The following is a 56,551-nucleotide window of genomic DNA, read 5'->3' as shown; positions in this document are numbered from 1 at the left end:
CGGGATGGTGTCAGAGCCGTTGAAGTCCATGCATCACCGCTTCGAGAAGGGAACGGTCCGGGAGCGCCTTGCGCACGATGGGGGAGCGCGCCTGGACCAGTTCCGCCGTCAGCAGTTCGGTGATCAGCACGGTCACCACGCTGAACGGCAGACTGAGATAGGCCGACACCTCGGCCACGGACAGGGGGGCGACGCAGAGCCGGAGCAGCGCCGCCTGCTCGGGGGTGGCGGAGGGCGGAGGGTCGGGGGAACGCGCCACGATCAGCGTGACCAGGTCGATGTCGGCGCGCTCGCCGTCCGGCCCCGCGACGACGTACAGCCGTTCCGGGTTGCCGCCCTCGCCCTCCTTCCGGGCCGGGGCGGCCGGCTGTGCGGGGGTGCCCTGCGCGGGAGTGCGCCTCTGGCGTTGGGGAGGAGTCATACGGTCTGCCCGTTCCGTCGGGGCGGACTGGTCAGATGGGCGCCGATGCGGACGACGAGGTCGCGCATCATCCCGCCCATGCGGCCGGGTTCGCAGGTCATGTCGGAGAGCACCGCGAGGTAGGCGTTGGCGCCGGCCGCCATCAGGTAGAAGTAGCCCTCGTCGATCTCGATGAGCACCATCTTCATCTCGCCGTCGCCGTGCGGGAGTTCCTGCGCGACGGCGGCGGCGAGGCTCTGCACGCCGGCGCAGGCGGCGGCGACCCGGTCGGCGGCGTCCGGCTCGCCGCCGTAGCGGGCGATGCGCAGACCGTCGGCGGAGAGCACCACGATCATCTCGACGCCGGGTACGCCGTCGGCGAGCTCCTTGAGCATCCAGTCGAAGTTGGCTCGCTGCTGGATCACTTGAGGTCCCCCTCGTCCTCGGCCTCGGTGCGGGCCGGTTCGTTGATGAGATGCAGGTAGGCGGTCGGGTTCCGGGTGAAGTCGGTGGGGTGGACGTCCGGGTCGAGGTCCTTCTTCAGGCCCTCCCAGAAGGCGTCGACCCACAGCCCGGGTTCGCGGTCGTTCTGCTTCTTCTTCCGGGGCTCGGCCGCTGCCCAGATGTCGTGGTACTCCTCGCCGCGCTCCTTGGCCTCGCGCTCGGCGCGCTCGGCGGCGGCCTGCTCGGCGTAGCGCTGGGTGAGCGGGGTCTTGACGCGGCTGCGGCGCTGCGGGAGGCCGCCGGCGGTCCATTCGGTCACCTCGGGGACGTCGTCCTCCACGGCGGCCGTCTCGGGGATGCGGGGGCTGGTGGGGCGGCGCTTCTTGGGGGCGCGCTGGGGACCGGGGAGGGCGTCGACGGGGCGGGGCACGGCGGTGGCGCCGATGCCGTGGGCGAGGCCGACGCCGGGCTGGTCGGTGATCATCTCGCTCGGGACGACCAGGACGGCGCGGACGCCGCCGTAGGCGGAGGCGCGCAGCGACACCTGCATGTTGAACTGGGTGCACAGGCGGCCGACGACGGCGAGGCCGAGGCGCGGGTTGCCGCCGATCTCCTGGAGGTCGACGCCGCGCTGGGCGCGGTCGAGGATGCCCTCGATACGGGCGCGGGCCTGCTCGTCGAGGCTGACGCCGGCGTCCTCGATCTCGATGGCGACGCCGGTCTGCACCTCGGTCGCGGTGACGCTGACCTTGCTGGTGGGCGGCGAGTAGCGGGTGGCGTTGTCGAGGAGTTCGGCGGCGGCGTGGATGACCGGCTCGACGTAGATGCCCTTGATGTTGATCTTGGCGATCGACTTCAGGTCGATGCGGCGGTACTCGAGGATGCGGGACATGGCGCCGCGCAGCACGCTGTAGAGCGCGACCGGCTTGGGCCACTGGCGTCCGGGGCGGCCGCCGCCGAGGACGGAGATGGAGTCGGCGAGGCGGCCGATCAGCGCGGTGCCGTGGTCGATGCGCAGGAGGTCGTCGAAGACCTCGGGGTTGCGGCCGTGGTCCTCCTCCATCTCCCGCAGTTCCTTGGCCTGCTGGTGGACGATCGCCTGGACGCGGCGGGCGATGGAGACGAAGGAGCGCTGCGAGGAGTCACGCAGGTTCTCCTCGTCGTCGATGATCTTGAGGACCTTGCGCAGCAGTACGTGCTGGTACGTGGGCAGGTCGCGCCAGGAGGGGTTGAGCCTGGGCAGGTCGCGCATCACCTCGTCCGGCTCGTTGCCGGCGTGCAGGTGGTCCAGGCAGGCGGGGAAGACCTTCTGGATGAAGTACTCGGTCTCCGTGTCGTGGGCGGCGATCCGCGCCTCCAGATACGCACGGTGACGCTCGTGCTCGGCGCGCGCCTCCCGCAGGACACGGCCGCGGCGCACCGCCTCGGTCGCGGCGACGGCCACCAGCAGGGTCGCCACGGCGCCGCACACGCCGACGGCGATCCGGGCGGGCTCCGTCACCAGGGCGACGGCGGCTCCGGTCGCCGCGGCCATCACTATGGACGGCAGCAACAGCACGCGTGCGTAAGGAAGTTGGACACTCGCCATGTGAGCCCTCTGAAGCGTGTCGACTGACGGTCGGGAACGTGCACATAAGGGAACAGGCGCACGAATTCATCTCAACTCGGTGCGCTGCGGGCGAGCTTAGTCCGACGGGATCATCGCCATGTCATATTCAGCAAGTGCCGGAAAGGGCCCCTGGGGCAGGAGTACGCTCGGGGCCATTTGTACGATCCGGAATAATTCGAACACGGCGCGTCACAGCGCACGGATGTACGACGGCCACTCACCGTCACGGGTGAACCGGGCCCTCGGAGGGCGGTCCACAGCCTCGCGGAGGCCTCCTCATCCCTTCCCGCGCACGCGGCCGGTGATGCCGCCGCACGAGGGCGCGCACAGTGCAGAAGCCCGGCGCGCGGAGGGCGCACCGGGCTTCCGGAGTCGAGGTCGAGCGGGGTCAGCCCACGGAGGAGTAGGCCACCACCCCGCGCAGCAGATCCTCCACGGCCCTGCGGGCGTTCTTCGCGACCGTCGAGCCCTCGGCGACCGGGGCCGCCGCGGCGATCTGCCCCAGCACGTCGATGACCTGCTTGCACCAGCGCACGAAGTCGCCGGCCGGCATCTCCGCCTCGCGCAGCACCTCGTCGAGGCCCTTGCCGGACGCCCACATGTAGGCGGCCCAGGCGAAGCCGAGGTCGGGCTCGCGCTGGCCCACGCCCTCGGTCTGGCTGATCCGGAAGTCCTCCTCCAGCGCGTCCAGCCGGCCCCAGATGCGGACCATCTCGCCGAGCGCCGCCTTCGCCTTGCCCGAGGGCAGCTTGGGCGCCGTCGCGTCGTCGGCGACCCGCGACTCGTACACCAGCGCAGAGACGCACGCGGCGAGTTCGGCGGGGCCGAGGCCCTCCCAGACCCGCTCGCGCAGACATTCGCTGGCCAGCAGGTCGAGTTCGCCGTACAGCCGGGCCAGCCGCCTGCCGTGCTCGGTGACCTCGTCGCCGCGCAGGTAGTCCATCTCCGTCAGCAGCGCGACGATCCGGTCGAAGGTGCGGGCGATGGTGTTCGTCCGGCCCTCGATGCGCCGCTCCAGCTGCGAGGTGTCCCGCAGCAGCCGGTGGTAGCGCTCCGCCCAGCGGGCGTGGTCCTCGCGGTCCTGGCAGCCGTGGCACGGGTGCGCCCGCAGCGCCTTGCGCAGCCGCGCGATCTCCCGGTCGTCGGCGGCCGGGGCGCGGTTCTTGCGGTGCCGGTCCGGCACGATGTGGCCGGCCTTGGTGCGCAGCGCGGAGGCGAGGTCCCGGCGGGACTGCGGGGAGCGCGGGTTGAAGGACTTCGGGATCCGCATACGCTCCAGCGCCTCCACGGGCACCGGGAAGTCGACCGACGCCAGCCGCTTCACCTGCCGCTCGGCGGTCAGCACCAGCGGGCGCGGACCGTCGTGGTACTCCACGCCCCGGTGGCCGTTGGTGCGGCCCGCGGGCAGCCCCGGGTCGAGCACCAGCGCCAGCCCGGCGTACTTGCCGGTGGGCACGTGGATCACGTCGCCCGGCTTGAGCTTCTCCAGCGCGACGGCGGCCTCGGCGCGCCGCTGCGCCTGGCCCTGGCGGGCCAGCTCGTTCTCCCGGTCCTTCAGCTCCCGGCGCAGCCGCGCGTACTCCTCGAAGTCGCCGAGGTGGCAGGTCATGGAGGCCTTGTAGCCCTCCAGGCCCTCCTCGTTGCGCTGCACCTGACGCGAGATGCCGACGACCGACTTGTCCGCCTGGAACTGCGCGAACGACGTCTCCAGCAGCTCCCGCGAGCGGTGCCGCCCGAACTGCTCGACCAGGTTGACCGCCATGTTGTACGAGGGCTTGAAGCTGGAGCGCAGCGGATACGTGCGCGTGCCGGCCAGGCCCGCGAGGTGGTCGGGGTTCATCCCGCGCTGCCACAGCACCACGGCGTGGCCCTCGACGTCGATGCCGCGGCGGCCCGCACGGCCGGTCAGCTGGGTGTACTCGCCGGGGGTGATGTCGGCGTGCTGCTCGCCGTTCCACTTGACGAGCTTCTCCAGCACCACCGAACGCGCCGGCATGTTGATGCCGAGCGCCAGGGTCTCGGTCGCGAACACGGCCTTCACCAGACCGCGCACGAACAGCTCCTCGACGACCTCCTTGAAGGTCGGCAGCATGCCCGCGTGGTGCGCGGCTATGCCCCGTTCGAGGCCCTCCAGCCACTCGTAGTAGCCGAGGACGTGCAGGTCCTCCGGCGGGATGGAGGCGGTGCGCTCCTCGACCAGGTCGCGGACCTGGGCCCGCGCCTCCTCGTCGTTGAGCCGCAGGCCCGCGTACAGGCACTGCTGCACCGCGGCCTCGCAGGCGGCCCGGCTGAAGATGAACGTGATGGCGGGGAGCAGGCCCTCGGCGTCGAGCCGCTCGATGACCTCCGGGCGGCTCGGCGTCCACACCCGCGAGCGCTGTCTGCGCTCCCGCTCGCGGTCCGCCTCCCGCATGCCGTTGCGACCCCGGCGGCGGTCGCCCCAGGACGGGCGGCTCGCCTCGAGCCGGGCCATGCGCGTCAGGTCGGGGTTGACGGCCCGCTTGTGGCCCTCCCCCTCCTCGAACAGGTCGTACATCCGGCGGCCCGCCAGCACGTGCTGGAACAGCGGCACCGGACGGTGCTCGGAGACGATCACCTCGGTGTCGCCGCGGACGGTGTCCAGCCAGTCGCCGAACTCCTCGGCGTTGGACACGGTCGCCGACAGGGAGACCAGCGTCACCGACTCGGGGAGGTGGATGATCACCTCCTCCCAGACGGCGCCCCGGAAGCGGTCGGAGAGGTAGTGCACCTCGTCCATCACCACGTAGCCGAGGCCGAGGAGGGTCTGCGACCCGGCGTACAGCATGTTCCGCAGGACCTCGGTGGTCATCACGACCACGGGCGCGTCGGAGTTGACGCTGTTGTCACCGGTGAGCAGGCCCACCTTGTCGGTGCCGTAGCGGCGGCACAGGTCGGCGTACTTCTGGTTCGACAGCGCCTTGATGGGGGTCGTGTAGAAGCACTTCTTGCCCTCCTGGAGGGCGAGGTGGACGGCGAACTCGCCGACGATCGTCTTGCCGGATCCGGTGGGGGCGGCGACCAGCACGCCCTTCCCGGCCTCCAGTGCCCGGCAGGCCTCCACCTGGAAGGGGTCGAGGCCGAAGTCGTACATCTCGCGGAAGGAGGCGAGCGAGGTGGCCTGCTCGGCAGCGCGCCTGCGTGCTGCCGCGTACCGCTCGGCCGGTGAGAGGTCCTCTGTCATCGTGCTTTCGAGCGTACCGGGCCGCACCGACAACGTGACGATCATTATCCGCATCGGCCACGTGAGGGGGTGGAACGCCTGCTCAGGGGCCGACGACCCGGACCGCCCCCGGCACGCAGTGCGCGGTCAGCGGCAGCGGCCCGACGTACTCGCCGTCCGCATAGCCGGTGACGTCCTCGGCGACCAGTTCCACGCTCGCCGCGCGCAGCACGGTCACCACGGGGTGGTCGACGTGCGTTCCCTTGTAGACCCGCGGGAAGACCCGCAGCAGCGTGGCGCGGCTGCACTGGCCGACGACGGTGATGTCGAACAGTCCGTCGGTGAGGTCGGCGCCCGGGCATATCCGCATGCCCCCGCCGTACGACGGCCCGTTCCCCACGGCCACGAGCGTCGCCTCGACCTCGCGGACCTCCCCGCCGTCCAGGGTGATCCGGTACGGCAGCGGCCGGAAGGCGGCCAGCTCGGCGATCATCGCCACGTCGTACTTGAAGCGGCCGAGGGGGGCGCGCATCCGGTTGCCCCGGTCGTTGACGCGGGAGTCGAAGCCGGAGGCGAGCACGGCGCCGAACCAGCGGTCGCCGATCCGGCCGAGGTCCACGTCACGGGAGCGCCCGCTCTTGAGGGCGTCGGCGATCATCCGGCCCGACGTGGCGGGTTCGCCGAGCGGCATGCCGAGCGCGCGGGCGAAGTCGTTGCCGGTGCCCGCGGCCACCAGGCCGAAGGGGGTGCCGGTGCCGACGACGGCCTGCAGGGCGAGGTGGGCCATGCCGTCGCCGCCGACGGCGACCAGGGCCCCGGTGCCCTCCTCGACGGCGGTACGCGCCCGGGACAGCGCGTCCTCGGGGCCGTCGCCCGTCACGGTGCCGACGTGGAAGCCGGCGTCGCGCAGCGCGGCGGCGGCCGTCCGCGCCGCGCGGGCGCCCCGGCCGCCGCCCGCGGTGGGGTTCACGAAGAGGGTGATCTCGCTGGTCACGGGGATGACCCTACGAGGTGCCGGCCCGTCCTCAGGTCACGTCGTCATAACCGTTGACGCGGTCCCGGGAGCTCTGTTCGGGCAGCGCGGTGACCGGTTCGGCCGGTTCGACGGCTTCCGGCGTGTGGTCGAGCTCGGAGGCCTCGTCGTCGGAGGGGCCCTCGGCCTCCTTGCGGGCGCGCCGCTTGTCGTTCAGCAGCGAGAAGCCCACGGCGAAGAAGTACAGGACCACGATCGGACCGGACAGCGCCAGCATGCCCACCGGGTCGGTGGTGGGCGTGGCGACCGCGCCGAAGACGAAGACGCCCATGACGACACCGCGCCACCAGCCCGCCATCCGGCGGCCGGACACGATGCCCACCATGTTCAGCATGATCAGCAGCAGCGGCAGCTCGAAGGCCAGGCCGAAGACGAGCACCATGCGGATGGTGAAGTCGAGGACCTCGTCGAGCGACAGGATGTTCGCCGATCCCCCGGGCGTGAGGCTGAGCAGCACCTTGATGCTGACCGGGAGGATGACGTACGAGAGGAGGGCGCCGCCGGCGAACAGCGGGACCGCGGCCGCCGTGAAGACGTAGGTGTACTTCTTCTCGTGCCGGTGCAGACCGGGGGCGACGAAGGCCCACAGCTGGTAGAGCCAGACCGGGCTGGAGACGACCAGGCCCGCCATGAGGCTCACCTTGATCGTCGTGGTGAACGGCGACGTCAGTGTGTTGAACGACACGATGGCGCAGTTGCCGCCGTCGCTGTTCGTCAGGTCGTCGCACTTGGGCACCGGCTCGGCCAGGAACTGCATGAGCTGTTCGCTGTAGAACGCGGCGACGACCGACACCACGACGATCGCGAGCACGGCCTTGGCCAGGCGGTTCCGCAGCTCACGCAGGTGTTCCACGAGAGGCATGCGCCCCTCGGGATCTCTCTGCTGTTTGCGGGCAGACTTGAGCAACCCACGTTCCCATCTCGTGCGGCGGGCCGGAGGTCACCGGCCCTGCGTCAGCGCTTGGTCGTGTCCGTCGGCTCGGTGACCGGGCGGGAGCTGGTCACGTCGCCGGGGGCCGCCTGGATGGTGCGCTGCGCCGGGGGCTGCTCGCCGGTCGCCGGCGGGTCGGCCGGAGCGGAGGACTTGTTGTCCTCCTTCATCGCCTTCGCCTCGCTCTTCAGGATGCGGGCGGACTTGCCGAGCGACCGCGCCATGTCGGGAAGCTTCTTCGCACCGAACAGCAGGATGATGACGACGAGGATCAGAATGATCTCGGTAGGTCCGAGCCGTCCCATAAGTCTTTACCTTCTCACCGAGGCGGGTGGGTGGGTGGCTGTCCGACCGGTCGGACATGCGTCCGAAGGACGGTGCAGACAGCGATCGTAACGCCCAGAGGTAAACGTCCGGCAATCCCTGTGCGTACTCCCGTCCGCGGCCCGTGCCTCGTCTCCGGGCCGCGATCAGCAGCGTACCTGTCGTGCCCCGGCCCGTGACAGGGCGGCGACGACGGCCCGTCCGGACGGCCGGAACGCGCCGCGGGACTACAGGGCTTCGGCCGAGCGTGCCGTGCTGGTGGCCGCGCGCTCCAGGTCCTCGGCGGCGCGGCCGATACGGCGGGCCGAGTCGGCGACCTGCCTGCCGAGGCGCTCCGCCTCGACGAACACCCGGACGGCGAGCACTGCGAGCACCAGCAGCCCCAGGAATCCCAGGGCCACGGCGAACATCGGCCAGAACATGGGTCGAGCCTAGACGGTCGAGTGCAGCCGGAGCGTACGCACCCCGCCGCCGGTGAGCAGCTCGACGATCCGCTCCCCCGCGGGCTTGCGGACGGCGGCGCCGCACTCGGGGCAGGTGAAGGAGTAGAACGTGGTGCGGCTGCTGGCGCCGATGGCCAGCCGCAGCGCGCTCGCGGAGAGTTCGAAGCGCCCCCGGCAGTCCGGGCAGCCCGCCCGGAACATCACCGGGGCCACGTTCCTCATCCCGGCGAACGCGGACGCCGCCGTCATGCCCCGTGCCCCTGTGGTCGCCGACTCGCTCAAAGCCCTCGCTCCTGACTGTCGTCCTGCACGCTCATCCCGCCGCCCCGGCCCCGTCGTACGCCTCCAGCGCCTCACGCGCCGCCCGGCGGGCGCTCTCGGCCAGCTCCTGCGGCTCCACGATGCGCCCGTCCCGGCCGAGCCGCAGCGCCAGCCGCTTCAGCGACGCGGGGTCGGGGGTGCGCAGGGTGATACGGAGTCCGCCGTCGGGGAGCTCATCGGCGCTGTCGTGCGGGTAGTACTCGGCGACCCAGCGCCCGCCGGGGCCGACCTCGACGACCACCTCGGGGTCCTCGGCGGAGGGCTGCACCAGCCCCTCCGACAGGTCGCGCAGCTCCACCTCGGGCGGCGCGGACGGCTCGTCGAGGATCCTGATCTCGGCGACCCGGTCCAGCCGGAAGGTGCGGCGCGCCTCGGAGCGGCGGCACCACGCCTCGACGTAGGTGTGCCCGACGCTCACCAGGCGGATGGGGTCGATCTCCCGCTCGGTGACCTCGTCACGGGCGGGCGAGTAGTAGCGGATCCACAGCCGGCGGCGCTCGGCGATGGCCCGGTCGACGTCCGCGAAGACGCCGCCCTCGGACTCGAAGGTCACCGAGAGCCGGGAGCTGGCGCCGGCCGCCTCGCCGGCCGCGGTCTCCACCTTGGCGGTGGCCCGCAGCAGCGCCTGACGGTCGCTCTCGCGCAGCCCCGGCAGCGTGGCCACGGCGCGGGCGGCGACGAGCAGCGCGGTCGCCTCGTCGGCGGCCAGGCGCAGCGGCTCGGCCGCGTCGGCGCCCAGGGCGGCCGGGTTGTGCCACCAGATGCGCTCACCGTCGGTGTCGATGTCCAGCAGGTCGCCGCCGCGGAAGCTGGTGCCGCACATGGGCAGCACGTCGAGGTCGGAGACCAGCTCGTCCTCGGTGACGCCGAAGGCGCGCGCGACGTCCTCGATGCGTGCTCCGGGGCGCTCGCGCAGATATGTCACCAGGGACAGCATCCGCCGGGTCTGGTCGATGGCGTTCACGGGCCTGACCGGTTTGCCTGCCACGTTGTCGTCCGCTCCCCCTCAGCCCTTGGCCACGGCACGCAGCCGGTCCACCACGTCGGCCCGCAGTTCCTCGGGCTCCAGCACCACCACGTCCGGTCCGAACTCCACCAGCCAGGCGTCCAGTCCGTGCCCGTACGGGATCTCCAACTCGTCCCAGCCGTTCCCGAGTTCCCGGACCGAGGTGGCCTTGGCCCGCAGCGGGAAACCGGCGTCGGAGCGCAGCCGGATGCGCGCCGAGCGGTCGGCGGTCTCCCCGGCCCAGCTCGCCACGGTCTCCCGCACGGTGACGACGTCCGGCACCGGCACGGTGAACCGGCCGGCGCGCGAGCGCACCTTGCCGGTGATCCGGGAGAGCCGGAAGACCCGCTCGGCGCCGCGGTCGCGGTCCCAGCCGGCCAGGTACCAGTGGCCGCGCCAGCACTCGAGCGCCCACGGCTCGACGTGCCGCTGCTCGGGCTGGGCGGCGTTGGCCTTGCGGTAGTCGAAGACGACCGGGCGGCGGTCGCGGCAGGCGAGCATCAGCGGCTCGAACGCGGCCTCGTGCACCGGGATGCGCGGTTCCAGCGCGCTGTGCGCGCCGTACGGGTCGACGTCCTCGGGTAGTCCGGCGGCGCGCAGCTTCTGGAGGGCGCCGGAGGCCGCGCCGGCCAGCCGGGCCTGCTGCCACACCTTCGCGGCGAGACCGAGGGCGGCGGCCTCCTCGGCGTCCAGGGTGATGGCGGGCAGCCGGTTGCTGTCGCGGCGGGCGAGGTAGCCCGTCTCGCCCTCGAGGTTCTCGACGGTCTCGATGACCAGTCCGAGTTCGCGCAGATCGTCCTTGTCGCGCTCGAACATGCGGTTGAAGGAGTCGTCAGAGCCCGCCTCGAGGTACGCCTCGATGGACTCGCGCAGCTCGCGCTTGGTGAGCGGCCGCCGCGTCCCGAGCAGACACAGCGCCAGATTCATCAGCCGCTCGGCCTTGGCAATCGCCATCGACGCGCTTCGCCTCCCTATGGTGCTTACGACCGATGACCGTACCGCCCCGGGGTGGCGTGGTAAAAGCCGAGGGCCCGTGCCCGGACAGGCACGGACCCTCGGCGATCGACTCCGGTCGGTTCAGACGCCGAGCAGGTCGACCACGAAGATCAGAGTCTCACCGGGCTGGATCGCCGGGGTGGGGCTCTGGTTGCCGTAGGCGAGGTGGGCCGGGATGGTCAGCTGGCGGCGGCCGCCGACCTTCATGCCCTGCACGCCCTGGTCCCAGCCCTTGATGACCCGGCCCGCGCCCAGCGGGAAGCGGAAGGGGGTCCCACGGTTCCAGCTGGCGTCGAACTCCTCGCCGGTGCTGAAGGCGACGCCCACGTAGTGGACGGTCACGGTGTGACCCGCCTTCGCCACCTCGCCGTCGCCCTCCCAGATGTCCTTGATCTCGAGGTCCGCCGGGGGCTCGCCGCCCGGGAAGTCGATCTCGGGCTTGTCGATGCTCACGTCTTCATGCTCCTGCTTTGTCTGCGGAAAGGCGAACTCGCACAGTCTTGCATCCCGGCGGGGTCACAGCTTCGCGAGGATGTCCACGGAGAAGACCAGCGTGGAGTCCTTCTGGATGCCGCTGCCCTGGGGCGGGTTGTCGCCGTAGCCCAGCTCCGGCGGGATGACGATGAGGACGCGGCTGCCGACCTTCTTGCCGGTGAGGCCCTGCGCCCAGCCCTTGACGACCTGCTGGAGCGAGAAGGACGTGAGCTGCCCGCGGCCGTACGTGGAGTCGAACTCCTTGCCGCCGTCCCACAGCACGCCCTTGTACTGCACCAGGACGCTGTCCTCGGCGCCGACCTTCTCGCCGTCGCCCTCGATGACGTAGTTCGCCACGAGCTTCTTCGGGGCCTGGGCGTCGGGCACCTCGATGGAGGGCGCCTTGCCGTCGGTGTTGGTGCCGACCTTCGGCAGGTCGATGTTGTCCTGGGCGACGTCGGTGCCCTTGGCGGAGCTCTTGGCGTTGAACGTGTCCTGCACGTCGACCACGAACACCAGTGTGTCGGTGCCCTTGATGCCCGCCTGCGCGTTGCCCTGGTCGCCGTAGCCCCAGGTGGGCGGGATCGCCATCTGGACGCGGCTGCCGGTCTTCTTCCCCACGAGCCCGTAGCGCCAGCCGTCGATGATCGTGCCCTGGGCGAGCTGGATGGCCAGGGGCTCCTTGCGGTCGTAGGAGTTGTCGAACACCTTGGCGGTGCTCCAGACCTGGCCCAGGTAGTGGGCGACGATGAAGTCGTTCTCCGCGATCGTGCGCCCGCCGCCCGCGATGACCGTCTTGACGGCGAGGTCCTTGGAGGGGTCGCCGCTGCCCTTCGCGACGGTGGGCTTCTCGCCGAACTTGGTCCCGGCCGTGATCGCCGGCAGCGGACCCTCGACGATCTTCGGCGACGGCGCCGCCGACGCCTCGGACTCGGAGGGCGCGGCCGTCTCGCTGGCCTTGCCGGAATCGGACTTGTCGTCGCCGCACGCGGCGAGGGTGGCCAGTCCAGCGGGGACGGCAATGAGAAGTGAGCGTCGGCGCACGGTGGGGGCCTCGTAATCATCGATCTTGTGGATGGCGTCCGCGCAACTCTACGGCGTGAGAAGGGCGCCGCACGGTGTAACGTACGGCACCCGTGTGACGTTCCGGGTGTTTCGTCAACTCCCGGGAGACACATCGGCTCCCGGGGTGACGCGTCCTCTCACATGCCGGCGATCAGCTTCTCCACCCGCTCGTCCACCGAGCGGAACGGGTCCTTGCACAACACGGTGCGCTGGGCCTGGTCGTTGAGCTTGAGGTGCACCCAGTCGACGGTGAAGTCCCGCCGCTGCTCCTGGGCGCGCCGGATGAAGTCGCCGCGCAGCCGGGCCCGAGTGGTCTGCGGCGGCACGGACTTGCCCTCGAAGATCTTCAGGTCGTTGCAGATCCGGGCGGCTTGTCCCTTCTTCTCGAGCAGGTAGTACAGGCCACGACGACGGTGGATGTCGTGGTAGGCGAGGTCTATCTGCGCGACCCGCGGGTGCGACATGGTCATGTTGTGCTTGGCGCGGTAGCGCTCGAGCAGCTTGTACTTCATGACCCAGTCGATCTCGGTGCCGATGCGGTCGAGATCCTCGGACTCGATCGCGTCCAGCGTGCGGCCCCACAGCTCCAGCACCTGGTCGACGGTGCCGGTGCGGATGCCGCGGCGCTCGCAGAAGTCCAGCGCCTTCTCGTAGTACTCGCGCTGCACCTCCAGCGCGGACGCCTCCCGGCCGCTGGCCAGGCGCACCTTGCGGCGGCCCGTGATGTCGTGGCTGACCTCGCGGATCGCCCGGATCGGGTTCTCCAGGGTGAGGTCGCGCATGACGGTGCCCGCCTCGATCATGCGCAGCACCAGGTCGGTGGCGCCGACCTTGAGCAGCATGGTCGTCTCGGACATGTTCGAGTCGCCGACGATGACGTGCAGCCGGCGGTAGCGCTCGGCGTCGGCGTGCGGCTCGTCGCGGGTGTTGATGATCGGCCGGGAGCGGGTCGTCGCCGAGGAGACGCCCTCCCAGATGTGCTCGGCGCGCTGGCTGACGCAGTAGACGGCGCCGCGCGGCGTCTGCAGCACCTTGCCGGCCCCGCAGAGCAGCTGCCTCGTCACCAGGAACGGGATGAGGATGTCCGCGAGCCGGGAGAACTCCCCGTGGCGTGCGACGAGATAGTTCTCGTGGCACCCGTAGGAGTTGCCCGCCGAGTCGGTGTTGTTCTTGAAGAGGTAGACGTCGCCCGCGATTCCCTCCTCGTGCAGGCGTCGTTCGGCGTCCACCAGGAGTCCTTCGAGAATGCGCTCGCCGGCCTTGTCGTGGGTGACCAGTTCGGTCACGTTGTCACATTCCGGCGTTGCGTATTCCGGATGTGACCCCACGTCGAGATAGAGGCGGGCGCCGTTCCGCAGAAAGACATTGCTGCTTCGGCCCCATGACACGACACGGCGGAAGAGGTACCGCGCCACCTCGTCAGGCGACAGGCGGCGCTGTCCCCTGAACGTGCACGTGACGCCGTACTCGTTCTCCAGCCCGAAAATGCGGCGGTCCATGAGGGAACATTACGCCCGATCCTTCGAGCTGAAACGGGGTTCGACGGCACGGTTCGGATCATTTTCCGAACCGGCCGCGACAACAGCCGTCCTGGCCGGAACCGCCAATACCCGTCCGGTGGCGATCAAAACCAGCAGCGACACGCCGCCCGCCGCACCCGGTACGGCGAATCCCCAGAGCGCTCCGCCTGCCTCGACCACGGGACCGGTCACACCGGTGCCGAGCGACGCGCCGACGGTGAAGGTGGTCACCAGCCAGGAGAACGCCTCGGTGACGGTCCCGCGCGGCGCGTGCCGGTCCACCAGGACGAAGGCGCACGCGATCGCCGGGGCCAGGAACACGCCCGCGAGCACCATGAGCAGCGTCATCGCCACGGGGCCCGGCATCAGCATCAGCGGCAGGTAGAACACGGCCAGCAGCGCCACGATCGCCTGGAGCCGCCGCGCGGGCCGGCCGACCCACTGCCGCGCGCCGTACACGATTCCGCCGACCAGGGCGCCCAGCCCGATCCCGGCCATCATCCAGCCGTAGACGACGTCACCGCCGTTGTCGTCCGCGTACGTCACGGCGGCGACCGTGATGGAGCCCAGGGCCATGCCGATGGCCAGGAAGGCGCCGAGCAGCGCGAGGAGCCCCGGCGAGCGCAGCGCGCCGAGCCAGTGCGCCTCACGCGGTGCGGAGCGCCAGGCCCGGGAGGGCGGCGAGACGACCACGGAGAGGGCGCCCAGCACCCCGATGACGTTCAGCACGAGCAGCGCGGCCTGGCCCGACCACAGGGAGACGCACACCGTCACGAGCAGCGGCCCGACGGCGAACATCACCTCCTGGGCGACGGCGTCGAGGGCGTACGCCCGGTGGACGTGCTCCTCCTTGGGCAGCACCGAGGACCACAGCGCCCGCAGCCCGCCCTCCAGAGGCGGCGTGAACAGCCCCGCCAGAGCCACCGCGCCGTACGCGACGACCAGCGACCCGGTCCCCACGAACGCGAACACGGCCATCGCCAGCGCCGACAGCAGCGCCGCCGGCAACTGCACCCGAGGCTGCCCCTTCAGATCGACGAGCCGCCCGAGCACCGGCTGCCCCACGGCGTTGGACACGCCGTACACCGCGGCGAGCACACCGGCGAGGCTGTACGACCCGCCCTCCGCCCGCACGAACAGCACGATCGCGATCGGCGCGGTCGCGTTGGGCAGGCGCCCGACCAGCGTGCCCACGAGCAGCCGGGTGGCGTGCCGCGCCCGGAGAATGTCCAGGTATCCCGTCGCCATCCCGACCCTCTCACCGAAGTGTTACGTATAACTAAGTCCTCCATACGTACCATGACCGCGGTTCACCAGTCCAGACGAAGGAGCGCCGGTGCCCAGAGCCAGGACCCGCCCCACGAGCCGGGACGTCGCACGGGAAGCAGGCGTCTCCCAGGCCGCGGTGTCCCTGGTGCTGGGCGACAAGTGGCGCGGCCGGGTCTCCGAGACCACGGCGGAACGCGTCCGCGAGGCCGCGCGCGCCCTGGGCTACCGCCCCAACCTCGCGGCCCGCAATCTGCGGCTGGGCCGCACGCGTACGGTCCTGCTGGTCGTGCCGGCCCTCACCACGGAGTTCTTCGCGGGCGTCTACACGGGCGCGGCGCGGGTGGCGTCGCGGCACGGCTTCGGTGTGGTGCTGTACCCGTCCCCGGAGGGCATCGGCCCCGCCCGGGACCCCTTCGCCTCGGCGCAGGCGGCCCTGGACGGCGTGATCGCGTCCTCCATGGCTGCCGAGGCTCTGACGGCGATCCGGGGCGACCAGCTCCCCCTCGTCATGCTGGACAGCGACCCGTCCGCGCCCGGGACCACGGTGAACCTTGACATCGCGGACGGGGTCCGCCAAGTGGCGGAACACCTTCTCGGACTCGGCCACCGCCACTTCCTGCATCTCGCCGCGGATGTCCCGTCCTGGACCTTCGAGGTCCGCGCCCGCGAGCTGGAGGCGCGGCTCCGCCGGGTGCCGGGCGCGTCTTTGCGTACGGCTCGGTCGCCGATCTCGATCAAGGGGGCGGAGGCGGCCGCGGAGGCCGCGCTCACCACCCGGGAGGGGGTGACGGCGGTCGTCTGCGACGACGACCAGCTGGCGGCGGGCGTCTACAAGGCGGCGCGCCGCCTGGGCCTGCGTGTCCCCTCCGACCTCTCGGTCACGGGGATGGACGACCTGGCCCTGGCCACGGCGATCGACCCTGAGCTGACGACTGTCCGCCTGGACGCGGAACTGTTCGGCGAACGGGGCATGGAGGCGCTCCTGGCCGTCCTGAACGGGGAACCCCCCTCCGGGACGAACATCCCGGTCCACCTGGAGGTACGGGGCTCTACGACCCGGGTGCCGTGAGCCGCGGGGTGCGTCGGCGGGCCGGGCACGAATGCCCGCAACTGGCGAGGACGACAGTCACCCACGTGGGTGCTGGCCAGGGGGGGGCGGCGCACCTCGGCGCCAGCGAGGTGCCGCCGCGCGCACCCTCCCCCCACTCTCGGCTGCGCTCGAGCGGGACGTTCCCCCATCGCCCCAGCGGCACGCATGCCCGCGGATTGCGACAGCCGGCCCCAGACGGCGGGGGGCGCGCGCCACCGGTGGTGGAGCAGCCGCCCATGACGGGGAGGGGACGGGGTGGGGGTGGGCGCCCGCAGCGGCTGGCGCGTCCGCCCCGTTCACCACACAACACGCACTCTCGCGCCAGACCGAGGACGACCACCCCCACCGCGGCCCCGCACCACCACTTCACCCTGGGCGCTACGGCAACCCCCATCGGACAGGTGGATGCGCCGCAGGCATCAGACCGCAAGCCCCAGCTGCCGCCACAGGCACACGACCGCAGCCCCACCGGGCAGGACCCCTCGCAGCGGGCGCCCCCAGCGCCGGCTACTCCACGTCCCCACCCGACTTCGTCTCGTTCTGGCCGTCCGCCTCGCCCGCAGCTTCCAGCAGGCGAACCAACTGCCGACCCTCGATCCGCTTGAACTTCCTCTTCTGCGGCCGCGTCCGGTCCAGCACCGCCACTTCCAGCCGCTCCGCGGGAATCTCCCGCTCGCTCCCGTTCGTGTCCCGCGACAACGCCTGGACCGCCAGCCTCAGCGCCTCCGCCAGCGTCATCCCGTCCCGGTGCCGCTGGTCGAGGTACCCGCTGATCTGCTCCGCGTTGCCCCCCACCGCCACCGAGCCGTGCTCGTCCACGATCGAGCCGTCGTGCGGCAGCCGGTAGATCTGGTCCTGCTCCGGGGTCTCCCCGACCTCGGCCACCACCAGCTCCACCTCGTACGGCTTCTCCCCCACGCTGGAGAAGATCGTGCCGAGCGTCTGCGCGTACACGTTCGCCAGACCGCGCGCGGTGACGTCACCGCGGTCGTAGGTGTACCCCCGCAGATCGGCGTATCGCACGCCCCCGATCCGCAGGTTCTCGTACTCGTTGTACTTGCCGGCCGCGGCGAACCCGATCCGGTCGTAGATCTCGCTGAACTTGTGCAGCGCACGGGACGGGTTCTCACCGACGAACACGATCCCGTCGGCGTACTGCAGCACGACCAGGCTGCGGCCTCGGGCGATTCCCTTGCGGGCGTACTCCGCCCGGTCCGCCATCGCCTGCTGAGGTGAGACATAGAACGGCGTAGACACCGGTTACCCGTCCCTTTCTGTCGAAGTCACTGGACCACCCTGAAGGACCACCACGAGCCCCTGAACTCTGCCCTGCCCTAAAGCAACGAGGCCCGCGGCCCGTCCGGCTGCTCCAGCCTGCGCTCCAGCACGGACCGCGCGATGTCGGACGACTCGTCCTCGGAGAGCCGGCGATAGCCGTCCTCGGTGATCACGGTGACGATCGGATAGATCCGGCGCGCGACATCGGGACCACCGGTCGCCGAGTCGTCGTCTGCCGCGTCGTACAGCGCCTGCACCACCAGCGTGGTGGCCTCGGCCTCACTCAGATCCTCACGGAACAGCTTCTTCATCGCACCGCGCGCGAAGATCGAACCGGACCCGGTCGCGGCGAACCCGTGCTCCTCGGAGCGTCCGCCGGTGACGTCGTAGGAGAAGATGCGGCCCTTCTCCCGGTCCACGTCGTACCCGGCGAAGAGGGGCACCACGGCCAGGCCCTGCATGGCCATGCCCAGGTTCGAGCGGATCATCGTCGAGAGCCGGTTGGCCTTGCCCTCCAGCGACAGCTGTGCGCCCTCGACCTTCTCGAAGTGCTCGAGCTCGAGCTGGAACAGCTTGACCATCTCCACGGCGAGACCCGCCGTGCCGGCGATGCCGACCGCCGAGTACTCGTCGGCCGGGAAGACCTTCTCGATGTCCCGCTGTGCGATCACGTTCCCCATGGTGGCCCGCCGGTCACCGGCCAGGACCACACCGCCGGGGAAGGTGACGGCCACGATGGTCGTGCCGTGCGGAGCCTCGATCACGCCCTGCACGGGCGGCAACGTCCTCCTGCCCGGCAGCAGCTCCGGCTGGTGCTCGGAGAGGAAGTCCATGAAGGAGGAGGAGCCCGGCGTCAGGAAGGCAGCCGGCAGACGCCCGGTGCCAGAAGTGTTGGCTTCCACGAAGTTCCTTCCAGGTAGGCAGCTGCCCGACGAACAGCGTCGGGATCATCTCCCAACTTGCCGATGGCCGAATTGCAGTTGAAGCACATTACGCCACGGACCCTACCCGCCCCACAGCAATGATCCACATTTCCGACAACAGCTTCTGGAAGAGCCGGCCGCACTCCCCCCGCACGCCCGCGACACGCCCGCGACACGCCTCAGAGGCGAGCGAACGCCGCCCGCGACCGGCCACAGGACCGACCACGGACAGCGTCCACCTCGCACCACCGCTTCCGCGGTGACTGCCGAACCGGCGAAGCCGGTGAGGCTACTCGCCGCCCTTCTGCACGAAGGACCGAACGAAGTCCTCGGCATTGGCCTCGAGCACGTCGTCGATCTCGTCCAGGACGTCGTCCACGTCGTCGTTGAGCTTCTCGTGACGCTCCTTGAGGTCCTCCGAAGCCTGCGCCTCCGCCGCCTGCTCCTCGACCTCCTCGGTGGACCGCGTGGCCTTCTGCTGTCCGCCGCCGGTGTCCTTGGTCGCCATCACCCTCACCCCGCTCGGTTCGCCCGACACAGTTGCTCGGTCAAGATCAGACCCTACTCGCCGGGTCCGACAATGCCCCCGCAGTTGCTCCAGCGTACGGGGACCACCTCGATGATTCCCGGACGGGCGGATTTCCACCCCGTCCGGCCGGTCCGTCCCGGCCACCCGCAGGTACCCGGGACGGCGCGGATCACCCGCTCACCCGCCGGAAAGCACCCTGACCAGGTCTTCCGCCGTCCGGCAGCGGTCCAGGAGCGCCTTGACGTGATTACGCGTTCCGCGAAGCGGTTCCAGGGTTGGGACCCGCTGGAGCGAGTCCCGGCCCGGCAGATCGAAGATCACCGAGTCCCAGGAGGCCGCCGCGACGTCGTCCGCGTACTGCTCCAGACAGCGCCCGCGGAAGTAGGCGCGGGTGTCCTCCGGAGGCTGCGTACGGGCGCGCTCGACCTCGGCCTCGTCGAGCAGCCGCTTCATCCGTCCGCGGGCCACCAGACGGTTGTAGAGGCCCTTCTCGGGGCGCACGTCGGCGTACTGCAGGTCGACCAGGTGCAGCCGGGCCGCGTCCCAGTCGAGGCCGTCGCGGCGCCGGTAGCCCTCCATGAGCTCCCGCTTGGCGACCCAGTCCAGCTCGCCGGCGAGGCTCATCGGGTCGTTCTCGAGCCGCGTGAGGGTGTCCTCCCAGCGGGCGAGGACGTCCTTGGTCTGCTCGTCGGCGTCGTCCCCGAAGCGCTCCTCGACGTACTTGCGGCCGAGCTCGTAGTACTCCATCTGGAGCTGCACCGCGGTGAGCGTGCGGCCGCTGCGGAGCGTGACGAGGTGCTTCAGGGAGGGGTCGTGCGACACCTGGTGCAGGGTGCGCACCGGCTGGTCGACGGCCAGGTCCACGGCGATGAACCCGTCCTCGATCATGGACAGCACCAGCGCGGTCGTGCCGAGCTTGAGATAGGTCGAGATCTCGGAAAGGTTCGCGTCGCCGATGATCACATGCAGCCGCCGGTACTTCTCGGCGTCCGCGTGCGGCTCGTCGCGCGTGTTGATGATGGGGCGCTTCAGCGTGGTCTCGAGGCCGACCTCGACCTCGAAGTAGTCCGCGCGCTGGCTGATCTGGAAGCCGTGCTCGTGGCCGTCCTGGCCGATGCCGACGCGGCCGGCGCCGGTGAAGACCTGCCGGGAGACGAAGAACGGCGTCAGATGGCGCACGATGTCCGAGAAGGGGGTCTCCCGCTTCATCAGGTAGTTCTCGTGCGTACCGTAGGACGCGCCCTTGTTGTCGGTGTTGTTCTTGTACAGGTGGATCGGCTGGGCGCCGGGAAGCGCCGCGGCCCGCTCCGCCGCCTCCGCCATGATCCGCTCGCCGGCCTTGTCCCACAGCACGGCGTCCCGCGGGTTGGTGACCTCGGGGGCGCTGTACTCCGGATGGGCGTGGTCGACGTAGAGCCGCGCGCCGTTGGTCAGGATGACGTTGGCCAGGCCGATGTCCTCATCGGTGAGCTGGCTGGCGTCAGCGGCCTCGCGGGCGAGGTCGAAGCCTCGCGCGTCCCGCAGCGGATTCTCCTCCTCGAAGTCCCAGCGGGCCCGTCGGGCCCGGTGCATCGCCGCCGCGTAGGCGTTCACGATCTGGGACGAGGTGAGCATGGCATTGGCGTTGGGGTGGCCGGGGACGGAGATTCCGTACTCCGTCTCGATGCCCATTACTCGCCGTACGGTCATGCGGCCCTCCTTGCCCGGCGGCGTCCCCGGTCGGGGGCGCCGCAGTACCGCTGGCGCTCCGGTGCGTGTGCGGTGCCCGTCCCCGCACTGCGCGACTCGGCGGTACGGAAGAGCCTAGAACGCCTTTGCGCTGGTGGGGAGATCATTTGCGTCATTGCTGTGCTCCAGCCGTGGCACCGAAAAGCAGTCGGCTGCGGGTACCCGTGGTGGGCACCCGCAGCCGCCCTCGCTTTTACAGGTACTGACCGGTGTTCGCCACCGTGTCGATGGAGCGTCCGGTGTCCGCGCCCTGCTTTCCGGTGATGAGGGTGCGGATGTAAACAATCCGCTCGCCCTTCTTTCCGGAGATCCGGGCCCAGTCGTCCGGGTTGGTGGTGTTGGGCAGGTCCTCGTTCTCCTTGAACTCGTCCACGCAGGCCTGGAGGAGGTGGGAGACGCGCAGACCCTTCTGGTTCTTCTCCAGGAAGTCCTTGATCGCCATCTTCTTGGCGCGGCCCACGATGTTCTCGATCATGGCGCCGGAATTGAAGTCCTTGAAGTACAGGATTTCCTTGTCGCCGTTGGCGTAGGTGACTTCCAGGAAGCGGTTCTCCTCGGATTCGGCGTACATCTGTTCCACGGCGGTCTGGATCATGCTCTGGACCGTCATGGCCTTGTCGCCGCCGTGCTCGGCGAGGTCGTCGGCGTGCAGCGGGAGGCGCTCGGTGAGGTACTTGCCGAAGATGTCCTTGGCCGCCTCGGCGTCCGGACGCTCGATCTTGATCTTCACGTCCAGCCGGCCGGGACGCAGGATAGCCGGGTCGATCATGTCCTCACGGTTGGAGGCGCCGATCACGACCACGTTCTGCAGGCCCTCGACACCGTCGATCTCGGCGAGCAGCTGCGGGACGATGGTGTTCTCCACGTCCGAGCTGACACCGGAGCCTCGGGTGCGGAAGAGGGACTCCATCTCGTCGAAGAAGACGATGACGGGGGTGCCCTCGCTGGCCTTCTCCCGGGCCCGCTGGAAGACCAGGCGGATCTGCCGCTCGGTCTCACCGACGTACTTGTTCAGCAGCTCGGGGCCCTTGATGTTGAGGAAGAAGCTCTTGCCGGCGGCGACACCGGTGACCTCGGCGACCTTCTTGGCCAGCGAGTTCGCCACGGCCTTGGCGATGAGCGTCTTTCCGCAGCCGGGAGGCCCGTAGAGCAGGACGCCCTTCGGCGGCCGCAGCTCGTGCTCCTTGAACAGGTCGGGGTAGAGGTACGGCAGCTCGACCGCGTCGCGGATGGCCTCGATCTGGTTGCCGAGGCCGCCGATCTGCTCGTAGCCGATGTCGGGGACTTCCTCGAGGACGAGCTCCTCGACCTCGCTCTTGGGCACGACCTCGTAGACGTACCCGGAGCGGGGCTCCAGGAGCAGGGCGTCGCCGGCGCGGATGGTGACGTCCAGCAGCGGCTCGGCGAGCCGCACCACCCGTTCCTCGTCGGTGTGGCCCAGGACCAGGGCCCGCTCGCCGTCCTCCAGGATCTCCTTGAGGGTGACGATCTCGCCCACTCGCTCGAACTTCATGGCCTCGACCACGTTGAGCGCTTCGTTGAGCATCACTTCCTGGCCGCGCCGGAGCTCCTCCAGCTCGACGTTCGGGCTGACGTTCACCCGCAGCTTGCGGCCGCCGGTGAAGATGTCGGCCGTGCCGTCCTCGTTCGCCGCGAGGAAGACGCCGAAGCCGGCCGGGGGCTGGGCGAGCCGGTCGACCTCCTCCTTGAGGGCCACGATCTGGTCGCGGGCCTCACGGAGGGTGCTCGCCAGCCGTTCGTTCTGGGCGGACACGCCGGCCAGATTGGTCTGCAGCTCGACGATCCGCTCTTCGAGAATTCTCGTGTGCCGCGGAGAGTCGGCGAGCTTGCGTCGCAGGACGGCGATCTCCTGCTCAAGGTAGGCGATCTGCCCGGCCGGGTCGTCGGACCCGCGTCCCGGGCGGATGCCGCGGTTCATGTCGTCGTCGTGGGCTGCCACGGTCCTCACCTCCTCCAAGGGGAGCTGGACGCTTCCAGACCCTACCTGGGCGGGTGTCGATTGAAACCCCTAGATCACAAAGACGGTCGGGGTGTGTCCGATCTTCACCCTTGCGCTCTCCCTCACGCCAGGGGAATACCCAACGAGAATGATCGGAACCCAGTCGGCGTTAGGGTCGACGTGTTCAACACCCGTCAGAGCTGGCCTGATTCCCGCACAGCTCGGCGAACCCGACGGCAGGAGAGACGATCGTGCAGCAGGAGGCCGCAACCGGCGCCGAGGCCCTGGAGGTCTGGATCGACCAGGATCTGTGTACCGGCGACGGCATCTGCGCCCAGTACGCGCCCGAGGTGTTCGAGCTGGACATCGACGGTCTCGCGTACGTGAAGAACGAGCAGGACGAGCTGCTCCAGGACAAGGGCGCGGCAACGCCCGTCCCGCTGACGCTCCTCACGGACGTCGTCGACTCCGCGAAGGAGTGTCCCGGCGAGTGCATCCACGTACGGCGCGTCTCGGACAGCGTGGAGGTGTACGGGCCCGACGCGGGGTGACCGCCGCCGCACGGCGGGTCACACCCGGTTCGTCCGTCCGATTCCCTCACACGCCCGGGAGCGTGTGGCCGGCGCGCGCCCGCGTGCGGGTCACACGCTCCGCGCGTCGGAGGGCGCGGAGCGGACGAACGCGCCGTTCTCCCAGCGCCACTTCACGGTCTCGCGCACGTCGGGACAGCAACGGGGCACGTCGGTGGACGAGTAGCCGAGCAGCGTGGCGACGACGTCCCCGTCGCGTACGGCGAAGTCCTCGACGTTGGTGCGGTCCTTGGGGTCGACGAGCGTGGCCACCACGCGCGGCTCGGCGCCGGCGGCCCGCGTGACCACGTAGACGCCGTCGGGCGGGGTGCCCATCGGGGCGTCGCAGTGGACCGCGGCGACCGTCTCGGGGCGGCCGTCGCCGTCGAGGTCGCCGGACGCCCGCTTCTTCACCACCAGCTTCACGGGGCCGCAGTCGAGCGGGAACTCCACGTCGGCCGGGTCCGGCGGCAGCGCCTGCGCCGGCGCGTTCTTGGTGTGCGGGGCGCCCGGCGCGGCGGCGGTCGCGTGGTCGGGCTGCAGGACGGAGGAGAGCGCCACGACACCGGCGACGGCCGTGGCGGTGGCGACCCAGTGGATGGGCCGGGCGTGCGTGTGGGCGAGCTCCGGTACGGCGGAAGACTGCACGAGGAGTGTCTCCTGTGAGGGCTGTGCCGGTGGGGGGTGGCCAGCATCGTGCCACACGTCACAGGACGGAGGGAACGGCGGGGTCCGCAGTCGTCCCGCGAAGGTGCCGTGGGGGTCCGGTGCGGGCCCAGGCGTCAATGCGTCGGCGCCGTGGCGCAGTTCCTGGTGTCGTACCGGAACCGCGCCACGGCGCCGTTGCGTTGAGGGGGTGCGGACCGCGTCAGCGGCCGGTGCCTCCGTCGGCGTTGGGGCCGGAGTAGTCCTCGCCGTAGGCGCCCTTGGCCGGGCGGCGCCGGCGCATGGGCGGCTCGACGCCGTCGGCGAGCCGGCGGGCGGTGAGGAGGAAGCCGGTGTGGCCGATCATCCGGTGGTCGGGGCGGACGGCCAGGCCCTCGATGTGCCAGTTGCGGATCATCGTCTCCCAGGCGGTCGGCTCGTTGAAGCAGCCGATCTCCCGGATGGACTCGACGGTCCGGGCGAGCTGGGTGGTGGTGGCCACGTAGCAGCAGAGGATGCCGCCGGGGACGAGCGCCTTGGAGACGGCCTCCAGGCACTCCCAGGGGGCGAGCATGTCGAGGATGACGCGGTCGACGTCCGTGTCGGACAGGTTGTCCTGGAGGTCGCCCACGGTGAGCTGCCAGGCGGGGTGCGGGCCGCCGAAGTAGCGCTCGACGTTCTGCCGGGCGATGTCGGCGAAGTCCTCGCGGCGCTCGTAGGAGTGCAGCATGCCCTGGTCGCCGATGGCGCGCAGCAGGAAGCTGCTGAGCGAGCCGGAGCCCACGCCCGCCTCGACGACGCGCGCGCCGGGGAAGATGTCGGCGAAGGCGAGGATCTGCCCCGCGTCCTTCGGGTAGACGACGGCTGCCCCGCGGGGCATGGACAGGACGTAGTCGGGGAGCAGGGGGCGCAGCGCGAGATAGGCGACGTTCCCGGTGGTGCGGACAACGCTGCCCTCGGGAGCGCCGATCAGTTCGTCGTGGGGGAAGGAACCCTTGTGGGTGTGGAAGTTCTTCCCGGCCTCGAGCGTGAACGTGTAGTGGCGGCCCTTGGGGTCGGTCAGCTGTACCTGGTCCCCGACCTTGAAGGGCCCGCGCCTGCGGGCGGCACCGGTCGGTTCGGACATGTGACCAGCCTACCGGTCCCGGGAGGGCCGGCCGACCACGGCCGGCGGCGGGGGCGGGCGGGTCAGGAGGGGCGCGCCATGGCCTTGACGAAGGCCCGCTCCACGTCGGCGGCGGACAGCACGCCGTAGATCTCGCCGGTCTCCTCGACCACCAGGTACTCGGTGGCGGGCGTCGCGCGCAGCGCGTCCAGCAGCTCCTCCCCGGCCAGCTCCGCGGAGACGCGCATGCCCTCGGTGATGTCCTGGGCGAGGGTGCCGACCGGCACCCAGGGGCGCCGGTGCTCAGGGACGCCGACGATCGCGGCCTCGCGGACCAGGGAGACCGGCACGCCTTCGGCGTCGACGACGACCAGCGCGCGGGCGCCGGCCGCGTTGGCCCGGCGCAGCGCCTCGGAGAGCGGGGTGTCGCTCTCCACGGGGACCGCGCGGCGGGTGAGGGTGCGGGCGCGCAGCTCGGGCAGGTGTTCGCGCAGGCGTGCCATGCGCAGGCTGTTGCCGGCGCCGGTCCAGATGATCGCGGCGAGGATGGCGGCGAGCAGCGCGTCGAGGACGGTGTCCATGCCGACGTTGTCCACGGCGTCGGAGCCGAGCGCCCCGGACTGGGTGAGCAGCGGCAGCCCGATCAGCACGCAGACGGCGAGGGCGCGGCCCACCCAGGCGGCGGCGACGGTGCCGGTCATGGGCCGGCCGGTGATCGCCCAGACGACCGCGCGGAGCATCCGGCCGCCGTCCAGCGGCAGGCCGGGCAGCAGGTTGAAGGCGGCCACGATGAGGTTGGACACCATCAGTCCGGCGAGCAGCACGCCGGGCACGCTGGCGGGGTCGACGGCGAGCAGGCCGAGGTAGAACAGCCCGGCGAGCACCAGGGAGAGCAGCGGGCCGACGAACGCCAGCACGAACTCTCTGCCGGGTGTCTCGGCCTCCTTCTCGATCTCGGAGACGCCGCCGAAGAACTGGAGCTGGATGCGGCGCACCGGGAGCTTGAAGCGGAGGGCGGCGAGGGTGTGGGCGAGCTCGTGCACCAGCACGGAGGCGTAGAAGGCGACCGCGAAGAACAGGGAGACCAGGTAGCTGGCCGCGCCCAGCTCGGGCAGGACGCGGTCGATCTGGCCGCCGAACACCCAGGTGATGAGGATGGCGACGAGGAACCAGCTGGGCGCGACGTACACGGGGACGCCGAAGGGGCGGCCCATCAGCAGCCCGCCGCGCTTGCGCTCCTCGGGGCGCTGCGGGGCCTGTCCCTTGCCGTCGCCGGAGTGGGCGAACGGATGGTCGGGGTGGTCAGGATGCCCGGGGGGAGTGTGGGAGGGGCGGGCGGGGGGTTCGGTGTGCGCCGGGGTGCGGTGCCGGTCCTGGCCGGGCGCGGGGGCCTGGCCGTCGGGGGCGGTGCCGTGGTCCGGGCCGGCACCCGTGTCCTGCGGTGTCCCGCCCTCGGGCCCCTCGGGCCGGGCGTCCTGCGTGTCGGCGGGCGTCGGGGCGGAGGGGGTCGTGGGAGCGTCGCCGGTGCCGCCGGGGGCCTGGGCCTCGGGCCCGGTGTGCTCGGCCGACTCGTCGTTGCCGGGCCGCGGCTGTCCGCGCCCGCCGCTTCCGTCCACCGGTGTCCCCTCGTTCGCTGCGTCTCCCGCGCCTGCCGGACGGGAGGGTCCTGGGTCGATGGTATGCGGCGTCCGCCGCCCCTTCCGCCCCGCACCCCTGTCTGTACCCCCTCGTTCCCCTTCCTCCCCACCCTCCCCCCGCGCGTCCTCCCCACCCTCCCCCCGCGCGCCCTTCCCGCCCTCGCGCCCCGGGGGTTGTCCACAGGGTCACCGCGATGTCGGCGGCGGGCCGTAAGGTCTGTGGTCATGGAGACGAGCACCGAGGGCGCGACGCGGCCCGACATCGGCCCGGCCGGGCCCGGCGAGGCAGCGGACACGGTCGTGGTCACCGGCCCCCCGGCCGATCCGCCCGCCGGTCCTCCCCCCGCCGTGCCGCCCGCCTCGCTGTCGCCGTCGCGTGCGAGCGACTTCATGCAGTGCCCGCTGCTGTACCGGTTCCGGGTGATCGACCGGCTGCCGGAGAAGCCGAGCGAGGCGGCGACCCGGGGCACTCTGGTGCACGCGGTGCTGGAGCGGCTGTTCGACGCCCCGGCCGGCGACCGCACGGCGCCGCGTGCGAAGTCGCTGATCCCCGGCCAGTGGGACCGGCTGCGCGAGAGCAGGCCGGAGGTCGCGGAGCTGTTCGCGGACGACCCGGAGGGCGAGCGTCTCGCGCGCTGGCTGACGGAGGCGGAGGCGCTGGTCGAGCGGTGGTTCACGCTGGAGGACCCGAGCCGGCTGGAGCCCGCCGAGCGGGAGCTGTTCGTGGAGGCGGAGCTGGACTCCGGGCTGCGGCTGCGCGGCATCATCGACCGGGTGGACGTGGCGCCCACGGGCGAGGTGCGGATCGTCGACTACAAGACGGGCAAGGCGCCCCGCCCTGAGTACGCGGAGGGCGCGCTGTTCCAGATGAAGTTCTACGCCCTGGTGGTGTGGCGTCTGAAGAACGTGATCCCGCGCCGCCTCCAGCTGGTGTACCTGGGCAGCGGCGACGTGCTGACGTACGACCCGGTGCTCGCGGATCTGGAGCGGGTGGAGCGCAAGCTGCTCGCGCTGTGGGAGGCGATCCGGCGGGCGACCGAGACGGGCGACTGGCGGCCGCGTCCGACGAAGCTGTGCGGCTGGTGCGACCACCAGGCGCACTGCCCGGAGTTCGGCGGCACTCCCCCGCCCTATCCCCTGCCCTTGAGGGCGCCTGAGTCCGGCGTTGCCGAGCAGGGCAGAATGGGGCCGGACTAGCGAAGGAGACTTACGTGGCCATCCGCGTCCTACTGGTCGACGACCAGCCGCTGCTGCGCACCGGATTCCGGATGATCCTGGAGGCCGAACAGGACCTCGCGGTCGTCGGTGAGGCCGGGGACGGACTCCAGGCCCTGGACCAGGTGCGGGCGCTGCAGCCCGACGTGGTGCTCATGGACATCCGCATGCCGCGGATGGACGGGGTGGAGGCCACGCGCCAGATCACCGGCCCGGAGCGCGACGGCCCGGCGAAGGTGCTGGTGCTGACGACGTTCGACCTCGACGAGTACGTGGTGGAGGCGCTGAAGGCGGGGGCCAGCGGCTTCCTGCTGAAGGACGCCCCGGCCAACGAGCTGGTGCAGGCGATCCGGGTGGTGGCCGCGGGTGAGGCGATGCTCGCGCCGAGCATCACGCGCCGGCTGCTGGACAAGTACGCCACGCATCTGCCGTCCGGCGAGGAGCCGGTGCCGGACACGCTGCACACGCTGACCGACCGCGAGGTCGAGGTGCTGAAGCTGGTGGCGCGCGGGCTGTCCAACGCGGAGATCGCCGCCGACCTGTTCGTCAGCGAGACCACCGTGAAGACGCACGTCGGCCATGTGCTGACCAAGCTGGGCCTGCGCGACCGTGTGCAGGCCGCCGTGTACGCGTACGAGAGCGGGCTGGTGCGCCCCGGCGCCCAATAGCGCGCACGTCGTTCCCCGCAGGACATGAGCGTGGGGGCGCCCTCCCGGCCGGGAGGGCGCCCCCACGCTCATGTGTGCGGCGGGTCAGCTGCTCTTGCTCAGCTCCCAGAAGCGGAACACGGTGGACGCGTCGAGGCAGTACTCCAGCCCGTAGACGCCGTCCTGGACGACCGCGTACTGCTTGCCCTGCCAGATCGGCAGCACCGGGACGTCCTCGGCGACCTTGTCCTGGATCGCCCCGAACTCCTTGTCGGTGGCGCCGCGGTCGCTCTCGGCGGCGGTGCGCGGCAGCAGCGTCTTGGTGATCTCGCCGGCCTTGTAGTTGTTGGAGAGGACGTTGCCCTCGCCGAAGAACGGGGCGGTGAAGTTGTCGGCGTCCGGGTAGTCCGGCACCCAGCCCTTCACGTAGACGCCGTACTTGCCGGCGGCGACGTCCTTCTCGTACTGGGCGAACTCGACCGACTTCACGTCGGCGTCGAACAGGCCGCTGGCGTTGAGCTGCTCGGCGATCGCCTCGAGCTCCTGGTCGGTGGCCGGGCCGTAACGGGCCGGGGTGGACCAGAGGGTCAGCTCCACCTTCTCGGTGATGCCCTCCTCCTCCAGCGCCGCCTTGGCCTTGGCCTTGGAGGGGCGGGCGCCGTAGGTGTCGAAGAAGGCCGTGTTGTGGCCGGCGACACCGGCCGGGATGATCGAGTACAGCGGGGTGGCCGTACCCTCGTACACCTCGTGCATCAGGGCGTCGCGGTCGATCAGGTAGGCCATGGCCTTGCGGACGCCGAGCCGGCCGGCGACCGGGTCGTCCATGTTGAAGACCAGGTGCTGCACCTCGGCGCTGCTGCCCTCGACGACCTCGATGCCGCCGTCGCCGGTGTCGGCCTTCTCGATGTCGCTGATGGCCTGGGCGGTGAGACCGCGGTAGGCGATGTCGACCTCGCCCTTCTCCAGGGCCTTCTTCAGACCGTCCTGGTCGCCGTGGAAGAACTGCAGCGTCACGCCGGAGTTCTGCGGTTCGGCCGAGCCGCTGTAGTGCTCGTTCACGGAGAAGACGGCCTTGCCGTCGTCGAAGGAGTCCAGCTTGTACGGGCCGGAGCCGACCGCCTTGCCGTCCTCGCGCAGGGCGTTCGCGTCGTATTCGCGGTGGTTGACGATGGCGCCGGCGCCGGAGGCGATCTTGCTCGGGAAGGTGGCGTCGGCGGTGTTCAGCCGGAAGACGACCGTCTTCTCGTCCGGCGTCTCCACCTTCTCCAGGGTCGGGAACATGACCGCTGGACCGTCGGGGTCGTCGATCTTCAGCATGCGGTCGAAGGAGAACTTCACGTCCTCCGAGGTGAGCGCGTCACCGTTGCTGAACTTCAGTCCGTCCCGCAGCGTGCAGGTGTAGACCCGGGTGGCGCTGTCGCTGAACTCGCAGCTCTGCGCGGCGTCCGGCTGCGGCTCGGTGCCCCCCTTGGGGAAGCCGAGCAGCGACTGGAAGACGTTGTTGAACAGCAGCCAGGATCCGGGGTCGTACCCGGAGGCGGGGTCGGTGGCCAGGACGTCGTCGGACATGCCGACGACGATCTTGGAGTCGTTCGACTCCGCGTCCCCGTCCTCGGAGCCGCAGCCGGTCAGCAGGCCGGAGGCCAGCACGGCCACGAGGGGCAGTGCCGGCCACTGGGTGCGCAGGTTCACGTGCGATGCCTTGTCGTTTCCGTGGGTTTGGACCTAGCCACCGGATCCCGGCGTACAGGTTCGTCAGCCGCTGACGCCGCGTCCGAGCTCCCACAGCTGGAGCGTGGAGGAGGAGTTGAGCGCGTAGGCGGTGCCGGTGACGTCGTCACGGGCGGCGAGGTACTGCTTGCCCTGCCACAGCGGCAGCACGGGGACGTCGTCGGCGACGATGTCCTGGATCTCCGTGAAGCTCTTCGAGGCGTTGAGGCGGTCGGCCTGGCGACGCGACTCGGGGATGAGGTCCTTGCGGACCTCGGTGTTGACGTAGGGCGAGTTGAGGAAGTTGTCCTCGGCCAGGAAGGGCGAAAGGAAGTTGTCGGCGTCCGGGTAGTCCGGGAACCAGCCCATCCCGTAGACGTCGTACTTGCCGTCCTGGCCCGCCTTGCGGAACTTGTCCCAGGAGGTGCCCTCGATGTCCGTCCGGAACAGGCCACTGTCGTTGAGCTGCTTGCTGAGCTGCTCGAACTCGGTCTTGGTGGCCGGACCGTAGTGGTCGGTCGTGTAGTGCAGCGTGAGCTTCACCGGGGTGTCGACGTCGGCGTCCTCGAGCAGTTCGCGGGCCTTGGCCGCGTTCGCGTCGCCGTACTTGTTGAAGAAGGCGTTGGAGTGGCCGGTGACGCCGGCGGGCACCAGCGAGAACAGCGGCTCGGCCTGGCTGCCGTACACCTTGGCGACGAGCTCGTCACGGTTGATCAGCTGGGCCATCGCCTGGCGGACGGCCTTGTCCTCGACCGACTCGGCCTTGGTGTTGAAGGCCAGGTAGCGGATCTCCAGACCCGGGCTCTCCACCAGATCGACGTCGCCGTCGGTGGCGTTGGCCAGCTTCTGGATCTGCTCCGGCGACATGCTGCGGGTCATGACGTCGATGTCGCCGGACTCGAGGGCCTCGCCCATCAGGTCGGCGTTCTCGTAGGCGACCAGCTCGACCTTGTCGTTGTTGACCTGGAGCGCGCCCTTGTACGACGGGTTCTTGGTGAAGGTGGCGCGCACCAGGGCGCCGCCCTTGACCTCGCTCTCCATCGTGTACGGGCCGGAGCCGTCGACGTCGAAGCCCTCGCGCAGCTTGTCCTGGGCGTAGACGTCCTTGTTGACGATGCCCGCGACCGGGGTGGACAGCTTGTACGGGAAGGTCGCGTCGGCCGCCTTGAGGTGGAAGATCACCTCGCGGTCGCCCTGCGTCTCGATGGTGTCGATGGTGGACAGCAGGGCGAAGACACCGCTGTCGCCCTTGAGGGAGAGGGCGCGGTCGATGGAGTACTTCACGTCCGCCGCGGTGATGGGGTCGCCGTCGGCGAACTGGAGGCCGTCGCGCAGGGTGCAGCTGTAGCGCTCGTTGCCGGCGTCGGTGAAACCGCAGGACTCGGCCGCCTCGGGCACGGGCTCGCCCTCGCCGCGGGGCTGGACCATCAGGGTCTGGACGGTCTGCCGCAGGATGTTCCAGGTACCGACGTCGTAGGCCCAGGCGGGGTCGAGGGGGGCGAGCCCCTCCTCCTCGGAGGCGGTGAACCGGTCCGTGGTGCCCACGACGATCGCCTCGCCGTCGCCGCTGCCGCTCTCGGTGTCGCCACAGGCGGCGAGCACCGGCGCGAGCAGGCCCATCGCGGCCGCCAGCACCAAAGTCTTGCGGTTCATGCTCGAGTTTCTCCAGGACGTCGTCGTCTCCGCGTCGTCCGCGCGTGCAGGGGTCGGCACGGCGGAGGGCGGGGAGGGGTGTGGTTCTCGCGACGACATTAGTCCGCGTCCGCAGGAGGGTTGGCGGCCCCCGGAGTTGGGGCCTCATCACGCAGTGGCACCAGGTGTGAACGGACCGACAGGGATGACCGCGGAAGGATTGGTGCAGCTTCCCATCAATCAGGACACATGGGCGCGCCGGTGATCTCCCCAATCGGGCGGGATGCACACCCGGACATCGTTGTCGGCCCATGTGAATGTGGTGAATGTCACGTGTGAAAAGGGGCTCGGCGGCCCTATGGATTCGGCCACCCACGGCCGGAAACGCATGCGGACGGCTCGGACGGCTCGGCTCCTTGACGGAGCGCCCCGCATGCCGGTTCCGGCGGTGGCGCACACCGCGTGAGCGGTCAGCGCAGGTCCGTCATCAGACCGCGCAGGAACGACAGGTCCACGACGTCCAGCGACGGGACGACCGTGCGGCGGGCGGCCGGGGTGATCGGGCCCACGGAGGGCACCGCGACGACCTGGCAGCCGGCGGCCTCGGCGGCCGTGACGCCGGTGACCGTGTCCTCCACGACCGCGCAGCGCACCGGGTCGGCGCCGAGTCCGGCGGCCGCCGCGAGATAGGGGTCGGGGTGCGGCTTGGTGCGCGGCACCTCGTCGCCGGCGACGGACAGGGCGAAGTACTCGGCGCCCAGGACGGGCAGCACCCGGTCGATGATGCGCCGGTGGGAGGCGGAGACGAGCGCCGTCGGGATCTCGTGCTCGGCGAGCTCGCCGAGCAGCCGCGCGGCGCCCGGCATCAGCGGCAGGGCGTGGTCGATGCGGCTCTCGAAGGCGTCGTTGAGCAGCACCGTGAGCTCGTCGAGGCCGATGTCGGCCCCGGTCGCCTCGATCAGGAAGCCCGCACTGCGGGTCATGGGGCCGCCGACCACCACATGGCGCCAGGCCTCGTCGAGGGTGTGGCCGAGGGAGCCGAAGACCTCCACCTCGACGTCCCACCAGAAGCCCTCGGTGTCCACCAGGGTGCCGTCCATGTCGAGGAGCACCGCCTGGAGGGCCGAGCCTTCGGCCGTAAGGGTTCCGAGCGCGGGGACCGTACTGGTCATCCACCTACCTCCTGTAGGGACGATCAGGCCGGTTCCCACGAGGGGAACCGGCCTGCAGTGGACCGACCAGTCTACGTCGTGCGCGCCGGAAGTGCCTGGTGCGGCCGCCGGGGCGGCGGCCGCACGGGCCCGGCGTGCGCCGCCGGACCGGCTCAGCGGGCGTTGAAGTACTTCGCCTCCGGGTGGTGGATCACGATGGCGTCGGTGGACTGCTCGGGGTGCAGCTGGAACTCCTCGGAGAGCTGCACGCCGATACGCTCCGGCTCCAGCAGGTCCGCGATCTTGGCGCGGTCCTCCAGGTCGGGGCAGGCGCCGTAGCCGAGGGAGAAGCGGGCGCCCCGGTACTTCAGGGCGAACATGTCCTCCATGGCGTCCGGGTCCTCGCCCGCGAAGCCCAGCTCGGAGCGGACGCGGGCGTGCCAGTACTCGGCGAGCGCCTCGGCGAGCTGGACGGACAGGCCGTGCAGCTCGAGGTACTCGCGGTAGGCGTTGGCCTCGAACAGCCGGGCGGTCTCCTCGCCGATGCGGGAGCCGACGGTGACGACCTGGAGGCCGACGACGTCCTTCTCGCCGGACTCCTCCGGGCGGAAGAAGTCGGCCAGGCACAGACGGCGGCCGCGGCGCTGGCGCGGGAAGGTGAAGCGGGTGCGCTCGTTGCCCTCCTCGTCCAGGATGATCAGGTCGTCGTCCTTGGAGACGCAGGGGAAGTAGCCGTAGACCACGGCGGCCTCCAGCAGGTTCTCCGTCTGGAGCCGGTCCAGCAGTCCGCGCAGCCGCGGCCGGCCCTCGGTCTCCACCAGCTCCTCGTAGGTGGGGCCGTCGCCGGTGCGGGCCTGCTTCAGACCCCACTGGCCCTTGAACAGCGCGCCCTCGTCGAGCCAGGAGGCGTACTCCTTGAGCTGGATGCCCTTGACGACGCGGGTGCCCCAGAACGGCGGGGCGGGGACCGGGTTGTCGGTGGCCACGTCGGAGCGGACGCTGCCCTCCTCCGGGCGCTCCTCGATCTCCACGGTCGCCGCGCGCACCCGCCGTTGCTTCAGCTCCGGGAGCTTGGCGCCCGGGACGCCGCGCTTGATGCCGATCAGGGCGTCCATCAGGCGCAGGCCCTCGAACGCGTCGCGGGCGTAGCGGACCTCGCCCTGGTAGATCTCGTGCAGGTCCTGCTCGACGTAGGCGCGGGTGAGGGCGGCGCCGCCGAGGATGACCGGGTAGTCGGCGGCCAGGCCGCGCTGGTTGAGCTCCTCCAGGTTCTCCTTCATGATCACCGTGGACTTCACCAGCAGACCCGACATGCCGATCACGTCGGCCTTGTGCTCGTCCGCGGCCTCCAGGATCGCCGAGACCGGCTGCTTGATCCCCAGGTTGACGACGTTGTAGCCGTTGTTCGACAGGATGATGTCGACCAGGTTCTTGCCGATGTCGTGCACGTCCCCGCGCACCGTGGCCAGCACGATCGTGCCCTTGCCGGCCTCGTCGGTCTTCTCCATGTGCGGCTCCAGATGAGCCACCGCCGTCTTCATCACCTCGGCGGACTGCAGCACGAACGGCAGCTGCATCTGCCCCGAACCGAACAGCTCACCGACCACCTTCATGCCGTCCAGCAGGGTGTCGTTGACGATGTCCAGCGCCGGACGCGTCTGAAGCGCCTCGTCCAGATCCTGCTCGAGGCCGTTGCGCTCGCCGTCGATGATGCGGCGCTTCAGGCGCTCGTCCAGCGGCAGCGCGGCCAGCTCCTCGGCCTTGCCCGCCTTCAGCGACTTCGCCGTCGCGCCCTCGAACAGCTGCATGAGCTTCTGCAGCGGGTCGTAACCCTCCGAGCGCCGGTCGTAGATCAGGTCGAGGGCGGTCTGGACCTCCTCCTCGCTGAACCGGGCGATCGGGAGGATCTTCGACGCGTGCACGATCGCCGAGTCCAGGCCCGCCTTCACGCACTCGTCGAGGAAGACGCTGTTGAGCAGGATGCGGGCGGCCGGGTTCAGGCCGAAGGAGATGTTCGACAGACCCAGCGTGGTCTGCACGTCCGGGTGGCGGCGCTTCAGCTCACGGATGCCCTCGATCGTGGCGATGCCGTCCTTGCGGGACTCCTCCTGACCGGTGCAGATCGTGAACGTCAGACAGTCCACGAGGATGTCCTCCTCGCGGATGCCCCAGTTTTCGGTCAGATCCGCGATCAGGCGTTCGGCGATCTCGACCTTCTTCTCCGCCGTGCGCGCCTGGCCCTCCTCGTCGATGGTCAGCGCGATCAGCGCGGCGCCGTGCTCCCGCGCCAGCTCGGTGACGCGGGCGAAGCGGGACTCGGGGCCGTCGCCGTCCTCGTAGTTCACCGAGTTGATCACCGCACGGCCGCCCAGCCTCTCCAGACCGGCCCGGATCACGTCCACCTCGGTGGAGTCCAGCACGATCGGCAGCGTGGACGCGGTCGCGAACCTGCCGGCCAGCTCCCGCATGTCCGCCACACCGTCCCGGCCGACATAGTCGACACACAGGTCGAGCATGTGCGCGCCCTCGCGGATCTGCTCGCGCGCCATCTCCACGCAGTCGTCCCAGCGGCCGTCCAGCATGGCCTCACGGAACTTCTTCGACCCGTTGGCGTTGGTGCGCTCACCGATCGCCAGGTAGGAGGTGTCCTGCCGGAACGGCACCGACTGGTACAGCGACGCCGCACCCGGCTCGGGGCGCGGGTCGCGCTCCACCGGCTCCAGCTCCCGCACCCGCTCCACCAGCCGGCGCAGATGCTCGGGCGTGGTGCCGCAGCAGCCGCCCACCAGCGACAGCCCGTACTCCCGCACGAACGTCTCCTGGGCGTCCGCCAGCTCGGGCGCGGTCAGGGGGTAGTGGGCGCCGTCCTTGGTCAGCTCGGGCAGGCCGGCGTTCGGCATGCACGACAGGGGGACGCGGGAGTGGCGCGCCAGGTAGCGCAGGTGCTCGCTCATCTCGGCGGGGCCGGTCGCACAGTTCAGGCCGACCATGTCGATGCCCAGCGGCTCCAGCGCGGTCAGGGCCGCGCCGATCTCCGAGCCGAGCAGCATGGTGCCGGTGGTCTCCACCGTCACGGACACGATCAGCGGCACCTCGAGGCCGACCGCCTCCATGGCGCGGCGGGCGGCGATGACGGACGCCTTGGTCTGCAGCAGGTCCTGCGTGGTCTCCACGAGCAGCGCGTCGGCGCCGCCGGCGAGCAGGCCCTCCGCGTTCTGCTGGTAGGCGTCGCGGATGGCGCCGAACGTGGTGTGGCCGAGGGTGGGCAGCTTGGTGCCCGGGCCCATGGAGCCCAGTACCCAGCGCGGGCGGCCGTCGCGGCCGGTGAACTCGTCGGCCGTCTCGCGGGCGATGCGGGCGCCCGCCTCGGACAGTTCCAGCACGCGCTCGGCGATGTCGTATTCGCCCAATGCGGTGAGGTTGGCTCCGAACGTGTTCGTCTCGACGCAGTCGACGCCGACGCCGAAGTACTCGGAGTGGACCGAACGGACGATGTCGGGGCGGGTCAGGTTCAGGATCTCGTTGCAGCCCTCGAGGTTCTGGAAGTCCTCGAGAGTGGGGTCCTGGGCCTGCAGCATCGTGCCCATCGCTCCGTCGGCGACCACCACACGGGTGGCCAGGGCCTCTCGGAGCGCGGACACACGGGTCCGGCTGTCGGCGGAAGGGGTCAGCGGCAACGAGGCCATGAAAGGGGCTCCCTCAGGTGCGACGGCTGTCGGCTTTGCGGCTGCCCGGAAAAGTCATCGGTTCGAGCTTCCCCGGCAGGGCGCACGCCGTCAGGGTATCCGGGACCGCACCCGGACGTCGGGGGCGTCCACGGGCCGGACGAAGATGGCCGACGGGCGACGGTCGGGGCGGGAGAGACGCGACCGATCATGACCGACCATTAGCGAAGGGTCGGCATCGACCGGTAGTGTTCGGCATTGCCGAACAGCGGCAGCGACGTCGCGAGTCGGCGCTCGAAGGGGACGGAGGCAGTACGGCGATGGCACGGAACATCCAGTCGCTCGAACGGGCGGCAGCGATGCTGCGCCTGCTCGCGGGCGGCGAGCGACGGCTCGGCCTCTCGGACATCGCCTCCTCGCTCGGCCTCGCCAAGGGCACCGCCCACGGCATCCTGCGCACCCTTCAGCAGGAGGGTTTCGTCGAGCAGGACGAGACCTCGGGCCGCTACCAGCTGGGCGCGGAGCTGCTGCGTCTGGGCACCACCTACCTGGACGTGCACGAGCTGCGGGCCCGCGCCCTGGTGTGGACGGACGACCTGGCCCGCTCCAGCGGGGAGAGCGTCTATCTCGGCGTGCTGCACCAGCAGGGCGTGCTGATCGTGCACCACGTCTTCCGGCCCGACGACAGCCGGCAGGTGCTGGAGATCGGCGCCATGCAGCCGCTGCACTCCACGGCCCTGGGCAAGGTCCTGTCGGCCTACGACCCGGTGGCGCACAGCGAGGCCCTGGAGGCCGACCGCAAGGCGTTCACCGACCGCACGGTGTGCGACGTCGAGTCCTTCGAGGAGATCCTCGACCTCACCCGCGCGCGGGGCTACGCGGCGGACGTGGAGGAGACCTGGGAGGGCGTGGCCTCGCTCGCCGCGCCCATCCACGACCGCCGGCGCATGCCGGTCGGGGCGGTCGGCATCACGGGCGCGGTGGAGCGGCTGCGCAAGGACGGCGAGCTGCGGCCCGAGCTGATCGCGGCGGTGCGGGACTGCGCCCGCGCGGTGTCGCGGGACCTGGGCGCCGGACGCTTCTGAGCGGGCCGCCGCGCGCCGGCGGTCACCGTACGCAGCACACAGCACCCGGACGCCCCGACGGCGGGCCGGGGCCCACGCGCGCCCGCGGACGGACACGCACGGCGACCGGTCCGACCCGGTCGGCCCAGCGATCAGTAACGATCGCACTTTTCGACAACCGAGACTCTTGACGCATCTCCGGGGCCGGGCAAGACTCCCGTCCATCGGTCGGCATTGTCGAACACCTACCGGCAATACGCGCTAGAGTGGGACAACGCCAAGGGCCGGCAACGCTCTCACCCACTGAGGGCGCCAATCCCCGGAGGGACCCGGGGGTCGGCATCCCTGGACGAAGGACAAAGGAGTCGCGGGTGTCCAGCTCCGACATCTTCATCGGCGAGACCATCGGTACCGCCATACTCATCCTGCTCGGCGGCGGTGTGTGCGCCGCCGTGACGCTCAAGGCCTCCAAGGCCCGTAACGCCGGCTGGCTCGCCATCGCCTTCGGCTGGGGCTTCGCCGTCATGACGGCGGTCTACATATCGGGGCCGCTCTCCGGCGCCCACCTGAACCCGGCCGTGACCCTCGCGCTCGCCATCAAGGACGGCGGGTGGGCGAACGTCCCGACCTACTTCGCCGCGCAGATCCTCGGCGCGATGATCGGCGCCACCCTGGTGTGGCTCGCGTACTACGGCCAGTTCCAGGTCCACCTCACCGACAAGGAGATCGTCGGCGGCCCCGGCGCCCAGACGACCTCCGCCAAGGCGGTCGAGGCGCAGGAGAAGGGCGCCGGCCCGGTGCTCGGCATCTTCTCCACGGGTCCGGAGATCCGGAACACGGTGCAGAACCTCACCACGGAGATCATCGGCACCTTCGTGCTGCTGCTCGCCGTGCTCACGCAGGGCCTGAACGACGCGGGCAACGGCCTCGGCGTGATCGGCGGTCTGATCACCGCGCTCGTGGTGGTCTCGATCGGTCTGTCGCTGGGCGGCCCCACGGGGTACGCCATCAACCCCGCCCGTGACCTCGGCCCCCGTATCGTCCACGCCCTTCTGCCGCTGCCCAACAAGGGCGGCTCCGACTGGTCGTACGCCTGGGTCCCGGTGATCGGTCCGCTGATCGGCGGCGCCATCGCGGCCGGTGTCTACAACGTCGCCTTCGCATAGATGACCTCCCACGCTTCCCCCGCGATCGTTGTAGTAGCGCCGTACCCACTGCCCCGTAACCAAGGAACTTCCAGGAGCACACCGTGACCGACGCCCACACCGCCGGCCCGTTCATCGCCGCGATCGACCAGGGCACCACCTCTTCCCGCTGCATCGTCTTCGACCGCGACGGGCGCATCGTCTCCGTCGACCAGAAGGAGCACGAGCAGATCTTCCCCAAGCCCGGCTGGGTCGAGCACGACGCCACCGAGATCTGGACGAACGTCCAGGAGGTGGTCGCCGGCGCTGTCGCCAAGGCCGGCATCACCCGGGACGACATCAAGGCCATCGGCATCACCAACCAGCGCGAGACCACCGTGCTGTGGGACAGGAACACCGGTGAGCCGGTCCACAACGCCATCGTCTGGCAGGACACCCGCACCGACGCCCTCTGCCGTGAGCTGGGCCGCAACGTCGGCCAGGACCGCTTCCGCCGCGAGACCGGCCTGCCCCTGGCCTCCTATTTCGCCGGTCCCAAGGCGCGCTGGCTGCTCGACAACGTCGAGGGTCTGAAGGAGCGTGCGGAGGCGGGCGACATCCTTTTCGGCACCATGGACACATGGGTCATCTGGAACCTCACGGGCGGAACGGACGGCGGCCGGCACGTCACCGACGTCACCAACGCCTCCCGCACGATGCTGATGAACCTGCACACCATGCAGTGGGACGCGAAGATCGCCGAGTCGATCGGCGTCCCGACGCCGATGCTGCCGGAGATCCGCTCCTCCGCCGAGGTCTACGGCGAGATCAAGGGCGGCAAGCTGGGCGACCTGCTCGGCGGGATCCCGGTCGCCTCGGCGCTGGGCGACCAGCAGGCGGCGCTGTTCGGCCAGACGTGTTTCGCCGAGGGCGAGACCAAGTCGACCTACGGCACCGGCACCTTCATGGTGATGAACACCGGCGACAAGATCATCAACTCCTACAGCGGCCTGCTGACCACGGTCGGCTACCAGATCGGCGACCAGAAGCCGGTCTACGCCCTGGAGGGCTCGATCGCCGTCACCGGTTCGCTGGTGCAGTGGATGCGCGACCAGATGGGCCTGATCTCCACCGCCGCCGAGATCGAGACCCTGGCGCTGTCCGTCGAGGACAACGGCGGCGCCTACTTCGTGCCGGCCTTCTCCGGACTGTTCGCCCCGTACTGGCGCTCCGACGCCCGCGGTGTGATCGCCGGCCTCACCCGGTACGTGACCAAGGCGCACCTCGCGCGCGCCGTCCTGGAGGCCACCGCCTGGCAGACGCGGGAGATCGCCGACGCCATGACGAAGGACTCCGGCGTGGAGCTCGCCGCCCTCAAGGTCGACGGCGGCATGACCTCCAACAACCTGCTGATGCAGACCCTCGCCGACTTCGTGGACGCCCCCGTGGTGCGCCCGATGGTCGCCGAGACCACCTGCCTCGGCGCCGCCTACGCCGCCGGCCTGGCCGTCGGCTTCTGGAACAGCACCGACGACCTGCGCGCCAACTGGCGCAGGGCCGCCGAGTGGACCCCCCGCATGGACGCGGACACCCGCGACCGTGAGTACAAGAGCTGGCTCAAGGCCGTCGAGCGGACCATGGGCTGGCTCGAGGACGAGGAGTAGAACCGCCATGACCACCCAAGCCACCCTGCAGTCCGTACCTGCCCTGGGGACGCACCCGGCGTCCGGCCCGAACCCGAGCCGTGCCGAGACCCGGGAGCAGCTCTCCAAGGCGTCGTACGACCTCCTCGTCATCGGCGGCGGCATCCTGGGCATCTCCACCGCCTGGCACGCCGCGCAGTCCGGTCTCAGGGTGGCTCTGGTGGACGCCGGTGACTTCGCCGGAGCCACCTCTTCCGCCTCCTCCAAGCTGCTCCACGGCGGTCTGCGCTACCTGCAGACCGGCGCGGTGAAGCTGGTGGCGGAGAACCACTTCGAGCGCCGTGCGGTCTCCCGCCAGGTGGCCCCCCACCTGGCGAACCCGCTCACGTTCTACCTCCCCGTGTACAAGGGCGGGCCGCACGGCGCGGCGAAGCTCGGGGCCGGTGTGTTCGCCTACTCGGCGCTGTCGGCCTTCGGTGACGGCGTGGGCCACCTGCTGTCGCCGGCGAAGGCAGCGCAGGACGTGCCGGAGCTGCGCACCGAGAACCTGAAGGCCGTCGCCGTGTACGGCGACGACCAGATGAACGACGCGCGCATGGCGCTGATGACGGTGCGCGCGGCCGCCGAGTCGGGCGCGGTCGTCCTCAACCACGCCGAGGTGACGGGCCTGCGCTTCACCAAGGGCCGGGTCACCGGCGCCGAACTGCGGGACCGGATCTCCGGTGAGGAGTTCGGCGTCAACGCGCGGCTGGTGCTCAACGCGACCGGCCCGTGGGTGGACCACCTGCGCCGCATGGAGGACCCGGACGCGGCCCCGTCGATCCGGCTGTCGAAGGGCGCGCACCTGGTCCTGAAGCGGACCTCCCCGTGGAAGGCCGCGCTGGCCACGCCGATCGACAAGTACCGGATCACCTTCGCCCTCCCCTGGGAGGACATGCTGCTGCTCGGCACCACCGACGAGGAGTACGAGGGCGACCCGGCGGACGTCGCGGTGAACGAGAAGGACATCGCGCAGATACTCGACGAGGCCGCGTTCTCCATCCGCGACCAGCAGCTCAGCCGTGACCTGATCACGTACTCCTTCGCCGGTCTGCGGGTGCTGCCGGGCGGTCCCGGCGACACGGCCAAGGCCAAGCGGGAGACCGTGGTCACCGAGGGCCGGGGCGGGATGCTGTCCGTCGCGGGCGGCAAGTGGACCACGTTCCGCCACATCGGCCGCACCGTGATGCGCAAGCTGCAGGAGCTGCCCGGCCACCCGCTGGGCGAGGACTTCGAGCCGGTGGGCGCGCTGCCGAAGAAGCTGCCGCTGCCCGGCGTGGCCAACCCGCGCGCCGTCGCCCACCGCCTCCTGGTGGACGGCCCGGCGCCCGGCCCGCGCATGGCGGCCGACACCGCCCGTCACCTCGCCACCCACTACGGGTCGCTGGCGTTCGACATCGCCCGCCTGGCGAACGAGGACCCGGCGCTGGCCCGGCGCGTCCACCCGGACGCCCCGGAGATCTGGGCGCAGGTCGTGTGGGCCCGGGACCACGAGTGGGCCGAGACGGCGGACGACGTGCTGCGCCGCCGCACCACCCTCACCATCCGCGGCCTGGCCACGGACGAGGTCCGGGCGGACGTGCAGGAACTGCTCGACAAGAAGTGAGCGTGCCCGCGCCGGCTCCCCCGCACGGGAGCCGGCGCGCGGTGAGGGGCGGCCCACGCCGACGGGGCCGCCCCTCGCCGCGTTTCCGCGGTCCGCCGCGCGGGGTGTTTCCCGCCGCCGTGCGGGGCAGTCATGGGGCACTCCCCTTGTGCGGGGAGCTGCGGGAGCTCCCGTGGACACGCCGTAAGGTTGGTGCGTACACGAGGGCACGTCGGAAGGAGGCGCTGGGTGATCGAGCTCGAGGGGGTTCCCGAGCTGATCGACCCGGTCATGGTGGCCGCGTTCGAGGGCTGGAACGACGCCGGTGACGCCGCCTCCACCGCGGTCGCGCATCTGGACCGGGAGTGGAAGGGCGAGGTGTTCGCGGCGCTCGACGCCGAGGACTACTACGACTTCCAGGTCAACCGTCCCACGGTGTTCCTGGAGAACGGCGTGCGGAAGATCACCTGGCCGACGACGCGGCTGTCGGTGGTGCGGGTCGGCGGTGAGAAACCGCGCGACCTGGTGCTGGTGCGCGGCATCGAACCGTCCATGCGCTGGCGCTCGTTCTGCAACGAGATCCTAGGCTTCGCGCACGAGCTGGGCGTGGAGCTGGTGGTGGTGCTGGGCGCACTGCTCGGCGACACCCCGCACACCCGTCCGGTCCCGATCAGCGGGACCACGTCCGACCCGGACCTGGCCCGCCGCATGGACCTCGAGGAGACCAAGTACGAGGGCCCCACGGGCATCGTCGGCATCCTCCAGGAGGCGTGCACGCACGCCGGCGTCCCCGCGGTGTCGCTGTGGGCGGCCGTTCCGCACTACGTGTCGCAGCCGCCCAACCCGAAGGCCACGCTGGCCCTGCTGAACCGGCTCGAGGACCTGATCGACGTGCGCATCCCGCTGGGCGAGCTGCCCGAGGACGCGCGCGCCTGGCAGGTGGGCGTGGACCAGCTGGCCGCGGAGGACAGCGAGGTCGCCGAGTACGTGCAGTCGCTGGAGGAGGCCCGGGACACGGCGGAGCTGCCGGAGGCGTCCGGGGAGGCGATCGCCCGGGAGTTCGAGCGGTATCTGCGGCGGCGGGACGGGGCATCGGGCCCGCCCGGGGGGCACGCGACCGCGGAGGGGTCCGACGGGGGGCCGTCGTACCGGCGGGACGGGCCGGGTGGGCGGTCTCGGCCGTCCAGGCCGCCTCGGCAGGAGGCGGAACAGGACGGCGACGAGTCGGCCGAGGAGTGACGTGATGCGAGGAGGGGCCCCGTTCTGAGAACGGGGCCCCTCCTCGCTGTTGTTCGGCGTGCGGCGCCGTTGTGGCTGGTCGCGCGGTTCCCCGCGCCCCTTTGGGGCGTTGTTCTAGAGGGCGACTCCCAGGAGGGCGTCCACGGCTCGGGAGACTATGCCGGGGGCGCCGGGGTCGGTGCCGCCCTGTTGTTCCTGGAGGACCGTCCAGCGGTCCACTGCCGCGAGTGCGGCCGGGGCGTTCAGGTCGTCCGCGAGGGCGTCGCGGATCTCCTCGACGAGGGCCTCGGCGGGCGGGCCGTCGGGGCGGGAGACCGCGGCGCGCCAGTGGTCGAGGCGGGTCACGGCGTCCTGGAGGACCTGGTCGGTCCACTCCCAGTCGGAGCGGTAGTGGTGGGCGAGGAGCGCCAGGCGGATGGCCGCCGGGTCGACGCCGTCGCGCCGGAGCTGGGAGACGAAGACCAGGTTGCCCTTGGACTTGGACATCTTCTCGCCGTCCAGGGCGACCATGCCGGCGTGCACGTAGGCCTTGGCCATCGGGTACTCGCCGGTGAGCACCTGGGCGTGCGAGGCGCCCATCTCGTGGTGCGGGAAGACCAGGTCGGAGCCGCCGCCCTGGATGTCGAAGGTCATGCCCAGGTGGTCGAGGGCGATGGCCACGCACTCGATGTGCCAGCCGGGCCTGCCGCGGCCGAGCGAGCCGCCGTCCCAGCTCGGCTCGCCCTCGCGGGCGGCCATCCAGAGCATCGGGTCGACGGGGTTCTTCTTGCCCGGGCGGTCCGGGTCGCCGCCGCGTTCGGCGGACAGCATCCGCATGGTGGCCGCGTCCAGGTGGGAGACCTGGCCGAAGTGCCGGTCGGACTCGACGGAGAAGTAGATGTCGCCGTCGATCTCGTAGGTGGCGCCGAGCTCACGGAGCCGCTCGACGATCGGGACGATGCCGGGTATGGCCTCGACCGCGCCTATGTAGTGCCGGGGCGGCAGCATCCGCAGGGCCGTCATGTCCTCGCGGAACAGGGCGGTCTCCTGCTCGGCGAGCGCGGTCCAGTCGACGCCGTCGCGCTCGGCCCGCTCCAGCAGCGGGTCGTCGACGTCGGTGACGTTCTGGACGTAGTGAACCTGCCGCTTGTTGTCGAGCCACACGCGCTGCACCAGGTCGAACGCGTTGTAGGTCGCCGCGTGTCCGATGTGGGTGGCGTCGTAGGGCGTGATGCCGCAGACGTAGAGACGGGCGACGGGGCCGGGGTCGAGGGTGACCGGACCGTCGGTCGCGGTGTCGTGGATCCTCAGGTCGCGGCCCTGACCGGGCAGGGCGGGGACTTCGGAAGCGGGCCAGGCATGCATGTCATGAGCCTAACCGGACCGCAGTTCCGGATACGAACCGGAACGGGCCGGACGGCCGGGAAGGCGTTCTTGCGGGTCGCCGCGCCGTGTGCCTCACCGGCCTCCGTCACGTCAGACCGGGGGCCAGGGGATGGCGGGCCAGTCGCCGCCCGGTTCCGGATGGGTGCCGGAGACGAGCAGGGAGTTCACGCGGGAACGGGTGGCGTCGATCTCCGCGGGGGTGATCAGCGGGGTCAGGGCCGCGGTGAGGGGCCCGTCGGGCGTGAGGGCGTCCCTGAGGCCCTTGAGGACGTCCAGGGCCTCCTCGGGCAGCGGCTCCCCCGCCCAGCCCCACAGCAGTGTGCGCAGCTTGTTCTCGGCGTTGAAGGTGACCCCGTGGTCGATGCCGTAGAGCCGGCCCTCGGCCGTGGGCAGCAGGTGGCCGCCCTTGCGGTCGGCGTTGTTGATGACCGCGTCGAGCACGGAGAGGCGGCGCAGCCGGTCGTCGTCGGCGTGCACCAGCAGCGCGGTGCGGCCCTCGCCGACCTCGGCGAAGCCGATCGCCTTCCAGCCCGGCTCCGGCTCCTCGCCGTCCACCAGGGCGAGCAGTTCGGCGCCGGGCGCGGTCTCGATCCACAGCTGGACCATGCCCTCGCCGTACGGGCCGTCGCGCAGCACGGTGGGCGGGACCAGGTCCCAGCCGGTCGCGCGGGACACCTCGTACGCGGCGGCCTCGCGGCCGGCCAGGGTGCCGTCGGGGAAGTCCCACAGGGGCCGCTCCCCCGCGACGGGCTTGTAGACACAGGCGGCCTCGCGGTCCTCGTGGGCGACGATGCAGTACAGGGCGGCGTTCGACGCCTCACGGATGCGTCCGCGCACGGTCAGCTCGCCGCGGGCGAGCAGTTCGGCCGCGGCCGGGTCGGTGGGGGTCACGCTCCGCGGCGGTATCCGTTCTGGCGCGGACATACGTGTCCTTCCGGGTCGAGCGGGAGGCTGCACAGCGGGCACGGCGGCCGCCCCGCGTTGACGACGTCGAGGGCGCGCTTGGCGAAGGCCCGCGCCTGCGCCCCGGTGAGCCGGACGCGCAGCATCGGGGGGCCGTTCTCCTCGTCCTGGAGGAGCCGCTCCTCCGCCTCGGCGAGGTCCTCGTCGGACTCGGCGTCCAGCTCGACGAGGGCCTGCGCCTCCACGATCATGCGCTGCTCCTCGCCGTCCCAGGCGAGCGCCATGGTGCCGACGCGGAACTCCTCCTCCACAGGGGTGTCCAGCGGCGCCGTGTCGGTGATCTCGGCCGGCGCCATCGCGGGCACCGCCGCGCTGCCGCCGCTGCGGCGCACCACCTCGTCGAGCAGTTCGTCCATCCGTTCGGCGAGCGCCGCGACCTGGGTCTTCTCCAGGGCCACGCTGGTCACCCGGGAGCCGGCGGAGGCCTGGAGGAAGAACGTACGGCGCCCTGGCAGTCCGACCGTGCCGGCCACGAAACGTTCCGGTTGGTCGTAGAGGAACACCTGACGGGACACGTCCTGTCTCCATGGGAAGTCGGGGATCGGGCGATGGGCGGATCGAACGCAACTCTGCGGTCGCTTCACCCTACTGCGGGGAACGATCACGGTGCGCCCGCGTCGCCCCCCACGGTGGCGTCGCCGGCGGGCGGCTCCTCGCGCGGCGCCAGGGACGCGAAGTCGCCGGTGTCGCCGAGCCTGAGGAGAAAGGGGCGCAGCCGGGTGTACCGGATCGCGGTGACGGAGCACGGTTCGACGGAGATCCGCTGGAAGAGGTCGAGATGAAGTCCGAGGGCGTCCGCCACCAGGGACTTGATGATGTCGCCGTGCGAGCACATCAGGTACACGGCGTCGGGTCCGTGGTCGCGCTCCACGCGCGCGTTCCACTCGCGCACCGCCTCGGCGGCGCGCGTCTGCATGGCGCGCATGGACTCCCCGCCGGGGAAGGCCGCGGCGGACGGGTGCGCCTGAACGACCTCCATGAGGGGCTCGTCCTTGAGCTCGGCGAGCTTGCGTCCGGTCCAGTCGCCGTAGTGGCACTCGCCGATGCGGTCGTCGGTGTGGTGGGTCAGGCCGGGGCGGGCCTGGAGCAGCGGGGCGACGGTCTCCCTGCAGCGGTCGAGCGGGCTGGTGACGACCTCGGCCAGCGGCAGCGGGGCGAGCCGTCCGGGCAGGCCGGCGGCCTGTGCGGTCCCGCGGTCGTCGAGGTGCACGCCGGGCGTCCAGCCGGCGAGCAGTCCCTCGGTGTTGGCGGTGGATCGTCCGTGCCGGACCAGGAGCAACGTGGGCATGCCGCCCAGCGTAGGCGTACGGCCGTGCGCGGGGACCGGGGCGTGTGGACGACGGCGGGACGGGAACGCGACGGCAGACCGGTTGTCAGGACGGGAGGGCACGCTTCGTGATCGTCGACTGTGGCGTCTACCAGGAGGGGCACAGGTCGGAGGGGTCCCAGGACTTCGCCGGCGCGCTGGAGCGGGCACGGTCGGCGGGAGGTTTCGTCTGGATCGGGCTGCACGAGCCGACGGCGGAGGAGTTCGACCTGGTCGCACGGGAGTTCGGACTGCATCCGCTGGCGGTGGAGGACGCCCTCAAGGCGCATCAGCGGCCCAAGCTGGAGGTGTACGACGACTCGCTCTTCGCGGTCCTCAAGCCGGTGGTGTACGAGCCGGACAGCGACACCGTGTCGTCCGGCGAGATCATGATCTTCCTCGGCGACGCGTTCGCGGTGAGCGTACGGCACGGCCGCGGCGCCCCGCTGGACGCGGTGCGGGACCGGCTGGAGCGGGAGCCGCTGCTGCAGAAGGAGGGGGCGACGGCGGTGCTGTACGCGGCCGCCGACGCCGTGGTCGACCACTACCTGGACGTGGCGACCGAACTGCAGACCGACCTGGAGGAGCTGGAGACGGAGGTCTTCACCCCCGACGCGGGCGGCTCGGGGCGGACGGCGTCCCGGATCTACGACTTCAAGCGGCAGATCCTGGAGTTCCGCCGGGCGACGGTGCCGCTGACGGCGCCCTTGGCCCGGCTGGCGGGGACCGGCGCGTCGGGGTCGCGGGTGCCGTTCGTGGAGGAGGGGGCGCGGCCGTACTTCCGTGACGTCCACGACCACCTCACGCGCGTCAACGAGTCGGTGGAGGGCCTGGACCGGCTGGTGTCGGACGTGCTGTCGGCGCATCTGGCGCAGGTCGGCGTCCAGCAGAACGACGACATGCGCAAGATCTCCGCGTGGGCGGCGATGGCCGTGGTCCCCACGATGATCGCGGGGATTTACGGCATGAACTTCGAGCACATGCCCGAACTGCACTGGACGTGGTCGTACCCGGTGGTGATCGCGCTGATGGCCGCGCTGGAGGTGGTGCTGTTCCGCACCTTCAAGCGCCGGGGGTGGCTGTGACGGTCGTCGGGCGCGGTCAGGCCGCTTCCGGCTCCGGGGTCGCGGGGCCGCTCAGCGCGTTGCGCCGCTCGGGCATCCGCAGCGAGACCATCCGGCGCCAGCCGCCGAGGCGCTCGTACAGGTACACGCCGTGGATGCCGGCCGCCAGCAGCGCCGCCTTGGGCTTCGGCCAGCCCAGGATGCGCCCCATGTGGGCCATCACGGCGAGGCTGACGTCGCGGTAGACGCGGATCTCGGCGAGCGCGCACTCGCGCAGGGTGCGCTGGATGGCACGGCCGTGTCCGGCGTAGGCGAAGCGCAGCAGTTCCTCGTGACAGTAGGCGAGGTGGTTGTCCTCGTCGTTGGAGATCATCTTCACCGCGCGGCCGACGTCGGGGTGGCCGGCGAAGTGCTTGCGCAGCAGCTCCATCTGTTCGGAGGCGCGCTGCTCGGTGACCCTGCTGTGGGCGAGGTAGGTGACGATGTCCTGGACGGTGAGCGGCTCGTCGCGCTTGAGCTTGTCGTGGGCCAGGCCGATGCCGCCCCGCTCCAGGAGCATCGTGTAGTCGGTCTCCGGAGGCACCGGGACGGGCTCCAGACCGCGCTTCTTCAGCAGGGCGTTGAAGATCCGGCCGTGCTTGTCCTCGTCGGCGCCGTGCCGGGTGATCTTGGGGGCGAGATCGCGCTGCGACTCGGGCACGAGCGCCGCGATGCGGGCGTTCTCCCAGCCGCCCTGGGACTCCCCGCTGGCCGCGATCGAGCAGAACAGCGCGAAGGACTCGTCGTTGTCGAGGATCTCCTGGAACAGGCTCTTCGCCGACAGCATGGGGCCCACCTCTCCGCGGCGTCCGCAGTCCGCGGTCCGCATGTCCACAGTTGTCGCAAAGAAGGAGTCAAATGCGGCTCCGGGGGCGCGGCAACAGGTGAGGCGGACAACTCCGCCAATTGGCGTACGTGCGGGGCGCTGGGCGGGGGAAGCGGGACGCGCGCGTGAGGGCGCGCCGGGGCGCGGAACGGGGTGTGGAACGGGGTGCGTAACCCTCTCGGGTCGCGGGCGTTGTTGTGGGTGACGGCCGTGGCGGGGTCGACCCCCGAGCCCCCACCACGGCCGCAGGACTCGGCCGCCGCCGCGGGGGACGCGGCGGCGGCCGGACGGGTCAGGCCAGGCCCGCGCGCTCCAGGGCCTCGACGCCGGCGCGCAGCGAGGCCAGCCGCTCGTCGAGGGTGAAGCCGGCCGGGGCGAGGGTGAGGGTGGTGACCCCGGCGGCCGCGTAGGCCTTCATCCGGTCGGCGATCCGGTCGACCGAGCCGAGCAGGGTGGTGCGGTCGATCAGGTCGTGCGGGATCGCGGCGGCCGCGCCCTGCTTGTCGCCGGACAGGTACTTGTCCTGGATCTCGGCGGCCTCCCGCTCGTACCCCATCCGCTGGGCGAGCTGGTTGTAGAAGTTCTGCTTGCGGCTGCCCATGCCGCCGACGTACAGCGCCGTGTAAGGGCGGAAGGTGTCGGCGAGGGTGGCCACGTCCTTGTCGTCGCCCACGGCGAGCGGGACGGTCGGGCAGATGTCGAAGCCCTTGAGGGTCTTGCCCGCCTTCTCGCGGCCCGCGCGGATGTGCTTGACGGCGGTGTCCTCGAGGTGGTCGGCGGACGGGAAGATCAGCAGGGCGCCGTCGGCGATCTCACCGGTCTGCTCGAGGTTCTTCGGGCCGATCGCGGCGATGTAGAGCGGGATGTGCTCGCGCTGCGGGTGCACGGTCAGCTTGAGGGGCTTGCCCGGGCCGCCGGGGAGGGGCAGCGTCCAGTGCTCACCCTCGAAGGAGAGGCGCTCGCGGGTCATCGCCTTGCGGATGATCTCGACGTACTCGCGGGTGCGGGCCAGCGGCTTGTCGAACTTGACGCCGTACCAGCCCTCGGAGACCTGGGGGCCGGAGACGCCGAGGCCGAGGCGGAAGCGGCCCTCGGACAGCGAGTCGAGGGTGGCCGCGGTCATCGCCGTCATGGCCGGCTGGCGGGCGGGGATCTGGAAGATGGCCGAGCCGACGTCGATGCGCTCGGTGCGGGCGGCGACGAAGGCGAGGACGGTGGCGGCGTCGGAGCCGTAGGCCTCGGCGGCCCAGCAGACCGCGTAGCCGAGGCGGTCCGCCTCCTGGGCCACGGCGAGGTTGTCCGCGTCCATTCCGGCGCCCCAGTAGCCGAGGTTGATCCCTAGCTGCATGGCCCTCTCCCCTTACCGATCAGTAACGTGACTTGCGCAGACCCTATACCTCCCGCGCCCGCGGGCAAGGGGAGCGGGAGACGCGGCGGTGCGGGTCCCGCCATGCCCGCGGGCGGTCGCGGGACGCCCGGAAAACGGTTGTCCACAGGCCCCCACACGCACAGCTCTGGCCAGTAATCTCGGCGTTCATGGAGCAGAGGCATCTCGGCCGTACCGGCCTGCGTGTGTCCCGGATCGGGCTCGGGACCCTCACCTGGGGCCGTGACACCGACGAGCACGACGCGGCAGAGCTCTTGAAGACGTTCTGGGACGCGGGCGGGACGCTGGTCGACACGGCGGACGTGTACGGCGACGGGGACGCCGAGTACCTGCTGGGGCGGCTGATGGACGGTCTGGTGCCGCGCCGGGACCTGGTCATCTCCACGAAGGCCGGCAGCGTGCCCGACCCGGACCGCCGGTTCGACTGCTCGCGCGGCCATCTGCTGTCCGCGCTGGACGCCTCGCTGGCCCGCCTCGGCACGGACTACGTCGACGTGTGGCACGTCCACTCCTACGATCCGGCCACCCCGCTGGAGGAGACGCTCCAGGCGCTGGACATCGCCGTCGCCAGCGGCCGCGTGCGGTACGCGGGCGTGTCCAACTTCTGCGGCTGGCAGCTCGCCAAGGCCGCGACCTGGCAGCTCGCCGCGCCGGGCGCGCGGACACGTCTGGCGAGCACCCAGATGGAGTACTCACTGCTGCAGCGCGGGGTGGAGCGGGAGGTGCTGCCGGCCGCGGTCGACCTCGGCATCGGCATGCTGCCGTCCTCCCCGCTCGGACGGGGCGTGCTCACCGGCAAGTACCGCGGTGACGCCACCCCGGCCGACTCGCGCGGCGCCTCGGAGCATCTCGCGCCGTTCGTCGCGCCGTACCTGGACGACACGGCGAGCCGGATCGTGGACGCGGTGACGACGGCGGCGGACGGGCTCGCGGTGACCGCGCTGCAGGTGGCGCTCGCGTGGGTGCGCGACCGGCCGGGGGTGACCGCGCCGATCGTGGGGGCGCGCACGGCGCAGCAGCTCACGGCGGCGTTGTCAGTGGAGGCGCTTAGTCTTCCTGACGAGATCTGCCGGGCGCTCGACGACGTGTCGGCTCCGGTGCACCGCTATCCCGATCACGACTGGAGCACGCTGTGAGCACGCCGGAGACCCCTGAGGAGCCGAGGAGCGCGGACGACGGCACGCCCGCCGAGGGCGCGCAGGTGTCCGAGGCCGAGGCGGAGCTGGCCGCGCAGCGTCTGGAGCGGGAGCGGATCGAGCGGCGCAAGGCGGAGCGGCAGGGCCCGATCGAGGCCGGGACCAAACTCAGCGGCACGGCTGCCGAACTGCTCGCCGCCGTACGGGCCGTGGAGAGCGGCGAGAAGCCGCCGGCCACGGTGTTCGAGGAGCGGCCCGCGCCGCGGCGGCCCGCGCCCGAGCCGGTGCGGCGGGCCCCGGTGGTCGCCGAGGGTCCGGCCGCGCCCGCCGAGGGCACCGTGGACGGGGTGCGGGAGGTGCTGACGCGGGGCGGTGCGCCCGCCTCGCTCGCCGGGCCGGCCGCCGCGGCGCTGGGTGAGGGCGCCGCCGAGCTGCTGCGGGAGGACCCCTGGCAGCTGCTGCGGGTGCCGGGCGTCCGGCCCGAGCAGGCGGACGGGTTCGCCCGCGCGCTGCTCGCCGGTGAGGCCGGGCCCGGCGACGAGCGGCGGGGCCGCGCGCTGACCGTCTGGCTGCTGGAGCAGGCCGCGCCCGCCGGGCACACGGTGCTGGAGATGTCCGCGCTCACCGAGGCGCTGGGCCGCCAGGGCGTGCCGGAGCCGGAGGACGCGGTGCGGAACGCCATCGCCGAGGGGGACGTCCTCGTGTTCCAGGACGCGATCGGCGAGCCGGCCGGGGAGGACGAGGAGCAGCCCGTCCGGGTGCTGGTCGGTCTGGAGCGCTGCGCCCTCGCCGAGGAGAGTCTCGCCGACGGACTGGCCCGGCTGATCAACTCGGCGCCCAAGCAGGACGGGGCGGCCGAGGACTGGGAGCGGGCGGCCGCCGCGGCGGAGGGTTCCGCGGCCGACCTGATCCGCGCGGCCTCGGGGCACGGGCTGGTGCTGCACACCGGTGGGGAGGCCGCGCTGGCCGAGCCCGCGGCGCTGCTGGACGCGGCGCACGGCATGGGACTGCGCGCCTGGGCGGCCACGCACAGCCCGGTCGGGCGGGAGCGGTTCGCCTCCCGCGTCGACGGCCCGGGGGTCGCCACGGTCGCGGGGCTGCTGTCCGGCGCGGAGGGGCCCGGGCGGGACCCGGAGGGCGCGCTGGCCGTGGATCTGCTGGTGGTGCTGGACGCGCCGCAGCTCGACGTGGAGACCGGCGCGCTGCTCACGGAGTCGTTGCCGGACGGGGCGCGGCTGGTGCTGTCCGGCGACCCGGCGGTGCTGTGGTCGGTGGGCCCCGGACGGGTGTTCGCGGACCTGCTGGCGGTGCGGGCCTGCCCGCAGGCCGCCTCCCGGCGCCCGGATCCGGGGCCGCTGGGTGAGCTGGTCTCGGGCGTCGGCGTGGGCGAGCTGCTCCAGGTGGAGGCCCCCGAGAAGGAGGTCGTCATCGTGCCCGTGCGGGACGCGGGCGAGGCGGTGCACCGGACCGTCCAACTGGTCGCGGACTCCGTGCCGCGCGCCATCGGCGTGCCCGCCGAGGAGACGCAGGTGATCAGCCCGGGCCACGGGGGCGCGGTCGGCACGCGCGTGCTGAACGCGGCGCTGAAGGAACGGCTGAACCCGGGCCCCGGCCGCTTCGCAGGCTTCGACCCCGGCGACCGGGTCGCCTACTCTCCCGCTCCCGGCCGCAGCCTGCCGGGCCGTGTGGCCGGAGCCGACGGCGAGGGTCTGCGCCTGGACTGCGGGGGCGAGGAGGTCGTGGTGCCGCGCGACCGCGTGGAGCAGACGGTCCGCCACGGCTGGGCGCTGACCGCGCACCAGGCGGTGGGCGCCCGCTGGCCCGCGGCGGTGGTGGTCCTCCCCGGCGACGCGGTCCCCGCCCTCAGCCGCCCCTGGATCTACACGGCCTTCAGCCGAGCCGACCGCCACCTGTCGGTGGTCCACGGGGTGGACCAGGCGCTGCAGCGGGCGGTCGCGGAAGTCCCGGCAAAGCCGCGCACGACCCGATTGCCTGTCCTCCTGGCACCCCAGTTGCCGGGGGCGGCGGAGTAGCTCTCGAGGCGCGCCTGGCTCCGTCCGGGAGCCACCCGGTGCCGTACACACGTCGGCGGCGGCACCCCGGGGGGTGTCGCCGCCGACGTGTCATCTCAGCGGTCCGCGTCCAGTGGTTCCAGGTCTTCGTCCGCCTCGGGGGACAACGCCGTTTCCAGGTCGTCGTCCTCCTCCTCGTCCTCGTCGTCGTCGAAGACCGCGCTGACGTCGAAGCGGCACACCACCGTCTCCGGGTCCACCTGCTCGAAGGGGGCCTCAAGCCACTCGCCGGGGTCCGGGATCTCGTCCGATGCCGTGACCCAGAGCGTGGAGTCGCCCTCCTCCAGGCCGAACTCCTTGTGCCGGGAGGCGATCTCGTCCGGTTCGTACTCCCCGAACAGCAGGCCCAGCGCGCCGTGGACCGTGCTGGAGGCCTCCGAACTCTCGTCGTCCGCCTCCTCGATCCGCTGGGCGTGCGCCAGCAGCCGCTGCGGCTCGACGACGGCGTAGTCGCGGCGGATCAGCACGCTCAGGGCGTTCGGTTCCTCGGGGCCGCCGTACGGGGGCAGGGCCTCCTCGGCACTGGGGATCTCGAAGGGCGTGACCTCGTCGTAGCGGTCGTAGAGCAGTTCGTCGTACGTCTCCGCGGCCGCGGCCAGCTGGTTGAAGGCCTCGTAGACGGCCGGGTCGTCGTCACCCGACCGGCTCTCGACCGCGGCCAGGTGGCGGTCGAGCGCGGTCTTCACCGCCTCGGCGGCGGCGCGTACCTCGGCAGCGGTGGGCTGCGCAGCATCAGACATAGTGCAGACGCTATCCGTACCGGGGCCCGGCCCGCACAATAGATGCGATGCCGGAATACGAATTTGTCGACGTGTACGTGCCGCGCGGGGTCTCCCGCAAGGAGACGGCGCGTCTGCTGACGGACCATGCCGAGTACGGTCACTGGGAGTTGTACCGCCTGACGCTGATGCGTGACGGCAGCCGCAGGGTGCGGCTGCGGCGGCGGATCATCCGCCAGGTGCGCGCCACCTGGTGAGCTGAGCGCGCCCGACCGGAGTCACCAGGCGGAGCGGACCCCGCGTCGGTCGCGGGGTCCGCTCCGTGTGTCCGAGATCACGCCGCGGCGCGCGCCCTGCGGTACAGGATGCCGCCGGCGAGCAGCGCGCCCGCGCCGGCCGGCAGCACCAGGCCGAGCGGCAGCTCACTGCCGGTCTCGGCGAGCTGAGCGTCGCCCTGCGGGCCCGGCTGGTTGCCGGTGGAGGGGGTGTCCGGAGTGCCGGGCGTACCGGGCTCGCCGGGCTCACCCGGGTTGCCGGGCTCACCCGGGTTGCCGGGCTCACCAGGGTTACCGGGCTCACCAGGGTTACCGGGCTCACCAGGGTTACCGGGCTCACCAGGGTTGCCGGGCTCTCCGGGCTCCCCCGGGTTCCCCGGCTCACCGGGCTCTCCCGGCTCCCCCGGGTTCCCCGGCTCACCGGGCTCGCCCGGGTGACCCCCGTCGTGTCCCGTGTTGGCGCAGTCGTTGTCGGCCGCCCCGTTGCCGATGCCGATGACGTCCACGCTGTTGCCGCAGACGTTCACCGGTACGTGCACCGGCGCCTCCACCACGTTGCCGGAGGCCACGCCGGGCGAGCCGGTCGCCTTGCCGTGGGCGTGCGAGCCGCCGTGGTGGCCGGAGCCGCCCTTGTTGGCGCAGACGTTGCCGACCGCCGGGTTGAGGACCCCGACGACGTTGACCGTGTTGCCGCAGACGTTCACCGGCACGTGCACCGGCGCCTGCACCACGTTGCCGGAGAGCACGCCCGGCGAGCCCTGGGCAGCGCCCGTCGCGCCGGAGTCGGCATGGGCGGCCCCGCCCGCGGCGGCGAGCACACCGGTGGCGGCGGCCATGGTCATCAAGCCCTTGCGGGTGACCTGTCGCATTGCTGAATTCCCTGTCCTCGGACCTGCTGCCGGGAGACGGAACGTGCCGCGTCCCGGAATTCTCGACGAATGAGGAACCGGTCGGCCCCGGAGCGCATGGCGCGCGCTCCGGGGCCGACGGGCTCGAACCCTCAGCGGGCGTTGCCCAGAGGGCGAGACACGAACGTCACGCGTTGACGCAGGTGTTGCCGAAGGCGGGGTTCAGCAGCCCGATCACGGAGATCGTGTTGCCGCAGACGTTCACGGGAACGTGAACCGGCACCTGCACGACGTTGCCGGACAGGACGCCCGGGCTGTGCACGGCGGCACCCTGGGCACCCGAGTCGGCGGCGGCCATGCCCGCGCCCGCGAGAACCAGACCACCCGTGGCGGCCGCGACGGCGACGACCTTCTTCAGCATGTGTTCCTCCTAGTTGGCAATGTGATCCAAAGTCGCGGATCACATCACAGGTAACGAGGAGGAAGTAATGAGGCTACGAGCTTATGGTCGCATTCACTCTTCCCGGTCAAGTCCGTACACCTGCCCGATTCTTGGGGATCTCCGGGAACCGGCCCTCAGGAGGCGTCCAGGAACCGGTCGAGCACGCGGACGCCGAACTTGAGGCCGTCCACCGGCACCCGCTCGTCGACGCCGTGGAACATGCCCGCGAAGTCCAGCTCCGGCGGCAGCTTCAGCGGAGCGAAGCCGAAGCAGCGGATGCCGAGGTCGTCGAAGGACTTGGCGTCGGTGCCGCCGGAGAGCATGTAGGGCACGGCGCGCGCGATCGGGTCCTCGGCGCTGAGCGCGGTCTGCATGGCGTCGACGAGCCGGCCGTCGAAGTCGGTCTCCAGCGCCTTGTCGGAGTGCACGTCCTCGCGCCGCACGCGCGGGCCGAGGATGCGGTCGAGGTCGGCGAGGAACTCCTCCTCGTAGCCGGGCAGGAAGCGGCCGTCGACGTGCGCGGTGGCCTGGCCGGGGATGACGTTGACCTTGTAGCCGGCGCCGAGCTGGGTGGGGGCGGCCGAGTTGCGCAGGGTGGTGCCGATCATGCGGGCGATGCCGCCGAGCTTGGCGAGGGTCTCGTCCATGTTCTCCGGGTCGAGCTCGGTGCCGAGCGCGTCGGAGAGCTCGTCCAGGAAGGCGCGGACGGTCTTGGTGACCCTGACCGGCCACTTGTGGCGGCCGAGGCGGGCGACGGCCTCGCACAGCTCGGTGATGGCGTTGTCGTCGTTGGTCATCGAGCCGTGGCCCGCGGTGCCGTCGACGGTGAGCCGCATCCAGTGCATGCCCTTCTCGGCGGTCTCGACGAGGTAGAGGCGCAGCTTCTCGTTCACCGTGAAGGAGAAGCCTCCGACC

At 71.3% G+C, this 56,551-nt stretch carries 51 protein-coding genes and 1 pseudogene (2 of these 52 running past the window's edge); 13 read left to right on the top strand and 39 right to left on the bottom strand.

The genetic code is table 11. The features are described from left to right. The 16 genes from ACQY0Z_RS17365 to ACQY0Z_RS17290 form a co-directional block, all read right to left on the bottom strand. Positions 1-30: the beginning of a GTP-binding protein gene (locus ACQY0Z_RS17365; RefSeq protein ID WP_189902654.1), read on the bottom strand. The gene continues 591 nt to the left of window position 1, outside the view; 30 of the gene's 621 nt are visible here — the first part of the coding sequence; it begins with the start codon at positions 28-30; its stop codon lies off the left edge, out of view. After that, positions 11-421, bottom strand: a complete 411-nt coding sequence (locus ACQY0Z_RS17360) for a DUF742 domain-containing protein (RefSeq protein WP_189902652.1) — start codon at positions 419-421, stop codon at positions 11-13. Before ACQY0Z_RS17360 ends, ACQY0Z_RS17365 begins: the two co-directional genes overlap by 20 nt. Beyond that, complete coding sequence (locus tag ACQY0Z_RS17355) at positions 418-825, bottom strand: roadblock/LC7 domain-containing protein (RefSeq protein ID WP_006132309.1); 408 nt, start codon at positions 823-825, stop codon at positions 418-420. Before ACQY0Z_RS17355 ends, ACQY0Z_RS17360 begins: the two co-directional genes overlap by 4 nt. After that, positions 822-2,432, bottom strand: coding sequence for a sensor histidine kinase (locus tag ACQY0Z_RS17350; protein WP_347226714.1), 1,611 nt, complete (start codon positions 2,430-2,432; stop codon positions 822-824). Before ACQY0Z_RS17350 ends, ACQY0Z_RS17355 begins: the two co-directional genes overlap by 4 nt. Positions 2,433-2,841: 409 nt before the next feature. Continuing rightward, positions 2,842-5,700, bottom strand: a complete 2,859-nt coding sequence (locus ACQY0Z_RS17345) for a DEAD/DEAH box helicase (RefSeq protein ID WP_189902648.1) — start codon at positions 5,698-5,700, stop codon at positions 2,842-2,844. Positions 5,701-5,737: 37 nt separating this feature from the next. Further along, entirely contained in the window at positions 5,738-6,628 is an 891-nt protein-coding gene (locus ACQY0Z_RS17340; protein ID WP_189902646.1) for a diacylglycerol kinase, read from the bottom strand. A 31-nt stretch (positions 6,629-6,659) separates the two neighbouring features. Beyond that, positions 6,660-7,529 carry a twin-arginine translocase subunit TatC gene (gene tatC / locus ACQY0Z_RS17335; RefSeq protein ID WP_189902644.1) on the bottom strand — a complete coding sequence of 290 codons (870 nt, stop codon included), beginning with the start codon at positions 7,527-7,529 and terminating at the stop codon, positions 6,660-6,662. Positions 7,530-7,621: 92 nt separating this feature from the next. Further along, a complete protein-coding gene (gene tatA / locus ACQY0Z_RS17330; RefSeq protein WP_024885165.1) occupies positions 7,622-7,903 on the bottom strand; it encodes a Sec-independent protein translocase subunit TatA in 282 nt (93 codons plus the stop codon). Positions 7,904-8,149: 246 nt separating this feature from the next. Beyond that, complete coding sequence (locus ACQY0Z_RS17325) at positions 8,150-8,344, bottom strand: hypothetical protein (RefSeq protein ID WP_019521614.1); 195 nt, start codon at positions 8,342-8,344, stop codon at positions 8,150-8,152. A gap of 9 nt (positions 8,345-8,353) precedes the next feature. Next, complete coding sequence (locus ACQY0Z_RS17320) at positions 8,354-8,614, bottom strand: hypothetical protein (protein ID WP_366251845.1); 261 nt, start codon at positions 8,612-8,614, stop codon at positions 8,354-8,356. A gap of 64 nt (positions 8,615-8,678) precedes the next feature. After that, the gene (locus ACQY0Z_RS17315) at positions 8,679-9,674 is read right to left on the bottom strand and encodes a helix-turn-helix transcriptional regulator (RefSeq protein ID WP_254587976.1); all 996 of its coding nucleotides are present in this window, start codon (positions 9,672-9,674) and stop codon (positions 8,679-8,681) included. An 18-nt stretch (positions 9,675-9,692) separates the two neighbouring features. Further along, positions 9,693-10,646: a helix-turn-helix transcriptional regulator gene (locus tag ACQY0Z_RS17310; protein ID WP_189902642.1), complete on the bottom strand. Its 954-nt coding sequence runs from the start codon at positions 10,644-10,646 to the stop codon at positions 9,693-9,695. A 123-nt stretch (positions 10,647-10,769) separates the two neighbouring features. Then, positions 10,770-11,141 (bottom strand): FKBP-type peptidyl-prolyl cis-trans isomerase, encoded by a 372-nt coding sequence (locus tag ACQY0Z_RS17305; protein ID WP_019521618.1) that lies wholly within the window; start codon positions 11,139-11,141, stop codon positions 10,770-10,772. Positions 11,142-11,204: 63 nt separating this feature from the next. Continuing rightward, positions 11,205-12,206 (bottom strand): FKBP-type peptidyl-prolyl cis-trans isomerase, encoded by a 1,002-nt coding sequence (locus ACQY0Z_RS17300; protein ID WP_439812499.1) that lies wholly within the window; start codon positions 12,204-12,206, stop codon positions 11,205-11,207. A 158-nt stretch (positions 12,207-12,364) separates the two neighbouring features. Further along, entirely contained in the window at positions 12,365-13,726 is a 1,362-nt protein-coding gene (gene pafA / locus ACQY0Z_RS17295; RefSeq protein ID WP_006132297.1) for a Pup--protein ligase, read from the bottom strand. A gap of 9 nt (positions 13,727-13,735) precedes the next feature. Next, positions 13,736-14,995 (bottom strand): MFS transporter, encoded by a 1,260-nt coding sequence (locus ACQY0Z_RS17290; protein ID WP_254587975.1) that lies wholly within the window; start codon positions 14,993-14,995, stop codon positions 13,736-13,738. A gap of 88 nt (positions 14,996-15,083) precedes the next feature. Here ACQY0Z_RS17290 and ACQY0Z_RS17285 point away from each other — a divergent pair, with 88 nt between their 5' ends. Continuing rightward, entirely contained in the window at positions 15,084-16,085 is a 1,002-nt protein-coding gene (locus ACQY0Z_RS17285; protein ID WP_189902635.1) for a LacI family DNA-binding transcriptional regulator, read from the top strand. A 528-nt stretch (positions 16,086-16,613) separates the two neighbouring features. Here the strand turns inward: ACQY0Z_RS17285 and prcA are convergent. The 6 genes and pseudogenes from prcA to arc all read right to left on the bottom strand — a co-directional run bounded on the left by prcA (position 16,614) and on the right by arc (position 22,524). Further along, entirely contained in the window at positions 16,614-17,363 is a 750-nt protein-coding gene (prcA, locus tag ACQY0Z_RS17280) for a proteasome subunit alpha (RefSeq protein ID WP_254586278.1), read from the bottom strand. Between the two features lie 77 nt (positions 17,364-17,440). After that, complete coding sequence (gene prcB, locus ACQY0Z_RS17275) at positions 17,441-18,286, bottom strand: proteasome subunit beta (RefSeq protein ID WP_093765793.1); 846 nt, start codon at positions 18,284-18,286, stop codon at positions 17,441-17,443. Further along, a pseudogene (locus ACQY0Z_RS17270) lies at positions 18,238-18,456 on the bottom strand (endonuclease domain-containing protein); the annotation flags it as partial. The gene prcB and the pseudogene ACQY0Z_RS17270, both read right to left, overlap by 49 nt. Positions 18,457-18,596: 140 nt before the next feature. Further along, positions 18,597-18,815 carry a ubiquitin-like protein Pup gene (locus ACQY0Z_RS17265; protein ID WP_086699042.1) on the bottom strand — a complete coding sequence of 73 codons (219 nt, stop codon included), beginning with the start codon at positions 18,813-18,815 and terminating at the stop codon, positions 18,597-18,599. Between the two features lie 198 nt (positions 18,816-19,013). Next, positions 19,014-20,525 carry a depupylase/deamidase Dop gene (dop, locus tag ACQY0Z_RS17260; RefSeq protein WP_337662769.1) on the bottom strand — a complete coding sequence of 504 codons (1,512 nt, stop codon included), beginning with the start codon at positions 20,523-20,525 and terminating at the stop codon, positions 19,014-19,016. 232 nt (positions 20,526-20,757) lie between these two features. Then, positions 20,758-22,524 carry a proteasome ATPase gene (arc, locus tag ACQY0Z_RS17255; protein WP_439812498.1) on the bottom strand — a complete coding sequence of 589 codons (1,767 nt, stop codon included), beginning with the start codon at positions 22,522-22,524 and terminating at the stop codon, positions 20,758-20,760. 251 nt (positions 22,525-22,775) lie between these two features. Between arc and ACQY0Z_RS17250 the strand changes: the two genes are divergently transcribed. Then, positions 22,776-23,075, top strand: a complete 300-nt coding sequence (locus tag ACQY0Z_RS17250) for a ferredoxin (RefSeq protein ID WP_136237672.1) — start codon at positions 22,776-22,778, stop codon at positions 23,073-23,075. Between the two features lie 90 nt (positions 23,076-23,165). On the opposite strand, the gene ACQY0Z_RS17245 is transcribed toward ACQY0Z_RS17250, so the two are convergent. The 3 genes from ACQY0Z_RS17245 to ACQY0Z_RS17235 form a co-directional block, all read right to left on the bottom strand. Next, positions 23,166-23,741, bottom strand: coding sequence for a hypothetical protein (locus ACQY0Z_RS17245; RefSeq protein ID WP_254586276.1), 576 nt, complete (start codon positions 23,739-23,741; stop codon positions 23,166-23,168). A gap of 220 nt (positions 23,742-23,961) precedes the next feature. Beyond that, on the bottom strand, positions 23,962-24,864 hold the full coding sequence (locus ACQY0Z_RS17240; protein ID WP_019522703.1) for a tRNA (adenine-N1)-methyltransferase: 903 nt from the start codon (positions 24,862-24,864) through the stop codon (positions 23,962-23,964). Positions 24,865-24,926: 62 nt separating this feature from the next. Further along, positions 24,927-26,459, bottom strand: coding sequence for a site-2 protease family protein (locus ACQY0Z_RS17235; protein WP_189902625.1), 1,533 nt, complete (start codon positions 26,457-26,459; stop codon positions 24,927-24,929). A 246-nt stretch (positions 26,460-26,705) separates the two neighbouring features. Here ACQY0Z_RS17235 and ACQY0Z_RS17230 point away from each other — a divergent pair, with 246 nt between their 5' ends. Continuing rightward, positions 26,706-27,677, top strand: coding sequence for a RecB family exonuclease (locus ACQY0Z_RS17230; protein WP_189902624.1), 972 nt, complete (start codon positions 26,706-26,708; stop codon positions 27,675-27,677). Positions 27,678-27,691: 14 nt separating this feature from the next. Further along, complete coding sequence (locus ACQY0Z_RS17225; RefSeq protein ID WP_006132284.1) at positions 27,692-28,363, top strand: response regulator; 672 nt, start codon at positions 27,692-27,694, stop codon at positions 28,361-28,363. Positions 28,364-28,447: 84 nt separating this feature from the next. On the opposite strand, the gene ACQY0Z_RS17220 is transcribed toward ACQY0Z_RS17225, so the two are convergent. The 4 genes from ACQY0Z_RS17220 to metH all read right to left on the bottom strand — a co-directional run bounded on the left by ACQY0Z_RS17220 (position 28,448) and on the right by metH (position 36,521). Then, the gene (locus ACQY0Z_RS17220; RefSeq protein WP_439812497.1) at positions 28,448-30,034 is read right to left on the bottom strand and encodes an ABC transporter substrate-binding protein; all 1,587 of its coding nucleotides are present in this window, start codon (positions 30,032-30,034) and stop codon (positions 28,448-28,450) included. A 63-nt stretch (positions 30,035-30,097) separates the two neighbouring features. Further along, the gene (locus ACQY0Z_RS17215; RefSeq protein WP_439812496.1) at positions 30,098-31,705 is read right to left on the bottom strand and encodes an ABC transporter substrate-binding protein; all 1,608 of its coding nucleotides are present in this window, start codon (positions 31,703-31,705) and stop codon (positions 30,098-30,100) included. Between the two features lie 449 nt (positions 31,706-32,154). Then, on the bottom strand, positions 32,155-32,856 hold the full coding sequence (locus ACQY0Z_RS17210; protein ID WP_189902619.1) for an HAD family hydrolase: 702 nt from the start codon (positions 32,854-32,856) through the stop codon (positions 32,155-32,157). A 152-nt stretch (positions 32,857-33,008) separates the two neighbouring features. Then, positions 33,009-36,521, bottom strand: a complete 3,513-nt coding sequence (gene metH, locus ACQY0Z_RS17205) for a methionine synthase (RefSeq protein WP_189902617.1) — start codon at positions 36,519-36,521, stop codon at positions 33,009-33,011. A gap of 299 nt (positions 36,522-36,820) precedes the next feature. Here metH and ACQY0Z_RS17200 point away from each other — a divergent pair, with 299 nt between their 5' ends. The 5 genes from ACQY0Z_RS17200 to ACQY0Z_RS17180 all read left to right on the top strand — a co-directional run bounded on the left by ACQY0Z_RS17200 (position 36,821) and on the right by ACQY0Z_RS17180 (position 43,194). Beyond that, positions 36,821-37,585: an IclR family transcriptional regulator gene (locus ACQY0Z_RS17200; RefSeq protein WP_189902616.1), complete on the top strand. Its 765-nt coding sequence runs from the start codon at positions 36,821-36,823 to the stop codon at positions 37,583-37,585. Positions 37,586-37,935: 350 nt separating this feature from the next. Further along, the gene (locus ACQY0Z_RS17195) at positions 37,936-38,730 is read left to right on the top strand and encodes an MIP/aquaporin family protein (protein WP_254588007.1); all 795 of its coding nucleotides are present in this window, start codon (positions 37,936-37,938) and stop codon (positions 38,728-38,730) included. A gap of 83 nt (positions 38,731-38,813) precedes the next feature. After that, the gene (gene glpK, locus ACQY0Z_RS17190; RefSeq protein WP_189902612.1) at positions 38,814-40,352 is read left to right on the top strand and encodes a glycerol kinase GlpK; all 1,539 of its coding nucleotides are present in this window, start codon (positions 38,814-38,816) and stop codon (positions 40,350-40,352) included. Between the two features lie 7 nt (positions 40,353-40,359). Next, positions 40,360-41,976 carry a glycerol-3-phosphate dehydrogenase/oxidase gene (locus ACQY0Z_RS17185; RefSeq protein ID WP_189902611.1) on the top strand — a complete coding sequence of 539 codons (1,617 nt, stop codon included), beginning with the start codon at positions 40,360-40,362 and terminating at the stop codon, positions 41,974-41,976. 228 nt (positions 41,977-42,204) lie between these two features. After that, positions 42,205-43,194 (top strand): PAC2 family protein, encoded by a 990-nt coding sequence (locus ACQY0Z_RS17180; RefSeq protein WP_189902609.1) that lies wholly within the window; start codon positions 42,205-42,207, stop codon positions 43,192-43,194. A 114-nt stretch (positions 43,195-43,308) separates the two neighbouring features. Here the strand turns inward: ACQY0Z_RS17180 and mshC are convergent, their stop codons facing one another. The 4 genes from mshC to ACQY0Z_RS17160 all read right to left on the bottom strand — a co-directional run bounded on the left by mshC (position 43,309) and on the right by ACQY0Z_RS17160 (position 46,810). Then, the gene (gene mshC, locus ACQY0Z_RS17175) at positions 43,309-44,538 is read right to left on the bottom strand and encodes a cysteine--1-D-myo-inosityl 2-amino-2-deoxy-alpha-D-glucopyranoside ligase (RefSeq protein ID WP_189902607.1); all 1,230 of its coding nucleotides are present in this window, start codon (positions 44,536-44,538) and stop codon (positions 43,309-43,311) included. Positions 44,539-44,649: 111 nt separating this feature from the next. Further along, the gene (locus ACQY0Z_RS17170; RefSeq protein WP_439812495.1) at positions 44,650-45,483 is read right to left on the bottom strand and encodes an SCO1664 family protein; all 834 of its coding nucleotides are present in this window, start codon (positions 45,481-45,483) and stop codon (positions 44,650-44,652) included. Further along, on the bottom strand, positions 45,447-46,037 hold the full coding sequence (locus ACQY0Z_RS17165; protein ID WP_189902604.1) for a DUF3090 domain-containing protein: 591 nt from the start codon (positions 46,035-46,037) through the stop codon (positions 45,447-45,449). The genes ACQY0Z_RS17170 and ACQY0Z_RS17165 overlap by 37 nt, the downstream gene beginning before the upstream one ends. A gap of 86 nt (positions 46,038-46,123) precedes the next feature. Beyond that, on the bottom strand, positions 46,124-46,810 hold the full coding sequence (locus ACQY0Z_RS17160; protein ID WP_254587813.1) for a histidine phosphatase family protein: 687 nt from the start codon (positions 46,808-46,810) through the stop codon (positions 46,124-46,126). Positions 46,811-46,917: 107 nt separating this feature from the next. Between ACQY0Z_RS17160 and ACQY0Z_RS17155 the strand changes: the two genes are divergently transcribed. Beyond that, positions 46,918-47,913 carry a magnesium and cobalt transport protein CorA gene (locus tag ACQY0Z_RS17155; protein WP_439812494.1) on the top strand — a complete coding sequence of 332 codons (996 nt, stop codon included), beginning with the start codon at positions 46,918-46,920 and terminating at the stop codon, positions 47,911-47,913. A gap of 16 nt (positions 47,914-47,929) precedes the next feature. Here the strand turns inward: ACQY0Z_RS17155 and ACQY0Z_RS17150 are convergent, their stop codons facing one another. Together ACQY0Z_RS17150 and ACQY0Z_RS17145 are read right to left on the bottom strand one after the other, a co-directional pair. Next, on the bottom strand, positions 47,930-48,718 hold the full coding sequence (locus ACQY0Z_RS17150) for a ferritin-like domain-containing protein (protein WP_439812493.1): 789 nt from the start codon (positions 48,716-48,718) through the stop codon (positions 47,930-47,932). 331 nt (positions 48,719-49,049) lie between these two features. Further along, entirely contained in the window at positions 49,050-50,105 is a 1,056-nt protein-coding gene (locus ACQY0Z_RS17145; protein ID WP_439812492.1) for an LLM class F420-dependent oxidoreductase, read from the bottom strand. 188 nt (positions 50,106-50,293) lie between these two features. Here ACQY0Z_RS17145 and ACQY0Z_RS17140 point away from each other — a divergent pair, with 188 nt between their 5' ends. Both ACQY0Z_RS17140 and ACQY0Z_RS17135 read left to right on the top strand, forming a co-directional pair. After that, positions 50,294-51,280, top strand: coding sequence for an aldo/keto reductase (locus ACQY0Z_RS17140; RefSeq protein WP_189902595.1), 987 nt, complete (start codon positions 50,294-50,296; stop codon positions 51,278-51,280). Continuing rightward, entirely contained in the window at positions 51,277-53,313 is a 2,037-nt protein-coding gene (locus ACQY0Z_RS17135; protein ID WP_439812491.1) for a helix-hairpin-helix domain-containing protein, read from the top strand. The genes ACQY0Z_RS17140 and ACQY0Z_RS17135 overlap by 4 nt, the downstream gene beginning before the upstream one ends. A gap of 95 nt (positions 53,314-53,408) precedes the next feature. On the opposite strand, the gene ACQY0Z_RS17130 is transcribed toward ACQY0Z_RS17135, so the two are convergent. After that, positions 53,409-54,092: a hypothetical protein gene (locus ACQY0Z_RS17130; RefSeq protein ID WP_254587818.1), complete on the bottom strand. Its 684-nt coding sequence runs from the start codon at positions 54,090-54,092 to the stop codon at positions 53,409-53,411. A gap of 47 nt (positions 54,093-54,139) precedes the next feature. Here ACQY0Z_RS17130 and ACQY0Z_RS17125 point away from each other — a divergent pair, with 47 nt between their 5' ends. Next, the gene (locus ACQY0Z_RS17125) at positions 54,140-54,328 is read left to right on the top strand and encodes a DUF5703 family protein (protein WP_004933366.1); all 189 of its coding nucleotides are present in this window, start codon (positions 54,140-54,142) and stop codon (positions 54,326-54,328) included. A gap of 77 nt (positions 54,329-54,405) precedes the next feature. Here the strand turns inward: ACQY0Z_RS17125 and ACQY0Z_RS17120 are convergent, their stop codons facing one another. The 3 genes from ACQY0Z_RS17120 to ACQY0Z_RS17110 all read right to left on the bottom strand — a co-directional run. After that, complete coding sequence (locus ACQY0Z_RS17120) at positions 54,406-55,215, bottom strand: chaplin (protein ID WP_439812490.1); 810 nt, start codon at positions 55,213-55,215, stop codon at positions 54,406-54,408. A 166-nt stretch (positions 55,216-55,381) separates the two neighbouring features. Further along, positions 55,382-55,615 (bottom strand): chaplin ChpH, encoded by a 234-nt coding sequence (gene chpH / locus ACQY0Z_RS17115; protein WP_006135972.1) that lies wholly within the window; start codon positions 55,613-55,615, stop codon positions 55,382-55,384. A 155-nt stretch (positions 55,616-55,770) separates the two neighbouring features. Further along, on the bottom strand, positions 55,771-56,551 hold the 3' portion of the coding sequence (locus ACQY0Z_RS17110) for a M20/M25/M40 family metallo-hydrolase (RefSeq protein ID WP_347225939.1). It continues 545 nt past the right edge of the window; the window shows 781 of its 1,326 coding nt (coding positions 546-1,326); its start codon lies beyond the right edge, outside the window; it ends in the stop codon at positions 55,771-55,773.

The organism is Streptomyces sp. P9-2 (genome assembly GCF_051903975.1).
GTDB lineage: Bacteria > Actinomycetota > Actinomycetes > Streptomycetales > Streptomycetaceae > Streptomyces > Streptomyces cellulosae.
The sequence above is the reverse complement of the archived record's forward strand: the minus strand, read 5'-3'. Positions and strand labels throughout refer to the sequence as shown.

What these genes read in the sequence shown, in the direction of transcription:
- ACQY0Z_RS17360 (WP_189902652.1), bottom strand. Translation starts at nt 421, where the DNA reads ATGACTCCTCCCCAACGCCAGAGGCGCACTCCCGCGCAGGGCACCCCC.
- ACQY0Z_RS17350 (WP_347226714.1), bottom strand. Translation starts at nt 2,432, where the DNA reads ATGGCGAGTGTCCAACTTCCTTACGCACGCGTGCTGTTGCTGCCGTCC.
- ACQY0Z_RS17345 (WP_189902648.1), bottom strand. Translation starts at nt 5,700, where the DNA reads ATGATCGTCACGTTGTCGGTGCGGCCCGGTACGCTCGAAAGCACGATG.
- tatC (WP_189902644.1), bottom strand. Translation starts at nt 7,529, where the DNA reads ATGCCTCTCGTGGAACACCTGCGTGAGCTGCGGAACCGCCTGGCCAAG.
- tatA (WP_024885165.1), bottom strand. Translation starts at nt 7,903, where the DNA reads ATGGGACGGCTCGGACCTACCGAGATCATTCTGATCCTCGTCGTCATC.
- ACQY0Z_RS17325 (WP_019521614.1), bottom strand. Translation starts at nt 8,344, where the DNA reads ATGTTCTGGCCGATGTTCGCCGTGGCCCTGGGATTCCTGGGGCTGCTG.
- ACQY0Z_RS17320 (WP_366251845.1), bottom strand. Translation starts at nt 8,614, where the DNA reads ATGACGGCGGCGTCCGCGTTCGCCGGGATGAGGAACGTGGCCCCGGTG.
- ACQY0Z_RS17310 (WP_189902642.1), bottom strand. Translation starts at nt 10,646, where the DNA reads ATGGCGATTGCCAAGGCCGAGCGGCTGATGAATCTGGCGCTGTGTCTG.
- pafA (WP_006132297.1), bottom strand. Translation starts at nt 13,726, where the DNA reads ATGGACCGCCGCATTTTCGGGCTGGAGAACGAGTACGGCGTCACGTGC.
- ACQY0Z_RS17290 (WP_254587975.1), bottom strand. Translation starts at nt 14,995, where the DNA reads ATGGCGACGGGATACCTGGACATTCTCCGGGCGCGGCACGCCACCCGG.
- ACQY0Z_RS17265 (WP_086699042.1), bottom strand. Translation starts at nt 18,815, where the DNA reads ATGGCGACCAAGGACACCGGCGGCGGACAGCAGAAGGCCACGCGGTCC.
- dop (WP_337662769.1), bottom strand. Translation starts at nt 20,525, where the DNA reads ATGACCGTACGGCGAGTAATGGGCATCGAGACGGAGTACGGAATCTCC.
- ACQY0Z_RS17240 (WP_019522703.1), bottom strand. Translation starts at nt 24,864, where the DNA reads ATGTCCGAACCGACCGGTGCCGCCCGCAGGCGCGGGCCCTTCAAGGTC.
- ACQY0Z_RS17230 (WP_189902624.1), top strand. Translation starts at nt 26,706, where the DNA reads ATGGAGACGAGCACCGAGGGCGCGACGCGGCCCGACATCGGCCCGGCC.
- ACQY0Z_RS17215 (WP_439812496.1), bottom strand. Translation starts at nt 31,705, where the DNA reads ATGAACCGCAAGACTTTGGTGCTGGCGGCCGCGATGGGCCTGCTCGCG.
- ACQY0Z_RS17210 (WP_189902619.1), bottom strand. Translation starts at nt 32,856, where the DNA reads ATGACCAGTACGGTCCCCGCGCTCGGAACCCTTACGGCCGAAGGCTCG.
- metH (WP_189902617.1), bottom strand. Translation starts at nt 36,521, where the DNA reads ATGGCCTCGTTGCCGCTGACCCCTTCCGCCGACAGCCGGACCCGTGTG.
- ACQY0Z_RS17200 (WP_189902616.1), top strand. Translation starts at nt 36,821, where the DNA reads ATGGCACGGAACATCCAGTCGCTCGAACGGGCGGCAGCGATGCTGCGC.
- ACQY0Z_RS17185 (WP_189902611.1), top strand. Translation starts at nt 40,360, where the DNA reads ATGACCACCCAAGCCACCCTGCAGTCCGTACCTGCCCTGGGGACGCAC.
- mshC (WP_189902607.1), bottom strand. Translation starts at nt 44,538, where the DNA reads ATGCATGCCTGGCCCGCTTCCGAAGTCCCCGCCCTGCCCGGTCAGGGC.
- ACQY0Z_RS17170 (WP_439812495.1), bottom strand. Translation starts at nt 45,483, where the DNA reads ATGTCCGCGCCAGAACGGATACCGCCGCGGAGCGTGACCCCCACCGAC.
- ACQY0Z_RS17160 (WP_254587813.1), bottom strand. Translation starts at nt 46,810, where the DNA reads ATGCCCACGTTGCTCCTGGTCCGGCACGGACGATCCACCGCCAACACC.
- ACQY0Z_RS17150 (WP_439812493.1), bottom strand. Translation starts at nt 48,718, where the DNA reads ATGCTGTCGGCGAAGAGCCTGTTCCAGGAGATCCTCGACAACGACGAG.
- ACQY0Z_RS17145 (WP_439812492.1), bottom strand. Translation starts at nt 50,105, where the DNA reads ATGCAGCTAGGGATCAACCTCGGCTACTGGGGCGCCGGAATGGACGCG.
- ACQY0Z_RS17140 (WP_189902595.1), top strand. Translation starts at nt 50,294, where the DNA reads ATGGAGCAGAGGCATCTCGGCCGTACCGGCCTGCGTGTGTCCCGGATC.
- ACQY0Z_RS17130 (WP_254587818.1), bottom strand. Translation starts at nt 54,092, where the DNA reads ATGTCTGATGCTGCGCAGCCCACCGCTGCCGAGGTACGCGCCGCCGCC.
- ACQY0Z_RS17125 (WP_004933366.1), top strand. Translation starts at nt 54,140, where the DNA reads ATGCCGGAATACGAATTTGTCGACGTGTACGTGCCGCGCGGGGTCTCC.
- ACQY0Z_RS17120 (WP_439812490.1), bottom strand. Translation starts at nt 55,215, where the DNA reads ATGCGACAGGTCACCCGCAAGGGCTTGATGACCATGGCCGCCGCCACC.
- chpH (WP_006135972.1), bottom strand. Translation starts at nt 55,615, where the DNA reads ATGCTGAAGAAGGTCGTCGCCGTCGCGGCCGCCACGGGTGGTCTGGTT.